Annotated in this window: 46 protein-coding genes, 15 tRNA genes and 1 pseudogene (1 of these 62 cut by a window edge); 54 read left to right on the top strand and 8 right to left on the bottom strand. The window is 27.4% G+C overall.

What is annotated here, in order from left to right:
• Window positions 1-67: 67 nt before the first annotated feature.
• From WAO56_RS08540 to guaA, 15 genes and pseudogenes are all read left to right on the top strand, one after another.
• Window positions 68-144 (top strand) — tRNA-Asp (locus tag WAO56_RS08540).
• 3 nt (window positions 145-147) lie between these two features.
• A tRNA-Thr gene (locus tag WAO56_RS08535) sits at window positions 148-223 on the top strand.
• An 11-nt stretch (window positions 224-234) separates the two neighbouring features.
• Window positions 235-320 (top strand) — tRNA-Tyr (locus WAO56_RS08530).
• A 76-nt stretch (window positions 321-396) separates the two neighbouring features.
• A tRNA-Gly gene (locus WAO56_RS08525) sits at window positions 397-470 on the top strand.
• 4 nt (window positions 471-474) lie between these two features.
• Window positions 475-551 (top strand) — tRNA-Arg (locus WAO56_RS08520).
• A 3-nt stretch (window positions 552-554) separates the two neighbouring features.
• Window positions 555-631, top strand: a tRNA-Gln gene (locus WAO56_RS08515).
• 9 nt (window positions 632-640) lie between these two features.
• Window positions 641-716: transfer RNA gene (locus tag WAO56_RS08510), tRNA-Lys, on the top strand.
• A 4-nt stretch (window positions 717-720) separates the two neighbouring features.
• Window positions 721-809, top strand: a tRNA-Ser gene (locus WAO56_RS08505).
• Window positions 810-830: 21 nt separating this feature from the next.
• Window positions 831-921: transfer RNA gene (locus WAO56_RS08500), tRNA-Ser, on the top strand.
• Between the two features lie 7 nt (window positions 922-928).
• Window positions 929-1,005, top strand: a tRNA-Ile gene (locus WAO56_RS08495).
• A gap of 55 nt (window positions 1,006-1,060) precedes the next feature.
• Window positions 1,061-1,136: transfer RNA gene (locus tag WAO56_RS08490), tRNA-Phe, on the top strand.
• A 78-nt stretch (window positions 1,137-1,214) separates the two neighbouring features.
• A tRNA-Lys gene (locus tag WAO56_RS08485) sits at window positions 1,215-1,289 on the top strand.
• A 23-nt stretch (window positions 1,290-1,312) separates the two neighbouring features.
• Window positions 1,313-1,388: transfer RNA gene (locus WAO56_RS08480), tRNA-Lys, on the top strand.
• Window positions 1,389-1,482: 94 nt separating this feature from the next.
• Window positions 1,483-2,025, top strand: coding sequence for a phosphodiesterase (gene yfcE / locus WAO56_RS08475; protein ID WP_422143122.1), 543 nt, complete (start codon window positions 1,483-1,485; stop codon window positions 2,023-2,025).
• Between the two features lie 43 nt (window positions 2,026-2,068).
• Window positions 2,069-3,019 (top strand): annotated as a pseudogene (guaA, locus tag WAO56_RS08470) (glutamine-hydrolyzing GMP synthase); the annotation flags it as partial.
• 77 nt (window positions 3,020-3,096) lie between these two features.
• Here guaA and WAO56_RS08465 read toward each other — a convergent pair.
• The 3 genes from WAO56_RS08465 to WAO56_RS08455 form a co-directional block, all read right to left on the bottom strand.
• On the bottom strand, window positions 3,097-3,363 hold the full coding sequence (locus WAO56_RS08465; RefSeq protein WP_422143121.1) for a type II toxin-antitoxin system RelE family toxin: 267 nt from the start codon (window positions 3,361-3,363) through the stop codon (window positions 3,097-3,099).
• Between the two features lies 1 nt (window position 3,364).
• Complete coding sequence (gene relB, locus WAO56_RS08460) at window positions 3,365-3,589, bottom strand: type II toxin-antitoxin system RelB family antitoxin (RefSeq protein ID WP_422143120.1); 225 nt, start codon at window positions 3,587-3,589, stop codon at window positions 3,365-3,367.
• Window positions 3,590-4,162: 573 nt separating this feature from the next.
• Complete coding sequence (locus WAO56_RS08455; protein ID WP_422143119.1) at window positions 4,163-4,396, bottom strand: hypothetical protein; 234 nt, start codon at window positions 4,394-4,396, stop codon at window positions 4,163-4,165.
• A gap of 465 nt (window positions 4,397-4,861) precedes the next feature.
• Between WAO56_RS08455 and WAO56_RS08450 the strand changes: the two genes are divergently transcribed.
• The 4 genes from WAO56_RS08450 (at window position 4,862) to WAO56_RS08435 (ending at window position 9,912) form a co-directional block, all read left to right on the top strand.
• A complete protein-coding gene (locus tag WAO56_RS08450; protein WP_422143118.1) occupies window positions 4,862-5,812 on the top strand; it encodes a Gfo/Idh/MocA family protein in 951 nt (316 codons plus the stop codon).
• 174 nt (window positions 5,813-5,986) lie between these two features.
• Window positions 5,987-7,147 (top strand): D-alanyl-lipoteichoic acid biosynthesis protein DltD, encoded by a 1,161-nt coding sequence (gene dltD / locus WAO56_RS08445; RefSeq protein ID WP_422143117.1) that lies wholly within the window; start codon window positions 5,987-5,989, stop codon window positions 7,145-7,147.
• A 171-nt stretch (window positions 7,148-7,318) separates the two neighbouring features.
• Complete coding sequence (locus WAO56_RS08440; RefSeq protein ID WP_422143116.1) at window positions 7,319-7,975, top strand: redox-sensing transcriptional repressor Rex; 657 nt, start codon at window positions 7,319-7,321, stop codon at window positions 7,973-7,975.
• 41 nt (window positions 7,976-8,016) lie between these two features.
• The gene (locus WAO56_RS08435; RefSeq protein WP_422143115.1) at window positions 8,017-9,912 is read left to right on the top strand and encodes an ABC-F family ATP-binding cassette domain-containing protein; all 1,896 of its coding nucleotides are present in this window, start codon (window positions 8,017-8,019) and stop codon (window positions 9,910-9,912) included.
• A 64-nt stretch (window positions 9,913-9,976) separates the two neighbouring features.
• On the opposite strand, the gene WAO56_RS08430 is transcribed toward WAO56_RS08435, so the two are convergent.
• Window positions 9,977-10,495 (bottom strand): inorganic diphosphatase, encoded by a 519-nt coding sequence (locus WAO56_RS08430; protein ID WP_422143114.1) that lies wholly within the window; start codon window positions 10,493-10,495, stop codon window positions 9,977-9,979.
• 176 nt (window positions 10,496-10,671) lie between these two features.
• On the opposite strand from WAO56_RS08430, the gene WAO56_RS08425 reads away from it, so the two are divergent.
• The 18 genes from WAO56_RS08425 (at window position 10,672) to WAO56_RS08340 (ending at window position 25,656) form a co-directional block, all read left to right on the top strand.
• Window positions 10,672-11,100 carry a DUF1893 domain-containing protein gene (locus tag WAO56_RS08425; protein ID WP_422143113.1) on the top strand — a complete coding sequence of 143 codons (429 nt, stop codon included), beginning with the start codon at window positions 10,672-10,674 and terminating at the stop codon, window positions 11,098-11,100.
• Window positions 11,101-11,108: 8 nt separating this feature from the next.
• Complete coding sequence (locus WAO56_RS08420) at window positions 11,109-12,455, top strand: GTP pyrophosphokinase (RefSeq protein ID WP_422143112.1); 1,347 nt, start codon at window positions 11,109-11,111, stop codon at window positions 12,453-12,455.
• Between the two features lie 29 nt (window positions 12,456-12,484).
• The gene (locus WAO56_RS08415) at window positions 12,485-13,702 is read left to right on the top strand and encodes an NAD(P)H-hydrate dehydratase (protein WP_422143111.1); all 1,218 of its coding nucleotides are present in this window, start codon (window positions 12,485-12,487) and stop codon (window positions 13,700-13,702) included.
• On the top strand, window positions 13,702-14,874 hold the full coding sequence (gene alr / locus WAO56_RS08410) for an alanine racemase (RefSeq protein ID WP_422143110.1): 1,173 nt from the start codon (window positions 13,702-13,704) through the stop codon (window positions 14,872-14,874). Before WAO56_RS08415 ends, alr begins: the two co-directional genes overlap by 1 nt.
• Window positions 14,875-14,964: 90 nt before the next feature.
• Complete coding sequence (locus tag WAO56_RS08405) at window positions 14,965-15,306, top strand: type II toxin-antitoxin system PemK/MazF family toxin (protein WP_422143109.1); 342 nt, start codon at window positions 14,965-14,967, stop codon at window positions 15,304-15,306.
• 244 nt (window positions 15,307-15,550) lie between these two features.
• On the top strand, window positions 15,551-16,450 hold the full coding sequence (locus WAO56_RS08400; RefSeq protein ID WP_422143108.1) for a YitT family protein: 900 nt from the start codon (window positions 15,551-15,553) through the stop codon (window positions 16,448-16,450).
• A 163-nt stretch (window positions 16,451-16,613) separates the two neighbouring features.
• Window positions 16,614-17,177, top strand: a complete 564-nt coding sequence (locus WAO56_RS08395; protein WP_422143107.1) for an HDIG domain-containing metalloprotein — start codon at window positions 16,614-16,616, stop codon at window positions 17,175-17,177.
• Between the two features lie 95 nt (window positions 17,178-17,272).
• Complete coding sequence (locus WAO56_RS08390; protein WP_422143106.1) at window positions 17,273-18,493, top strand: dicarboxylate/amino acid:cation symporter; 1,221 nt, start codon at window positions 17,273-17,275, stop codon at window positions 18,491-18,493.
• Window positions 18,494-18,500: 7 nt separating this feature from the next.
• Window positions 18,501-19,166, top strand: coding sequence for an L-serine ammonia-lyase, iron-sulfur-dependent subunit beta (gene sdaAB / locus WAO56_RS08385; RefSeq protein WP_422143105.1), 666 nt, complete (start codon window positions 18,501-18,503; stop codon window positions 19,164-19,166).
• Between the two features lie 2 nt (window positions 19,167-19,168).
• Entirely contained in the window at window positions 19,169-20,044 is an 876-nt protein-coding gene (gene sdaAA / locus WAO56_RS08380; protein WP_422143104.1) for an L-serine ammonia-lyase, iron-sulfur-dependent, subunit alpha, read from the top strand.
• A 188-nt stretch (window positions 20,045-20,232) separates the two neighbouring features.
• Window positions 20,233-21,081, top strand: a complete 849-nt coding sequence (locus WAO56_RS08375; protein ID WP_422143103.1) for a S1 RNA-binding domain-containing protein — start codon at window positions 20,233-20,235, stop codon at window positions 21,079-21,081.
• Window positions 21,082-21,828 carry a peptidylprolyl isomerase gene (locus WAO56_RS08370; protein ID WP_422143102.1) on the top strand — a complete coding sequence of 249 codons (747 nt, stop codon included), beginning with the start codon at window positions 21,082-21,084 and terminating at the stop codon, window positions 21,826-21,828. It abuts the gene before it with no gap.
• A gap of 190 nt (window positions 21,829-22,018) precedes the next feature.
• The gene (locus WAO56_RS08365) at window positions 22,019-22,342 is read left to right on the top strand and encodes a DUF1292 domain-containing protein (RefSeq protein ID WP_422143101.1); all 324 of its coding nucleotides are present in this window, start codon (window positions 22,019-22,021) and stop codon (window positions 22,340-22,342) included.
• A gap of 45 nt (window positions 22,343-22,387) precedes the next feature.
• Window positions 22,388-23,221: an HAD family hydrolase gene (locus tag WAO56_RS08360; protein WP_422143100.1), complete on the top strand. Its 834-nt coding sequence runs from the start codon at window positions 22,388-22,390 to the stop codon at window positions 23,219-23,221.
• Window positions 23,218-23,658 carry a peroxiredoxin gene (locus WAO56_RS08355; protein ID WP_422143099.1) on the top strand — a complete coding sequence of 147 codons (441 nt, stop codon included), beginning with the start codon at window positions 23,218-23,220 and terminating at the stop codon, window positions 23,656-23,658. The genes WAO56_RS08360 and WAO56_RS08355 overlap by 4 nt, the downstream gene beginning before the upstream one ends.
• Complete coding sequence (locus WAO56_RS08350; RefSeq protein WP_422143098.1) at window positions 23,651-24,595, top strand: TIGR01212 family radical SAM protein; 945 nt, start codon at window positions 23,651-23,653, stop codon at window positions 24,593-24,595. The genes WAO56_RS08355 and WAO56_RS08350 overlap by 8 nt, the downstream gene beginning before the upstream one ends.
• A gap of 43 nt (window positions 24,596-24,638) precedes the next feature.
• A complete protein-coding gene (locus WAO56_RS08345; RefSeq protein WP_422143097.1) occupies window positions 24,639-25,064 on the top strand; it encodes a hypothetical protein in 426 nt (141 codons plus the stop codon).
• Between the two features lie 52 nt (window positions 25,065-25,116).
• Window positions 25,117-25,656, top strand: coding sequence for a DUF6648 family protein (locus tag WAO56_RS08340; RefSeq protein ID WP_422143096.1), 540 nt, complete (start codon window positions 25,117-25,119; stop codon window positions 25,654-25,656).
• Window positions 25,657-25,681: 25 nt separating this feature from the next.
• On the opposite strand, the gene WAO56_RS08335 is transcribed toward WAO56_RS08340, so the two are convergent.
• Window positions 25,682-26,125: a hypothetical protein gene (locus WAO56_RS08335; protein WP_422143095.1), complete on the bottom strand. Its 444-nt coding sequence runs from the start codon at window positions 26,123-26,125 to the stop codon at window positions 25,682-25,684.
• A 75-nt stretch (window positions 26,126-26,200) separates the two neighbouring features.
• On the opposite strand from WAO56_RS08335, the gene WAO56_RS08330 reads away from it, so the two are divergent.
• The 8 genes from WAO56_RS08330 to WAO56_RS08295 are packed head-to-tail and all read left to right on the top strand — an operon-like array spanning window position 26,201 to window position 39,027.
• Window positions 26,201-27,181, top strand: a complete 981-nt coding sequence (locus tag WAO56_RS08330; RefSeq protein WP_422143094.1) for an RluA family pseudouridine synthase — start codon at window positions 26,201-26,203, stop codon at window positions 27,179-27,181.
• Window positions 27,162-28,784, top strand: a complete 1,623-nt coding sequence (locus tag WAO56_RS08325) for a nucleoside kinase (RefSeq protein WP_422143093.1) — start codon at window positions 27,162-27,164, stop codon at window positions 28,782-28,784. The genes WAO56_RS08330 and WAO56_RS08325 overlap by 20 nt, the downstream gene beginning before the upstream one ends.
• 8 nt (window positions 28,785-28,792) lie before the next feature.
• The gene (locus WAO56_RS08320; RefSeq protein ID WP_422143092.1) at window positions 28,793-29,683 is read left to right on the top strand and encodes an ROK family protein; all 891 of its coding nucleotides are present in this window, start codon (window positions 28,793-28,795) and stop codon (window positions 29,681-29,683) included.
• A 7-nt stretch (window positions 29,684-29,690) separates the two neighbouring features.
• Window positions 29,691-32,432, top strand: a complete 2,742-nt coding sequence (locus WAO56_RS08315; protein ID WP_422143091.1) for a PD-(D/E)XK nuclease family protein — start codon at window positions 29,691-29,693, stop codon at window positions 32,430-32,432.
• Window position 32,433: 1 nt separating this feature from the next.
• Window positions 32,434-35,469: a UvrD-helicase domain-containing protein gene (locus WAO56_RS08310; protein ID WP_422143090.1), complete on the top strand. Its 3,036-nt coding sequence runs from the start codon at window positions 32,434-32,436 to the stop codon at window positions 35,467-35,469.
• Window position 35,470: 1 nt separating this feature from the next.
• The gene (locus WAO56_RS08305) at window positions 35,471-36,157 is read left to right on the top strand and encodes a response regulator transcription factor (protein ID WP_422143089.1); all 687 of its coding nucleotides are present in this window, start codon (window positions 35,471-35,473) and stop codon (window positions 36,155-36,157) included.
• A 6-nt stretch (window positions 36,158-36,163) separates the two neighbouring features.
• Window positions 36,164-37,561: an ATP-binding protein gene (locus WAO56_RS08300; protein WP_422143088.1), complete on the top strand. Its 1,398-nt coding sequence runs from the start codon at window positions 36,164-36,166 to the stop codon at window positions 37,559-37,561.
• 2 nt (window positions 37,562-37,563) lie between these two features.
• Window positions 37,564-39,027, top strand: a complete 1,464-nt coding sequence (locus WAO56_RS08295) for a hypothetical protein (protein ID WP_422143087.1) — start codon at window positions 37,564-37,566, stop codon at window positions 39,025-39,027.
• A gap of 40 nt (window positions 39,028-39,067) precedes the next feature.
• Here the strand turns inward: WAO56_RS08295 and WAO56_RS08290 are convergent.
• The 3 genes from WAO56_RS08290 to WAO56_RS08280 form a co-directional block, all read right to left on the bottom strand.
• Window positions 39,068-39,151: transfer RNA gene (locus WAO56_RS08290), tRNA-Leu, on the bottom strand.
• A gap of 5 nt (window positions 39,152-39,156) precedes the next feature.
• A tRNA-His gene (locus WAO56_RS08285) sits at window positions 39,157-39,233 on the bottom strand.
• Between the two features lie 97 nt (window positions 39,234-39,330).
• Window positions 39,331-42,096, bottom strand: a complete 2,766-nt coding sequence (locus WAO56_RS08280; protein WP_422143086.1) for a transglycosylase domain-containing protein — start codon at window positions 42,094-42,096, stop codon at window positions 39,331-39,333.
• Window positions 42,097-42,215: 119 nt separating this feature from the next.
• On the opposite strand from WAO56_RS08280, the gene hflX reads away from it, so the two are divergent.
• The 9 genes from hflX to WAO56_RS08235 all read left to right on the top strand — a co-directional run.
• Entirely contained in the window at window positions 42,216-43,478 is a 1,263-nt protein-coding gene (gene hflX / locus WAO56_RS08275; protein ID WP_422143085.1) for a GTPase HflX, read from the top strand.
• A gap of 1 nt (window position 43,479) precedes the next feature.
• Window positions 43,480-44,127: a YigZ family protein gene (locus WAO56_RS08270; RefSeq protein WP_422143084.1), complete on the top strand. Its 648-nt coding sequence runs from the start codon at window positions 43,480-43,482 to the stop codon at window positions 44,125-44,127.
• 1 nt (window position 44,128) lies between these two features.
• A complete protein-coding gene (gene nadE, locus WAO56_RS08265; RefSeq protein ID WP_422143083.1) occupies window positions 44,129-44,851 on the top strand; it encodes an NAD(+) synthase in 723 nt (240 codons plus the stop codon).
• A 1-nt stretch (window position 44,852) separates the two neighbouring features.
• On the top strand, window positions 44,853-45,593 hold the full coding sequence (locus tag WAO56_RS08260; protein WP_422143082.1) for a YebC/PmpR family DNA-binding transcriptional regulator: 741 nt from the start codon (window positions 44,853-44,855) through the stop codon (window positions 45,591-45,593).
• Between the two features lie 13 nt (window positions 45,594-45,606).
• Window positions 45,607-46,347, top strand: a complete 741-nt coding sequence (gene lgt, locus WAO56_RS08255) for a prolipoprotein diacylglyceryl transferase (protein WP_422143124.1) — start codon at window positions 45,607-45,609, stop codon at window positions 46,345-46,347.
• 178 nt (window positions 46,348-46,525) lie between these two features.
• Entirely contained in the window at window positions 46,526-46,957 is a 432-nt protein-coding gene (gene mraZ / locus WAO56_RS08250) for a division/cell wall cluster transcriptional repressor MraZ (protein WP_422143080.1), read from the top strand.
• A gap of 8 nt (window positions 46,958-46,965) precedes the next feature.
• Window positions 46,966-47,907 carry a 16S rRNA (cytosine(1402)-N(4))-methyltransferase RsmH gene (rsmH, locus tag WAO56_RS08245; RefSeq protein WP_422143079.1) on the top strand — a complete coding sequence of 314 codons (942 nt, stop codon included), beginning with the start codon at window positions 46,966-46,968 and terminating at the stop codon, window positions 47,905-47,907.
• A gap of 1 nt (window position 47,908) precedes the next feature.
• Window positions 47,909-48,415, top strand: a complete 507-nt coding sequence (locus WAO56_RS08240; RefSeq protein ID WP_422143078.1) for a septum formation initiator family protein — start codon at window positions 47,909-47,911, stop codon at window positions 48,413-48,415.
• Window positions 48,402-48,855: the 5' portion of a penicillin-binding transpeptidase domain-containing protein gene (locus tag WAO56_RS08235; RefSeq protein ID WP_422143077.1), read on the top strand. It continues 1,706 nt past the right edge of the window; 454 of the gene's 2,160 nt are visible here — the first part of the coding sequence; its start codon is at window positions 48,402-48,404; its stop codon lies beyond the right edge, outside the window. Before WAO56_RS08240 ends, WAO56_RS08235 begins: the two co-directional genes overlap by 14 nt.

The raw sequence follows: 48,855 nt of genomic DNA, 5'->3' as shown, positions 1-48,855 counted from the left end.
GCTGGGAGAGCATCTGCCTTACAAGCAGGGGGTCACAGGTTCGAGCCCTGTACCGCCCACCATATATGGCCTGGTAGTTCAGTTGGTTAGAATGCCAGCCTGTCACGCTGGAGGTCGTCGGTTCGAGTCCGATCCAGGTCGCCATTTGCTGATGTAGCTCAATTGGTAGAGCAACTGACTTGTAATCAGTAGGTTGGGGGTTCAAGTCCTCTCATCAGCTCCATTTTTAAACTTGGAGGAGTTCCCGAGTTGGCCAAAGGGGACGGACTGTAAATCCGTTAGCTACGCTTTCAGTGGTTCGAATCCACTCTCCTCCACCAAAAAAATAAATTGAAAAAAAGGGTTGACAAAATAAAACCGAATTGGTATACTAAAATAGTTGCTTAGAGAATTTGCGCGGGTGTAGCTCAGTGGTAGAGCCCCAGCCTTCCAAGCTGGTTGCGAGGGTTCGATTCCCTTCACCCGCTCCAGTATGCACCTATAGCTCAGCTGGATAGAGCAACGGACTTCTAATCCGTGCGCCAGAGGTTCGAATCCTCTTAGGTGCGCCATAATGGGGTGTAGCCAAGTCGGTAAGGCACTAGACTTTGACTCTAGCATTTCACAGGTTCGAGTCCTGTCACCCCAGCCAGTTTTATATGACCCATTAGCTCAGTCGGCAGAGCACCTGACTTTTAATCAGGGTGTCCCGCGTTCGAGTCGCGGATGGGTCACCATCAAGGAGAGGTATCGAAGTGGTCATAACGAGGCGGTCTTGAAAACCGTTTGGGTTCACGCCCACGTGGGTTCGAATCCCACCCTCTCCGCCAATTTTTTTTTAGATTGGATTAGGAGAAATACTCAAGTGGCTGAAGAGGCTCCCCTGCTAAGGGAGTAGATCCTTAACGGGATGCGAGGGTTCAAATCCCTCTTTCTCCGCCAGTTATTGGGGCCTTTAGCTCAGTTGGTTAGAGCGCCCGGCTCATAACCGGTAGGTCCGGGGTTCGAGTCCCTGAAGGCCCACCAATATAAATATTTCTTGGCCTTGCCAAGAAATATTTTGTTTAAAAACAAAATATTAGCCCGGATAGCTCAGTCGGTAGAGCAGAGGACTGAAAATCCTCGTGTCGCTGGTTCGATTCCGGCTCCGGGCACCATAAAGACTATTAATTGTCTTTTTTTAACTTGACATAGTATTTACTATGTTTTATTATTTTTATAGGACATTTAAATAAGACCCATTAGCTCAGATGTAGAGCACCTGACTCTTAATCAGGAGGTCCCATGCTCAAAGCGTGGATGGGTCACCAAATACATAAAATGCATAATATATGACTCATTAGCTCAGTTGGTAGAGCACCTGACTCTTAATCAGGTTGTCCAGGGTTCGAGCCCCTGATGGGTCACCAGAACTAAGAAGGCTAAAACCTTCTTTTTTTATTGCATAATTGTAGCCTTATCTAATATAATAATTAAATAGAGTAAATTTAAGAGGAGAAATAGATGAAAATTGGTATATTAAGTGATACACATGGAGATATTGTTCAGACAAAGAAAGCATTAAAGATTTTAAAAGATTGTGATTATATTATTCATTGTGGTGATGTTTTATATCATGGGCCTAGAAATGATTTACCTAAAAATTATAATCCGAGAGATTTAGCAGCCTATTTAAGCACACTGGAAAATATTTATTATATTAGAGGTAATTGTGATAGTGATGTAGATGAAATGGTTATTAAAAAAGATTTAAAAAGTAAATCTAAGGTTTTTAATTTTGGAAAATACAATATATTTGCAATTCATGGATATGAGGAAACGGAAGATGAAAGAATTAAAAAAGCAAGGGAAGTTAATGCGAATATTGTAGTTTCTGGTCATACCCATATAAAAGTATTAAAGAAAGTTGGTAATACTGTTGTAATTAATCCGGGTAGTACAACAATTCCAAAAGATGGAACAAGCTCTTGTGCAATTATTAGTAACAAGACTGTTGATTTAATTAATATAGAAAATGCTTATATTATTGATTCTCTAATAATATAAGCTATAATTTATGTTATAATTTATAATGTATAAAATTTGTTTAGGAGGAACTATGAAAGAATTTATAGAAAAGAGTGTTAAGGAAATACAAGAACAAATTGGTAATGGAAAAGCAATTTGTGCATTATCAGGTGGAGTTGATTCATCAGTATGTGCTGTTTTAGTCCATAAAGCAATAGGCGATAGGCTGACTTGTGTTTTTGTTGATCATGGTTTACTACGTAAAGGTGAACGTGAAGAAGTAGAAGAAATGTTTAGAGGTAAGTACCATATAAATTTAATAACTGTAGATGCTGAAGATAGATTTCTTGAAAAATTAAAAGGAGTTTCTGATCCTGAACAAAAAAGAAAAATTATAGGCGAGGAATTTATAAGAGTTTTTGAAGAAGAACAAGCTAAGTTGTCAGGTTATGAATATTTAGTACAAGGTACTATATATCCTGATATTGCAGAAAGTGGTAAAGATGGTAAAGGATTAGTTAAAAGCCATCATAATGTAGGTGGTTTACCTGAAGATGTAAATTTTGAACTTGTAGAGCCTTTAAAAACTTTATATAAAGAAGAAGTAAGACAAGTAGGTAGAGAACTTGGAATGCCGGATGTAATGGTAAATAGACAACCCTTTCCAGGACCAGGATTAGGGGTTAGAGTTTTAGGTGAAATCACTAAAGAGAAACTTGATATTTTAAGAGACGCAGATTATATATATAGAGATGAAGTTGCTAAAGCTGGTTTAGACACAAAAATTTGGCAGTATTTTGCAGCTATGCCTGATTTTAGTGTAACAGGTGTTAAAGATGGAGAAAGAACTTATTCTAGAACAATTTTCTTAAGAGCAGTTAATTCTGAAGATGCAGTTACTGCATATTGGTATCCATTTGATATGGAATTTTTGAAAAAAGTTTCGAAAAGAATTACAAGTGAAGTACCACAGGTAAATAGAGTACTTTATGACATAACACAAAAACCACCGGGAACAATAGAATTCGAATAAGAACAAGAAAGGCTATACCTGTTGATATTACTAGGTTATAGCCTTTTAATTTAGTAAAACCTACTAATAATGTGCTATTATTTATAGACTTCTTTTCTGTGTGCAATATTTACAAGCAGAATTATAAGTTTATTATCATTGATTTCTGCAATGATTCTATAGCTACCAACCCTATATCTCCAGTATTCTTTTAAATCTCCCTTTAAAGATTTACCATTGCTTCTAGGATTATCTGTATTAATTAAATTCTTTTCAATCCAGTTAATTATCAATTTACTTGTTCCATTATCTAGCTTAGAAAGTTGCCTAATAGCCTTTTTTTCATATTCAACTGTATAAGCCATATTATAAACCTAGTATTTTTTTAACTTCATCATGGGAGTAAGTTTCAATATCGCCTTTTTCTTTTCTTATTTCATAGTCTTTTATGGCTTGTAAATCAAATTCATTTTCCATTTTCTCAACAAGGGCCTCTTTTAATAATGTAGATAAACCATTACCTTTTATGCTAGCGTATTCACTAAACATTTTTTCTTCTTCTTCATTTAATCTCACAGTAATAACTTTCATAACATCACCCCTTAAATGTATTACAATGTATTCTTGATATTCATATTATAATACAATGTAATACAAAAAGCAATCTATAAAATTAGATGACTCAGTTATTTTTTCAAATTTTTCTAACAACTTAACTATTTTAGTATTATCTTTAGGCTAAAGATGTGAATAGGTATTTAACGTGGTTTCTACTTTGTTATGTCCTAATCTTTGTGTTATAGTCACAGGATTAATATATATCTTATTTTCTCTATTTCAGCCTTTTTATTTCCTTGTTTCATTTCATAATGGAAAAATCTTTTAGTATAGGGGAAGATTCTATCTGTGTCCTTAGGTTTGTATACCTGTTTCTTGACCTCTATTGCTTCATTAACGGCTGTTTCAGTTAAAGGTATATCTTTTTATACTCTTAGGTGATTTATGGTCTGTTAAATGTCTTTACCGTCTATTCCTTGGAAAGATTTGGTAACATGAAGTATCTTATTATCTGTGTCTATATCATTCCGGGATTCGAATAAGAACAGGAAAGGCTATAGATATTGTTATAACTAGGTTATAGCATTTTTAATTTAGTAAAAGCTACTATTTAGAAAAACTTATAGTTCTAGCAGATAATAAATCACCAGAAGTTGAAACTATTTTATTGAATTTTTTAGTTATTTCTTTTTTATTATTAGATTCTGCAATGATTTCATTTGTTCCATCTAAAAAATACATTACAAGAGAATATAGATCTTCATTTTCCAATAATTCAATTTTTTTGCATAAATTCATATTAAATATTTTCTTAGGTTCAAAATCATTTACAATAAACATAAATCTATCTCCTTTTGTTTTTAAATTTTCTTTTCAATTATTATTATACATAGGTAAGAAAAAATCTAATAGTTACTTAAGTAATTAAATTTAAGAAACATTTTATCATTTTTGTGTAATTCTTTAAGTATTTCTATTTTTTGGGTATAATAGCTACAAAGTAGTTTAATAAACTATATTTTAAGGAAGTGATTGTAAGGATGTAGTTTTTTCAAATCTAATGATTAGTTTAATGCAGATTTTTGTAGTAGGTTACAATGTATTAAAATTCATAGCATTAAATATAATTATTCTTTATGGTCTGAAATATTTAAAAAGTTAAATAATAAGTGGAATTAATTTATATTTTATAAATATGCCTTATAATATAGTTAAATAATATAATAAATTAATTTTAAATTAACCTGATTGATAATATATATTATTTGTAAAAATAAACAAAATAAGAATTTTAAAGGAGTCATTATGAAATTTGGTGTTATTGGGTCTAATTTTATTGTTAATGATTTTTTAAAAGCAGCAAAATTAAATCCTGATTTTGAATTTACAGCTATGTATTCTAGAGATATAAAAAGAGCTGAATCTTTTGGAAAAGAAAATGGAGCGAAATATTTTTTTGATGATTTAGATGAAATGTTTAAATCGGGTATAGAAGCCGTTTACATTGCTAGCCCTATAGGTTTACATGAAGAACAGTCGATTAAAGCTTTAAATGCAGGATTACACGTGTTGTGTGAGAAAGTAGCGACAACGACAGTTGAATCTATAGATAGAATTATAGAAGCGGCTAAGGAAAACAATAGAATGTTTATGGAAGCTATGATTTCCACTGTTACTCCAACTTTTAAGGAGATTAAAAATAGTCTACATAAGTTAGGGAAAATACGAAGGGTAGTTTTTCAATTTAACCAATACTCTTCAAGATATGATAAGTTAAAAAATGGAATTATAGAAAATGCTTTTAAACCAGAATTGGGAAATGGTGCCTTAACTGACATAGGAATTTATACTATTGAACCAATAATACACCTTTTTGGAAAACCTAAAGCTGTTGTAGGAAGTAATCACCGACTTGTAACTAATGCAATAGGTTTTGGAACAGGTATATTAGAATATGAGGATTTTCAAGCTGTTATTATGTATAGTAAAATTTTTAATAGTTATAGTGAATCGGAAATTATTGGTGAAGAGGGAGTTTTATCAATTAATAAAATATCCTTGCCAAGTAAATTTGAAATAAAATATCGTAATGGAGATTATGAGTTTTATGAAAATTCACAAAATATTCCATTAATGTATTATGAAATTGAAGAATTTATTAATTCTATAAAAGAAGGAAAAATAGAATCGGAAATTAATACCCATAGTATAACTAGAGATAGTATAGAAATAATTGAATCTTTATGGAATAAGTAAAAAATAAAAATAAGGATAAATAAATCATACAAATTTATTTATCCTTATTTTTATTTTTATAATTTCTTAGAATTATTGTAATTGTTTTGTAATAGTAAAAGAGGAATACTGTGCTATAATATTTTGTAGAAATTTTAAGAAATATAAAATATTAATTAGAAATGGGATTGGTATATGAATAAGTTGTTAAGAAAAATAGTGTTGGCATTTATATCGCTTTTGATAGCTCTTTCTATATTGTTTATATATTACAAATATGCTATTAAAAATATAGAAAATAACTATAGTAGTGAAATAATGCACTTATATTCAAATGAAACAAGGGATAAGGGATTAAGAATATTAGAGCAAGGATTGGAAAATAATGATATTTTACTTTTAGGCTCTTCCGATTTAAGGATAAAAGTAGAACAAAACCCTATTAATTTATTTCCCAACAATACCAGTAATAAAAATATTATAATTTCTGGTAAACCAAGAGTACAAAGTCTTTTAAATTTAATTAAATTAGGAGCCCTAGATGTTAATAAGGATAGTAATATAGGTATTATAGTTTCACTTCAATGGTTTATGAGAAGTAAGGTAGAGAAAGCGAGTTTCAATTCTAATTTTTCAGAATTACAGTTTTATGAATTTATGGAAAATAAAAATATTAGCAATGATTTAAAAGACAAGGTAGCAAATAGAGTTTTCAGTTTAACTAATAATGTAGCAAATCATAATGCTACAGTATACACTCAATTGGATACTTCGCACAAAATCTTCCAAAAGACATTTAGGCCATTTTTTAATTTTCAAAAATGGTTTTTAGATTTACAAGATACCTATAAATCATCTTTTTTACTTGATAGATATAAAAATAAAAATCAAGCTATAAAAAATGAATTATCTTGGCAAGAGTTAGATGAGTTAGCTGAAAGCCAAGGTGAAAAATCAGTTACTAATAATGATATGTTTGTAGAAGACCAATATTATGTTAAGGAACTACAACCAAACTTAAAGGATTTAAAGAACAAATATGAGGGGATTAACTTATTAAAATCTGATGAATTTAATGATTTAGAATTATTATTAGAGTTATGTACAGAATTAGGAGTTAAACCCTTTGTAATTATAGAGTCTACAAATGGATATTTTTATGATTATGCTGGAATTAACAAGGAACAAAGAGATAGTTATTATGATAAAACAAGACAATTAGTAGAAAAATATGGTTTTAACTATATTGATTTAAGGGATTTTGAATATGATAAATACTTTTATTTTGATGCTATGCATTTAGGCTGGAAGGGTTGGCTATATGTTAGTAAAGAGATGTCAGAATATTTTAAATAATAGAATTTAGTCTTTATTAAATAGTCATATTTAGAAGGTAAATAAATAAAGCTAAGCATAATTTTAGCCTATATTGATTTGCATATAAAATATATTGTTAAAAATTTCCTATTGATGTATTATTCAATAATTGCTATAATTACTGTAATAAAGTAATTATGGAGGAAAAATATGAGCGAAAAACCACGTGTTTCATTAGCCGTTGTAAAAAGATTACCAAAATACTATAGATATTTAGGATTAATAGCGGATAAGGGAATTATAAGGGTTTCTTCACAGGAACTTAGTAAAATTACAGGCTTAACTGCTTCTCAAATAAGACAGGACTTAAATCATTTTGGTGGTTTCGGTCAACAAGGTTACGGATATAATGTTGAAGAGTTAAAGTCAGAAATTGAAAAAATTATTGGTATAGATAAATCTTATAAGGCTATAATTGTAGGAATGGGTAATATTGGTCAGGCTATTTATAAGTATAGAGGATTTAATGAAGATTCTGGATTTAAAATAGTAGGTTTATTCGATAAGGATAAAAATACCATTGGAAGAACTATGAGTGGAATAAAAGTAAATGATATTAAAAATATTAATAAATTTTTACAAAAAGAAAATGTTCATATAGCCGTTTTAGCTGTACCTGCTGATTCAGCTCAGGAAGTTTGTGATACATTAGTGGAAGGTAATGTTAAGGGAATATGGAATTTTGCCCCAATAGACTTAAAATTACCAAAAGATGTAGTTTTAGAAAATGTACATTTAGATGAAAGTCTATTTACATTAACATATTATATGAATAATTTAAAAGATTATCCGGGAACAAAAAACTAGACATTAAATAATGTCTTTTTTTTTGGTTAGGTGGTGTTGTTTTGATTTTAATAGGAGCAAAGGAAATATCGAAAAGTTATGTTACTGAGGAAATATTATCAGGTGTTACATTTAATATACAAAAGGGAGATAAGGTTGGTTTAATAGGAATTAATGGATCGGGGAAAACTACTTTACTAAATATATTAATGAATGAAATATCCTATGATAGTGGAGAAATATACAAGCAAAAGGATTTGAAAATAGGATATTTAAAACAATTAACGGATTTAAACAGTAAGAATACTCTATATGATGAATGTTTAGAGGTTTTTGAAGAAGTAATAAATATTGAAACTAAAATTAGAGAACTAGAAGAAAAAATGTCTAGTAGTAAAGGCGAGGAGTTAGATGAAATACTAGTACAATATCAAAAACTTCAAGATAGATTTATAAAATTAGATGGTTATGAATATAATTCAAGAATACAAGGAATGTTAAAGGGGTTAGGTTTTACTGAAGAAGATTTTTATAAAAGTATTAAGTTTTTTTCAGGTGGTCAAAAATCAAGAATTCAATTAGCAAAATTATTATTATCTAAACCTGATATATTATTTTTAGATGAGCCAACTAACCATTTAGATTTAGAAGCCATAGACTTTCTTCAAGGTTTTTTAAGGGATTATGATGGCTCTATTTTATTAATATCCCATGATAGATATTTTTTAGATAAGGTCGTTAATAAGATTTTTTTATTGGAAAATAAAAAAATAGAAATTTATAAAGGAAATTATACTAATTATACAATTCAAAGAAAAAAAGACTTAGAAATGAGAATGGCAGCCTATGAAAACCAACAAAAAGAAATTAAAAGACAACAGGAAATAATTGAAAGGTTCTCAAATTATGGAAGTGCAAGATTAATTAAACAATCCCAATCTAGAAAGAAACTACTGGAAAAAATGAAAATATTAGAAGAACCTAAAAATGTTTCAGGCCAGTTTTCCTTGAGATTCACTCCGGCTGTTGAAAGTGGTAAGGATGTTTTAAAAATAGAAGATTTATCTAAATCCTTTGATGATAAAATATTATTTGAAAATGTAAATATAGATATTTATAAGGGAGAAAAGGTTGGCTTAATAGGTTCCAATGGTATTGGTAAAACTACCTTGTTTAAGATGATACTTGGGAAATTAGGAGTAAATAAGGGAAGTATAAATATAGGAAGTCAAGTTCATTTTGGTTATTTTGATCAAGAACAGCAAAATCTTGATTCGAATAATACTATTATTGATGAAATTTGGAATGAATATCCAAAATTAACTCATTATGAAATAAGGAATTATTTAGCTAGATTTATGTTTATAGGAGATGATATTTTTAAGGAAATCTCAGAACTAAGTGGTGGTGAAAAAGCTAGGGTTTCATTATTGAAGTTAATGTTGTCGACTTCAAATTTTTTATTGATGGATGAGCCAACAAATCATTTAGACATCGATTCTAAAGAAGTTTTGGAAAATGCCCTGTTGGAATATGATGGAACCTGTTTTATTATTTCCCATGATAGATATTTTTTAAATAAAGTTGTTGATAAAATTGTCATATTAAACAATGATGGTGCTATTACCTATCTAGGAAATTATGATTACTATATTGAAAAAATAAATGAAGAAAAAATACAACTTGAAATAGAAAAAAAATCTAAGACAAGTATAGAAAAAGAAAAAAAGAAATTAAGACAAATAGAACGTGAGAAAAGTAAAAATAGGAAAAAAATTATAGAACTTGAGAAAAAGATTCAAGAAGTGGAAATAGAACTTGAAAATCTAAATTTACAAGCGTCAAATAACGAAATTTACACAGATGCGACTAAGGTAGAAAATTTATTTAAGGAAATACGTAATAAAGAAGATTTAAAGGAAGAGCTATATAACGATTGGTTTGATTTACAAGACTAGTTAAAGAATAAAAAACTAAGTTTTACAAGATGGTAAAACTTAGTTTTTTAAGTTATATTAACTACTATTTATTTTTATTTGCTTCTTTATAGGCTTCTCTGGCTTTCTCTAAAGCTTCTATGGCATCAGTAACGTTGTACCATCCACCAATTTCGACTTCCTTGTTTTCCAATCTTTTATACTCTTTAAAAAAATGCTCAAATTCTCTTTCAGTATGGCTACTTAAATCCCCTAAAGAATAAACTTCATCGTATCTTGGGTCATGAATAGGTACTGCTATTAATTTCTCATCATTTCCCTTATCATCTGCCATTTTAAACATACCTATTATTCTTGATTCTATCATACATCCTGGAAAAGTTGGGTTTTTCATTAGAACGAGAATATCTATAGGATCCCCATCTTCAGAAAGGGTCTCTGGCACAAATCCATAGTCAGCAGGATAAAACATTGGTGAAAATAGACATCTATCTAATTTTATAACGTTTTTTTCATGGTCAAATTCATATTTATTGCTACTACCTTTAGGAATTTCTATCATAGCTTCTACAATTACTTCCTTGTTTGTTTTTATATCAGACATAATTTTTCCTCCTATTTTATTTAATATTATACTATATTTATGGGAAAGTTGTATCAATATATATTATTTAATTAATAGGAAAACCATAGTATTTATATTAATAAAATTTACTTGTTAATTATGATAAAATATATTTAAGAACATAAAAACAAATTAAGGGGTTATAAGAGGTATAAATGGATAATTTAAAAATAGCTAAAGATAAAATGATAAATGATAATAGAAATTTAGTAGTTGTCAAAGACGGTAAAGTAATTTTTGAAAGCAGTAAAAAGGGAATCGTTCCCATGTATGATTTATATAATGAAGAAATTACAGGAGATATATATATTTCAGATAAATTTATTGGTGGCGGAGCAGCTAAGTTTATTTTAAATTTTAAAGGTAGAACTGTTGAATTATATACAAATATTATTTCTAAAGGAGCTTTAAAGCTACTAGAGTCAAAGGGAATAAAGGTACAGTATGAAAAAATAGTTGAAAAAATATTAAATAGAACAGGAGATGATTTTTGTCCTGTTGAAAAAATTAGTATGGAAAATGAAGATTTTAATATTTTCTATAATAAAATCGAAGCCTTTTTGTTACAAACAAAACAAATATAGGAGATATTATGAAATTAGATATGTTTCAATTTATTGACTCATCAGTTGACTACATAAATACAAAAAAAGATTTTATAAATTATGTGGCGAAAGAAGTTAATAGATTTTTTTATAAATTATTGGAAGATGACGATTTTTTTCTTAATTCAAATTATAGAATAAAGATGGATAATAGTATAAAGGAAAAAATGTTACGTCAAAATTTCTTCAACAAATTGGATCATCCGAGGGAAGTTTTAGATTATTTAAATGATATTGTAGGCGTAAGACTAGAGTGTAGGTTTAATAGTGATGAAGAAATAATTTTCAATAGAATTAAGGATACTTTTCATATTAAGGGTGATGGAGAATATTTTAAAACCGACCTTAATGATAATATATATTTAAACATGTCAGAAGAACAACCACAGTATCAAAAAAATGGTTTTGAAATATATAAAATTGATGGAAAGTACATTGATGGCGATGAAGAATTATTGTTTGAACTACAAATAAAGTCTATGGTAAATGTTTTTTGGGGAGAAATTGACCATATAATCCTCTATAAAAATTTCAACTATATGATAACAGAAGACTTTATTAGAAATATTATGTATTCTATTAAAAGTAATTTAGAAATGGTAGATAGTCAGCTTAATAACATATATGACAGATTAAAGGACATTGAAGAATCAAAGACTGAAAATACAAAATCACAGTTAAAATCAATTTTGTCTAAATCCATACATGATACCTATATTCTAAAATTGAAAAAAGAAACAGGCCTACTAATAGATTTAAGATTAATATCGGATTTAGTAGTAGATTTTTTATTTGCAAAATTAGAAATTGATGATGATATAAATTCTAATAATAGGATTATTGAGTTATTTGACACAATAAATCAACTTAATAGAAAAAAGATGGTTTTTGGAAAAAATATTATTCTTGAAAATATTAAATATAGGAATAATTTAAATAAAAAACTAGGTAATTCAATGAAGATAACTATTAATAAAGATTTTAGATGGAATTTATGTTTAAAGATAATAATTGATTTAATAAAAGAAGAAAATAATATTATTTTTATACAATTTATAGATTATATAGTTCACACTATTAGTTATAGAGTAGGAAAAGCTGTTGAAGGTATAAATTTATGCAAAAGAGATAGACATAAGTTAAAATATGATTTATTAAATGTAATAATAGATTTTTATTGTAAAGATTTGGATATTAATTATTTCAATATTGAAGATATGAGAAAATTACAAGTAAATATTGAAAAATTTTTAGAAAATATCTCTAAACCAGAGGATTTGTTGGATTTAGATATAAATGAATTTGAAGATATTATGTGTAAACAGTATATGTAATTAAATAGAATTATAAAAGAGTGATTGATTTGACTATTGGAATAGATATAAGTAAAATTAGTAGATTTGAAAAATTTTTAGATAATGAAAAATTCTATAATAGGGTTTTTACTAAAAATGAAATTGAATTGATAAATAAAAGAAGGGGTAATAGAAAATTAGAAACTATAGCCGGTAGATTTTCAGCTAAAGAGGCAGTTTCAAAAGCTTTAGGAACAGGAATAGGGAAAATAGGTTTTAAAGATATTGAAATATTAAATAAAGAAAATGGGAAACCTGAAGTATTTTTATGTAATAAAGCCAAAGATATTTGCAGTAAAATAATAGATAATAACTTAGAAGTTTCAATTTCTCATGATGGAGAATATGTTGTTTCTGTAGCCAAGGAAGCTAATACTAGATCTATGGAAATAGATTTAGAGCTTAGGGATTTATTAAAAAAACGAGTAGAGGATTCCCATAAAGGAGATTATGGTAAAATTGCTTTAATTGGTGGTTCTAAGGGGATGTGTGGTTCAATACATATATCGTCGATGGCTGCATTAAGAACTGGTTCAGGTTTAGTTTATACAGTCGTGCCTAATAGCATATCCGATATTATGCAGATTAAGGCACTGGAAAATATTGTAATTACCGTAAATAAAGAGGAAGTACAAAATAAAAAAGATTTTTTTAACAAGTTAACCGCCTTTGGAATTGGTCCAGGAATGGGAAAAAATTATGAATATGATTTTATTAGATTTTTTCTAGAAGAATTTAATAAACCTATTGTAATTGATGCAGATGGGTTAAATATAATTTCAAAAAACATAGATAAACTTCCTAAAGATAAGAGTATAATATTTACCCCTCATGAAATGGAAATGTCAAGATTATCAGGATTACCAGTAGATTTTATTCATAAGAACAGAGAAGAAGTTGCCTTGAAATTTGCTAAGGAATATAATATTGTACTTGTTTTAAAGGGTCATAGAACCATAGTTACAAATGGAGAAGAAATCTATATAAATAAATATGGTAATGCAGGTATGGCAACAGCTGGCAGTGGAGATGTTTTAACTGGTATTATTACATCATTAGCAGGACAGGGATACGATACTTATTCAGCGGCTAAGACAGGTGTAATTATCCATGGAATAGCTGGAGATTTAGCAAAGGATAAGTTAGGAGAAGATGGAATTATTGCTAGGGATATTTTAGAGAATATTCCATATTCAATAAAATTAATTAGGGAGAATAAAAATTAATGGAAAGATATCAAAGTTATGTAAAGGTTGATATAGATGCGCTACAACACAATTATTTTGAATTAAAGAGAATAAGTTATCCTTCTATGATAAGTGCAGTGGTAAAGGCTAATGCATATGGACTAGGAGCTGTTACTATAGCTAGAGAATTGGAAAAAATAGGATTGGATTACTTATGTGTTGCAAATATAAATGAAGCATTAGAATTAAGAAACAATGACATATATTTACCTATTTTGGTTTTAGGTTATGTAATAGATGACTCCTTTAGAGCAATAATTCAAAATAGAATAGAAGTAACTGCCTATGATTTTGAACAATGTAATAAAATTAATGAACAGGCAAAAGAATTAAATGCAATAGTAGATGTTCATATTAAAGTTGACACTGGAATGGGTAGATTAGGATATTTAATTGATGAAAATAATACAGATAATGCAATTAAAGAAATAAAGAAAATAAATAGTTTATCAAATGTTAGAATTAAAGGAATTTATTCCCATTTTTCAGATGCGGATAGTGCAGATTTTTCATATACTAAAAAACAATATGAAAAATTTATGGATTTTATAATCTTTCTTGAAAAAGAGAATATTTCAATTCCAGTAAAACATATAAGCAATGATGCAGGTGCTATAGTACATGGGTATTATTTGGATATGATTCGTTCAGGCATAGGTATTTATGGCTATTATCCATCTGAAATAGTTAAATTATCCAATAAAGTAAAATTAGAGCCAATAGCATCTTTATTTACAACGGTATCTAGTGTAAAACTATTTGAAGCAGGTGAAAGTATTGGTTACAATAGAACTTTTACAACAGATAAAATTACAAAAGTTGCTACTATTGCTATAGGTTACGCAGATGGATATCCTATTCAATTATCTAACAAAGGATTTGTAAAAATTAAAGGACAGAAGGCGAAAATCATAGGAAAGGTTTGTATGGACCAAACAATGATAGATGTTTCCAATATTGATGATATAAATATTGGTGATCCAGTTTTACTTTATGGAAAAGACCAATATGGAGAAATTTCTATTTATGAAATTGCCAATTTAGCCAATACTATAGTATATGATTTAATTTGTGGTATTACTATGAGAATACCTAGAGTTTATGTAAAAGATAATAAAATTTTTAACATAATAAATTATTTAAAACATTAAGAATTGACATAGCTTGAATTAAAAGATTATAATAATTATAATAGGGAAATATATAATCAAAAAGGACAGCTCAGCTGTTAGGTGTAAATAATGAAAATTAAAAGAGGAGATATTTTCTTTGCTGACCTTAGTCCTGTTGTTGGTTCTGAACAAGGAGGAGTTAGACCTGTTGTTGTAATACAAAATGATGTTGGAAATAAATATAGCCCTACAATTATTGTTGCAGCAATAACTTCTCAATTACATAAAGCTAAATTGCCAACACATGTTGGTATATCTGCAGATATATATGGTTTACCAAAAAATTCTGTAATATTATTAGAACAAATTAAAACAATAGACAAAAAAAGGTTGAGAGAAAAAATAGGTGTTTTTGATGATAAGGTCATGATTAAAGTAGATGAAGGGCTAAAGATATCATTAGGGCTATAATAATTATGAAAGAAAAGTTAACTTTTCTTTTGAAATAAGAAACCCTCTAAATATTTATTTAGTGGGTTTTAAGTTTTATGTATAAATTTATTGTATATTATTTAAATATTTATTTTATTTAATTCTTAAAATATTATATTTTATTTCTAAAATTAAAATAGATTTTTATCAATAAGTTTACAAAAAATCCAAATAATAATTAATTAAATATCAACTTTATACAATACTATGTTATAATTAAATTATGAAAAAATTAATAAATTTATTAAAAAAATATTCTAAAAAATTAAAAAAAATCACAATAGTTACCTTTGGTTCTATACTAGTTGGGGTAGGAATTTATTTTTTTATAATGGATTATCAAATTCCCTTAGGTGGAATTAGTGGATTTGCAATAGCCTTGCAAAATTTATTTCCAAAGCTACAAGTAGGATATGTAATGACAACTTTAAATATACTATTATTTATTCTATCCTATATATTTTTAGGCAAGGAATATGTTGGCTATACTTTGTATTCGTCACTAATAGTATCTAATACAATAACCCTACTGGAAAATTTGGTACCTCTAAAAGAAGCATTAACTAGTAACATTTTATTAAGTGTAATTATTGGTGTTATAATGTCTGGACTTGGAATTGCAATAGTAATTACTCAAAATGCAACAACAGGGGGAACGGAAATTCTAGCTAGTATAATAAATAAATATACTAATATAGATATGGGTAAAAGCATTATGTTTGCAGATGCTCTAGTAGTTCTATTTGGTATATATGCTGTAAATATTGAGGTAGGCCTATATGCTTTAGTAGGTTTAGGTCTGAACACACTAGTAATAAATTGGGCAATTTCAGGTTTAAATACAAAGATTAACATGATAATAATCACTGAAAAATTTGAAATTGTTAATAAGTTTATAATTGAACATATGGAACGTGGTTCAACAGTTTATCTAGCAGAAGGTGGATTTTCAAGAGAAAGAAAACAAATAATAAACACAATTGTTTCAAGGTCCGAATATTTTGTTATTAAAAATTATGTAGCAGAAGTTGATCCAAAAGCCTTTGTTATTATGAATTATGTTAATGAGGTTGTTGGTGAAGGATTTACTCATGAATTAGAGGATTTGAAAGATATATACTAAGAAATAGTATGTATCTTTTTTTATTTTAAAAGAAATTATATATATTAAAAAAAATATATATAATTTTTAAAGGGCTTTTATTTATTTAGATAAAAGGGTATGATTTGTTTAAGTTAATTTAACTTATATATAAAAAATAAATGAATTCAATAAGGAGGAAAAAATGAATAGGGATGAAGCTTTAAAGTTGTTAAAAGAATACAATAAAGAACAATTTCATATACAACATGCTATTACCGTGGAAAAAGTTATGGAGTATTTTGCGGAAATTGAAAATGAAGATCCGAAATATTGGGGTATAGTTGGGTTATTACATGATATTGATTTTGAAATGTACCCAGATGAACATTGTGTTAAAGCTGTAGATATTTTAAAAGAAAACAATTACAGTCAAGAATTTATTACAAGTGTAATAAGTCATGGCTATGGAATTTGTTCTGATGTAAAACCTGAGCAAAAAATGGAGAAAATTCTCTATGCAGTAGATGAGTTAACAGGTTTGATTTTTGCAGCATCATTAATGAGGCCATCAAAATCTACAAAAGATATGAAATTAAAAAGTTTAAAGAAAAAATTTAAAGATAAGAGTTTTGCAGCTGGCTGTTCAAGAGACGCCATCCGTAACGGAGCCGAAATGTTGAATATGGAACTTGATGAATTATTACAAACAACCCTTACGGCAATGCAAGAAAAAGAAGATGAAATATTTGCAGAAATAGAAAAATAAATAACTATAAAAAATAAAATTGGAAGTTAATTGAAAAAAACTTAACAATACAATAATATTTTGTTATAATACATTTGAATAAGGAGGAGAGTATAATGGAAAAGAAATTTAAATTAGGTTTAATACCAAAATTGATTATTGCAATTATTTTAGGGGTTTTAACAGGACTATATCTACCTAAGATAGTAACTCAAATAGCAGTTACATTTTCATCATTTTTTAGCCAGTGGTTAAGTTTTGTTATACCACTTATGATTTTAGCCTTTGTAACAAAGGGGATAGCTGATTTAAGTGAGGGGGCAGGTAAATTATTAGGGATTACAGTATTAATTTCCTATGCGTCAACATTATTAGGTGGAACATTGTCATGGATTATGAGTGATAGTATTTTCCCTAAATTTATAACAGCAGAAGCAGTAGACCAAATTACTAAAGCTGCAGGCGATTCTTTAGAACCAATTTTTAGTGTTGAATTGAATCCGTTTTTTGATGTAACAGGTGCATTGGTTTTTGCCTTTGTATTTGGTTTATCAATATCTTGGTTAAGGAATAAAGGGAAAGGTGAATATAGCTATGGATTTATAACTGAATTTAATGAAATTATAACTAATATATTAGGAAAAGCTGTTGTTCCTGTTTTACCTTTCTATATTTTTGGTAACTTTGCTAATATGGCATATTCTGGCTCTGTATTTGCTATTTTAAGTATATTCTGGAAAATATTTATTTTAATAGTAACACTACATCTATTATATGTTTCAGCTATGTTTGTTATATCAGGAAGTTATACAGGAAAAAACCCTATTACGTTAATTAGAAATCAAGTTTCAGGTTATGTTACGGCTTTAGGAACACAATCTTCAGCAGCAACAATACCAGTAAACTTAGAGTGTGCTAAAAAAGATGGTGTAAGTAAAGGAATAAGGGACTTTGTAATTCCTTTAGGGGCAACAGTTCATATGCCAGGCTCAATGATTACAATAACAGCTTGTACCTATACAATATTAGCTATGTATGGAATGCCAAATGGATATACAACTATGATACCTTATATAGCAATATTGGGAATTGCAATGGTAGCAGCACCAGGTGCACCAGGTGGAGCAGTAATGAGTGCATTGCCGTTTTTACCAGTTGTAGGAATAGATCCGACTAGTGGCATGGCAACTTTATTAATTTCACTTTACACCACACAAGATAGCTTTGGAACAGCTGCCAATATTTCAGGTGACAATGCCATAGCTGTAGCTGTTGATAAAATATACTACAAACATATAGTTAGACGAGAAAAAACTAAAGAAGAATTAGAAAGTTAGGTATATAATGGGAGATTATAATTTATTTGATATTTTAGGACCAATAATGATTGGTCCTTCAAGTTCCCACACTGCAGGAGCTTGTAGAATATCGAAAACAGCTAGAATTATTTCAGGCGATGGTTTTAATAAAATAAAGTTTATTTTACACGGCTCTTTTGCAGAAACATATAGAGGTCATGGTACAGATAAGGCTTTATTAGCTGGTGCATTGAGAATGTATCCTGACGATGATAGATTGAAAGATTCTTTTGAAATAGCTAAAAAAGAGGGACTGGAGTTTTCTTTTGAAAAAGGAGACTTGGGAAATGTTCATCCTAATACCGTTAAAATAGAAATGTATTATCCTAATGGAAAGGTTAATACAGTAGTTGGCTCCTCTATTGGTGGAGGGAATATAAAAATAGTAGAAATGAACGGTATAAAGATTAATTTTACTAGCGAATATCCTTTATTAATATGTAGATATGTAGACAAAAGAGGTATAATAGCCTTTATATCTACAGTTTTAAGTGACAATGGTTACAATATTGAAAGTATGCATACAAATAAAAGTGATGAGGGAGTTACTTTAGTTATTGAACTTGATAAAAATATTGATGAAAAAACCATTGAAACTATATCTAAAAACGAAGATATTGATTTCGTTAAACATTTAGTGAAAGGATTTTAAGAATGATATATAACGCAGAAGAATTAATTTTATATTGTAAAGAAAATAATAAATCCATAGCCGATATAGTACTTGAAGATGAAATTAAAAACTCAGGAGATACAGAAGAAGTCATAGTAGAAAAATTACTCAATATGTTAGAGGTTATGGAGCAGTCAGCAAAAAAGTTTTTAGAAGTGGAAAGTGTTACAAATCTAGGTATGATTGATGGCTTTGCTAAAAAGGCAAATGACTATGCACTAAAAGATGAGGGATTTTTAAGCAAAGAAAACATTCAAGCAATGGCAATGGCCTTTTCAACACTTGAATTTAGCTCATCAATGGGGAAAATAGTAGCGTCACCTACAGCTGGTTCATCAGGAATAATACCAGCGGCAATATTTAGGTATAAGGCTTCAAATAAAGATGTTGATAATAGAAAGTTAGTAGATGCTCTCTTAACATCTGTAGGAATAGGACAAATAATAGGAAGATATGCTAATTTTGCCGGAGCAGAAGGTGGTTGTCAGGCAGAATGTGGTTCTGCTTCTGCAATGGCGTCAGCTGCCTTAGTTTTTCTAAAAGGTGGTTCTATTGAAGAAATTTTAAATGCAGCTTCTATTACTTTAGTAAATATTCTTGGACTCGTATGTGATCCTATTGCAGGCCTAGTTGAATATCCTTGTACATTTAGAAATGCATCAGGAGTTATAAATGCAATTTTATCAGCAGATTTAGCTTTGGCGGGAATTAAGTCATTAGTTCCTTTTGAAGAAGTAACTCAGGCAATGAATGAAGTTGGTAAATCTATGAGTTATACCTTAAAAGAGACTTCATTAGGAGGCTTGGCTGCTACAAAAACAGGTGAAAAAATTAAAAAAGAGTTTTACGGAGAATAATTTTGTTTTACCTGTAATAATTGAATTTTGCAGAGTGGAAATATTTAAATTTTCTACTCTCTTTTTTTATAATTTCTTAAATAATTATATTATAATAGGCAAAAATAACTGATAATATTAAAAATATGTTAAAATACGTGTAAAGTATTGGTTTTATTGGTATAATGTTTAGATGTGGAGGTGAAGAAATGATAGAATTAGGTGAAATTCAAGAACTAGAAATTAAGCGGATTAGAAAAGTTGGAGCTTTTTTAGGACCTTCCAAAAACATTAATAGAGATGAAGTTGTATTACTACCTAGTAATGAAGTTACTGACAAAGACAAGGTAGGAGATAAAATAGATGTTTTTATATATAAAGATCATGAAAATAGATTAACTGCAACTAGAAAAAAACCTAAAATAACCTTAGGTAAGATTGCCCACTTAGAAGTTAAAGATATTACAAAAATTGGAGCTTTTTTAGATTGGGGCTTGCAAAAAGATTTATTTTTACCTTTTAAAGAGCAAACAATTAAGCTTGAAAAGGGAAGGAAGTATTTAGTTGCCCTATATATAGACAAATCCAATAGATTAAGTTCAACTATGAAAATAAGAGATTATTTACGAACGGATTCAAACTTTAAGGAAAATGATTGGGTTGATGGAATAGTTTATAATATTGTTGATGATATTGGTGCTTTTGTAGCAGTAGATGGTATATATGAAGCGTTAATACCAAAGGAACATATGAGAGGAATAGTTGTTGTAGGTGAAAATGTTAGTGCTAGAGTTTCATCAGTGAAAGCTGATGGAAGGCTAAATTTAACAATGAGAAATAGAAGTCATCTAGAAATAGATAATGATGGAAATTTAATAATGGATACACTTTTAGAAAATGATGGCTTTTTAGAACTAAATGATAAATCAAGTCCTGACGATATAATGGATACTTTATCTATGACAAAATCAAGCTTTAAAAAAGCAGTTGGAAGATTATTAAAAAATAATAAAATAGAGTTTTACAAAAATGGTATAAAAATAAAGAGGAGAGATTAAATGAGTGAAGGTAATATTTTAGCAATAGTAAATGGAAGAGAAATTTCAAAAGAGGAAGTACAAAGCTTCATTAATATGATGGGACATCAAGGTGCTCAATTTAACAATGAAGAAGGAATGAAAAAAGTAGCTGATGAATTAGTAAATCAAGAATTATTTTATTTTGATGCTTTAAAAAATGGCTTAGATAAAAATGAAGACTATCTAAAGGAAGTTGAAAGGATTAAAGAGAGTGCATTAAAGCAATTTGCTGTTAATAACTTTTTAAAAGATATAGAAATAAAAGATAGTGACGTTGAAGAATATTATGAATCTCATAAAGAATATTTTAAAAAGCCTGAAATGGTTACAGCTTCTCATATTTTAGTAGAGGAAGAAGAACAAGCTAAAAAAATAAGAGAAGAGATAGAAAATGGTAAATCCTTTGAAGAAGCTGCGACTGAGTATTCTACATGTCCTTCAAAAGAAAAGGGTGGTTCTTTAGGACAATTTGGTAGAGGACAAATGGTTCCTGAATTTGAGCAAGCAGCATTTAATGCAGAAGTAGGAACTATTACTGAACCGGTAAAATCACAATTTGGATATCATATAATTAAAGTAGATAATAAAACAAGTGAAGAATATTCATCATTAGATGAAGTTAGAAATGAAGTTAAAAGACAATTAACGGCTTTAAAACAACAAGAAGTATATTTAAATAAAGCAAAAGATTTAAGTCAAGAATACAAGGTTGAAAAATTTTATTAAAAATTTGTTATTAGATTTATAATATAAAAAAATTTAGCACCATTAATTAATAATTCTAGTGGTTTATATTAATTAATGGTTAACCTTATTTTCTGTTTTAACTACAAAAAATGGGTATAAAATTAATATTAATAATTTTAATATATATTTTTTAATTTAAATTTATAAATTTAATAAATTGGAGGTTCTAATGAGCGAAAATAATAATCATGAATGTGGTTGTGGATGTGACCATAACGATCATGAATTTGAAGAAATGGAAACTATAACATTAACTTTAGAAGATGACTCTGAGTTAGAATGTGGAGTATTGGGGATTTTTGATGTACCTACTGAAAATAGAGAATATATTGCTTTAGTTAATTTAGAAGACGAACAAGTATTATTATATAGATATATCGAAGATGAAAATGATCAGGAAGTATTTGAACTTGGTAGTATTGAAACAGATGAAGAATTTGAAAGAGTTTCAAATGTTTTCCAAGAGATTTTTGTTGATGAAGATGTTGAATAGTTAAGACAAAGCAAATTTGCTTTGTCTTTTTTAAGAGGTAGAAATATGTATAAAATAGTATGTTTAGATTTGGATGGAACACTGCTAAATGATGAAAAGCAAGTTTCACAATTCAATTTACAAGTATTAGAAGCCTTATATTATAATGGAATTGAAATTGCTATTGCAACAGGACGAGGACTTAGTAAAACTGCTGATTTAATAAAGAATTTTAATTTTCCCCATATAATAATTGCCAATAATGGAGCTATTGCAAAATATAGCAACTTTAATAATATTCTATTTTATAACCCTATTGATTTTAAATCATATGAAAAAATCTTAGAAATAAGTGCAAACAAAAATATGTATCCTTATTTACATATATTTGATTCTAAAAATGAAAGATCTTTAATTATTCCAAATGAAGTGGAAAAAGAAAAACACATTGGATCTGTTAGTAGATTAGATGAGATTATTCATAATAAAGAGGCAGGAATGGAAGAATTAAAGAATATACTATCTGTGGTATATATAGACGAAGTGGAAAAAGTCCATAAGTTAAATAAGGATATTTTAAAGTTAAGATTGGATCTATCGACTCATATTTTGTCATCTTATCTAAGGGGAAATGTAATGGTTGAATATTTAAATCCTTTAGCACAGAAATCTATAGGGATTTCAAACTATTTAAAATATAAAAATATTAGCTGGAAAGAAGTAATATCCTTTGGTGATGATAATAATGATATAGAAATGATAAAAGCATCAGGATTGGGTATATGTATGAAAAATGGAAGTGATCTTTTAAAACTAAATTCTAGGTATATTTCAAAATATACAAATAATGAAGATGGTGTTGGAAGAGAGCTTGTTGAAATTTTTGGAGGCATACTATGAGTAATATAAAGGATTATTTTAGTGAAGAATTTATTAACAAATATAAAGGATATAATTTAGTAGTATATTTTTATCCTAGAGACAATACACCTGGATGTACTACAGAAGCTATTGATTTTACAGAGAGAAAAGAAGATTTTGAAAAGTTAAATACTAAAATAGTAGGTATTAGTAAGGATTCTGAAAAATCCCATGAAAATTTCACAAAAAAACATAATTTAAATTTAGACTTAATTAGTGATAAAGAAAAAGTGCTACATGATAAATTTGATGTTATTAAACTAAAAAAAATGTATGGAAAAGAAGTAATGGGTACAGAAAGATCAACATTTATATTTAATGTAGATGGGGAATTAGTTAAAGAATATAGAAAAGTAAGAGTTAAAGGTCATGTAGAGGACGTTTATAATTTCCTTAAGGAATATCTAAATGACTAAAGGGACTTTGTATTTATCCTATAGTGAATATTTAAAGGATAATTATGGGGAAAAAGTCTATAAATTACCAGTTAAATTGAATTTAACCTGTCCTAATAGAGATAATAATATATCTGTAGGTGGATGTATTTTTTGTAATGAAAAAGGTGGTTCTTTTGAGAATTTAGATATTTCATTAACAGTAAAAGAACAAATATTAAGAAATAAAGAGTACATTGGGACTAAGTACAAGGCGAAAAAATTTATAGTTTATTTTCAAAATTTTTCAAACACCTATATGGATTTTGAAAAATTCAAGAAGATAATTAATGAATGTAATTTAGAGGATATTGTAGCAATTGATATTTCAACAAGACCCGATTGTATATACGATATTCAACTAGATTTTTTGGAAGAATTTAAAAACGAAACCAATATAGATATTATATTTGAACTAGGGTTACAAACAGCTAATTATCGTACATTAAAAACTTTGAATAGGGGACATGGTATAAGTGAGTTTGTATTAGCATGTAAAAAAATAAAGGAAAAAAACTTTAAAATTTGTACTCATGTTATTATAGGCTTACCTTGGGATGATGAATTAGATGTAATAGAGACTGCAAAATTAATTTCGGTTTTAGATAATGATGAGGTGAAAATTCATTCATTATATATACCTAAAAACACAAAACTTGAAAAGATGTATAAAAATAAAGAAATAGAGTTAATTTCCCTAGATAAATATGTTGAATATGTAGTTTTGTTTTTAAGATATCTTAAAAAAGACATAGCAATTCAACGTTTAGTTGGAAGAATGCCGAAAGAGGATAGTGTATTTTGTAACTGGGGAACTAGCTGGTGGAAGATTAGAGATAAAATTGAAAACACCTTAGAAGAGAACAATTTCCAACAAGGAGATTTATGTAATTATCTTGATGGAATTAGTATTATATAATACAATAATAATAGTAGTTAAGTTATAGAAAGGTAGTGGTAAAATGATTAAATTTGTTTTAGGTCCATCTGGAAGTGGTAAAACAAAATGGCTTATAGATCAAGCTAATGAAGACAAAAGAAATGGGAATGGAAATATAGTTTTTATTGATACTGATGATTCTCATATTTTTTCTTTAGATTATCAAGTAAGATTAATAAATGCAAACAAATATCATATAAATACTGTTAGTGGATTCTACGGATTTTTAGCAGGAATAATTTCAAGGGATTATGATATTGAAAAAGTTTATGTAGATGGTATTTATGACATTGTTGATTTTGAATTACATGAACTAGAAGTTCTAACAAAGGATTTAGAAGTTCTTTCAGAAGAGTTCAATGTAGAATTCTATATAGGATTAAATAAGGACAAATCAGAGCTTCCTGAAAAGTTGGCTAAAGACGTTATAGAATTAAATGTACAATAGAAATTATAAGCATCCTTCAATAATAGGATGCTTTTTATTATTATGAGGAAAAATGAAAAGTGAAAGAGAATTACTAAATTTATTTTTAGAAAAAAGAAATGGATTAATAGAACAACTTGATAATGGTGAAATAAATAAAGAGATTTTTTTGGAAAATAACTATGCTTTAATAGATAGATTATCAATGAAACCTTTTCTAAAAATAGATTCAGTAGAAAAAGGTATATATAACTATCAATATTATAATATATTGGCTAAATACCATAATAATTTAGCAAATAAGTATAAGGAAAAAGATAAGAGAAGGTATAAAAGAGAAATAAATAAAACAAGTAACTACTATTGCGAAAAAGATAAGATAATTTTAGAAATATTAGAATTAGTGGAGTATAAAAATATTGATTGCTATTTTATAGAAATGCATTCTAATCGTTTAAATAATAACTTATTTGAAATAATTTTAAATAATTATGAAAAAACTATTTTACATTCTATGAATACAGATATTTTAAATAAATTAAAAAGAAATGGTGTTTTTAAGAATGTAATTCAAAAATCTAAAATAGATCTATATGTAAATAGTGGAATTTAAAAAATTCAGCATATGCTGAATTTTTTTATTCGCCTTTTACTTCTGTAAGAGCATTATTTGTAATTTGATTAATTACTTCTTCTAAAGTAGTTCCTTTTTTTATTATAAATTCACCACTAAGAACCTTATCCTGTAGATTATATGTGTTAATAACATTTAGAAATTTTTCCTGGTCATCAATTACACCGCTTTGGGTAAGAATACTAGCCTTACTAATAATATCGGAACCATCTGGTAAAACTACTGTAATATCTATCTCTGGCATACTGTCACTAGCATAAATAGATTCACTTTTAACATTAGTTGTGGTTTTAGGTGTATTATTGTAAATAGATGCATAATCCCTTGTAAATATATAAGTTATTCTATTTTGTAGGATAAAAGCGACTAATGCTATAATAATTAAAGTAAATAAAAAATAATTTAAATCATATACAATATCTCTTATAAAATTTATAAATCGTTTCATAATTCTCCTTTTAACAGTTTACATAATTTAAGGTATAATTTAATTAGTATAATTATATCATAAAAAGGAAAACAAATGAGAGAAATAAAAATCGATAAAAATGATTCAAATCAAAGATTAGATAGATTTATGGTTAAATATTTACCTAAAGCGCCTAAATCTTTAATCAATAAATATATTAGGACAAAAAAAATAAAAATAAATAAAAAAAGAGCTAATCCAAATGATATTTTAGAAGAGGGAGATTTAATTCAAATATATGTATATGAAGAAATTCTTACTACATACGAAGATAAGAAAATATATACTAATTTAGACTATAATTTAGATATTATTTACGAGGATGATAATATTGCAATTATAAACAAACCATCAGGAATTTTAAGCCATGCTGCAAATAAGGAGGATTATGGTAATAATGTTGTTGATAATTTTATAGGTTATTTAATAAAGACTAAAAAATATAATCCAAGAATAGAAAAGTCGTTTGTACCTGCCCTTTCAAATAGATTAGATAGAAATACAAGTGGTTTATTAATAGGGTGTAAAAACAAAGAGTCACTTTTACAAATGAATAATTTAATTAAAAGTAGGAAAATAAATAGGAATTATTTAACAATTTGTAAGGGAAAAATAGAAGATGGTACTATTGATTTTAATATAAAAAAAGTGTCTGAAAATAAAATGAAAATATCTAAAGATGATGGTAAGGAGAGTAAAACCAAGATTAAACTCGTAAAGACAAATGGGGATTATTCTCTAGTGAAAATCAAGTTAATTACAGGAAGAACCCATCAAATTAGAGTGCACTTACAGTCTGTTAATCATCCTATTGTTGGAGATAAAAAATACGGTGATAAGAATATTAACAAATATTTTAGCAATAAATATAAATTGGAAAATCAATTATTACATTCATATAAAATTAAATTTAGTGGCTTACAGGGGGAGTTAAGTTATTTAAATGGTAAAGAGTTTTTTGCAGATCCACCTGTAAAATTTAAAAATATTATTAAGGAAATTTTTGGAGAGAAATATGAAAATATATATAGATAATAAAGAATTAGACATAGAAAAGGGTATGAATTATTTAGACCTATCTACTAAATTATATGGGAGAAAGAAAAAGGTAGGGGTAATAGTTAATAATTACTATAAAAACTTTTTAGAAAAAGTTGAAGAAAATGAAAGAATACATTTTTTTGATAAATATTCATCTGAAAGCGATGGGATACTACAAAGAACTATTATTTTAATATTTATATTGGCTTGTAAAAATCTATATGAAGATAAAACTATTGAAGTAGAACATTCTATTGGTGAATATATATACTGTGAGTTAAAAGGTGGAAATAAGCTTTTACATACAGATGTAAAAATAATAAAAGAAGAAATGCAAAGAATTATTGATGCAGACTATAAAGTTTATAGGAAAACTACAGATAAGAAAAGTGCATTAAAACTTTTTGAAAAAGAAGGTTATAAGGATAAGGTACTATTATTTAAGAATTTAAACTTTAAAGATATTCATTATTATGAGGTAGATGGAAGGATTTTTACCTTTCACGGATATTTAGCACCATCTACAGGTTATATTGATAAATTTGATATAATTTCCTATTACCCTGGAGTGGCTATTACTGTTCCTTCTAGTAGAACTAACGGTGAGTTAACAGAATTTCATGAAAGAAAATTACTTGCTAAAATCTTTTCTAACTCAAAAAGATGGACCAATATGCTAGATATTGCTAATGTAGGTAATTTAAATTCCTATGTTAAAAATAATGATATTAAATTCATAATAGATACTTCAGAAACATACTTTGAAAATCAAATTTCCAATATAGCAGATATGATTGTAAATGATAATGATATTACTATAGCGCAAATTGCTGGACCAAGTTCATCAGGGAAAACTACATCTGCCTATAGGTTATCTGTTCAATTGGCAATTAGAGGTAAAAGACCAATTCTAATTTCAACTGATGATTATTTTGTAAATAGAGAAAACACTCCTATTAATGAAGATGGAGAAGTTGATTATGAAATGTTGGAAGCTATTGATTTAGAAAAATTCAATGATGATTTAATGACCTTAATGGAAGGTGGAGAAATAGAATTACCTAGATTTAATTTTGTAACAGGCAGTAGGGAAAAATCAGGTAAATTTATAAAATTGGAAAAGGATAGTATTATTCTCATTGAAGGATTACATTGCCTAAATCCAAAACTAACACAATTAGTTCCGGAAAAGAAAAAATTTAAAATCTATATAAGTGCCTTAACTCAACTTAATATAGATAGTCACAATAGAATATCTACTTCAAGAGTAAGGCTTTTAAGAAGGATGATTAGAGATAATAACTTTAGGGGAAACTCTATTGAAGATACATTTGAAGGCTGGGATAAAGTAAGAAGAGGCGAAGAAAAATATATTTTCCCTTATCAAGATTTAGCTGATATTGCCGTAGATTCTTCTTTAGTCTATGAATTATGTATTTTAAAAAAATATGCTTATGAATTATTCGACACTTACGATTCTAATGGAAAGTATTATAAAGAAATTAAAAAGCTAAGGGCTTTTTTGAAATATTTTATAGATATAGATGATGAGACACTTGTTCCAAACAATTCTGTTTTAAGGGAGATAATCGGTTAGGAGGAGACATGAAAAAAGTTATAGGTATTGATATAGGTGGTACTAAAATAAATTCTGCTATAATTGCAGAAGATGGAAGTATTGTTGAAAGCTATACAGTAGCAACAGATGCTCATTTAGGCAGGGATGAAGTTATAAAGAGAATAGTAGATTCTATAAACAAGTTATTGACTCCGGAAATATTATCAATTGGTATTGCCACAGCTGGTTTTATAGATAGTGAAAATGGAATAATTGTTTTTGCAGGAAATATTACAGGCTGGACTGGTTTAAATTTAAAGGAAGAAATTGAAAAACATGTAAACATACCGGTTTTCGTAGGCAATGATGCTAATTTAGCTGCACTGGCTGAAAAATGGGTAGGCTCTGCACAAAAGTACAAAAATTTCATAATGTTAACTATGGGTACAGGATTAGGTGGAGCAATATATGATGAAAGAATTGGATTTTGGGAAGGAAGTCATTTCCAAGGAGCTGAATTAGGTCATATTGTTATGTATCCAAATGGTAGATTATGTACATGTAATCAAAAAGGATGTGCAGAAAAATATGTAGCTGGTTCTTCCTTGTCTATTAACTATAAAGAATTAACAGGCTTGGATTTAAAGGGTCCAGAGATTATTGAAAGATTAAGTACTGATGATAATGCAAAAAAAGCATTAAATAAATTAGCTAGGGATTTAGGAATTTATTTATCTACAATAAAGAATATATTTGATCCAGAAGCTGTAATAATAGGTGGTGGATTTATTAATACATCAACTTATTGGTGGGATGATGCAATTAATAGTTACAATGAATATTGTAATAGACCAGTTGGAATGGAAATAAAACCTGCAGAGTTTTTAAATGATGCAGGAGTAATTGGAGCAGGAAAGCTAGCATTTGATAAAATATAGAGGTAGTATGTTTAATATTAATTTATATAAATCTTCAAATTATTTATATGAAAATTTAAAGGATAATATTTTTAAAAACATAAAAAATAATGATGATTTTATTGTAATTTTACCAAATAAAAAAATAATTGAAAGACTTAGGGTTGATATTGTATCTGAATTTCATGCAGTATTAAATCTTAAACTATTTACATTTGATGATTTAATTAACTATAAAAATACGAGTTTTATTGAATTGGAGAACATGGATTATCTTAATAGTCTCATTATGCAAGTTAGTATAAATAATTGTATAACTAAAGGGATAATTGAAAACAATTATTTTTATAACTCAGAAGGTTTTTTAGCTATATCATTAAAATTAATTAACTATATTAAAAGTTCAAATATTGAAATTGAGGATTTAGAAGAGAAGGTTAAAAACAACTCTTCTCTTTTTTCTGTTCTTAATATTTTTAAAGAATACACTTATAATATGGAAAAATACAATATAGAAGATCGTTATGATAAATATAGTAATTTTTTAAATTCAAACAAGATATTAAATGAAATAAAGAATCTTAAAAAAATATATATTGCTGGATTTTTGGATTTTAGAAAAATAGAGTATTCTATAATAAGTTTTTTACAAAAGTACATTGGTAGTATTGAAGTTTTTATTCAAAATTCATTGGTAAACACATTAGATATTTATGAAGAAACCATTAAAAGGTTATCGGAATTAGATTTTAAAATAAATTACGAAGATGCATTAGTAGAAAAAAATAAAGAAAGAGCAAAATTAATAAAAGCAGAGGATAAATTTTTAGAAGTTAAAAGATTAGCAATTGAGATAAAAAGAGATTTACGAAAAAACTCCTTAAAAAGATGTGCAATTATTATTAACGATGAAGAATACAGGAATTTGATTTTAGAAAGGTTTAAAGAAGAAAACATCCCTATACAATCTACTTTTAAAATAAATTTAAAAGAGACTAATTTAGGAAAATGGCTATATATTGCTTTTAATAATGATATTAGTACACTTGAATATATAATAAGCAATTTAAATAACCCACTTATTTTTAATGAAGAAGTAGATTATTTAGAATTGGAAAATATTCTATATAAAGTACTTCCAAATAGTTTTGAAGAGCTTTTTACTTCCAATATATTAAGAACTAGTGACGACTATAATTCATATTTAAATATATTAAATAAAATAAATGAAGTATATTCTATTAATAGTAAAGAAAATTTAATAGAATATATAAAATATCAATTAGAAAAAACCATAGAAATAAATGAAGAAGAAAATGAAATCTACGAAAGATTTTATAAGTTTATTGAAAACTTAGAAGTAAAATATTTAACTATTTTAAATAACATGGATTATAAGGACTTTAAAAAATATTTTTTAAATATTTTAAAAGAATATTCAATTAGTGGAAACTCTGTTATAAATTGCGATTTAGAATTAATAGATTTTAATAATTATAAATTATTAAATCACGATTATCTGTATTTCTTGGGATTTAATGATGATTTTTATCCTAAGAGAGAAGGGGTTAATTTTTATTTTAACAGCAGAAGTAATCTATACTTAAGAAAATTAGGAATAGATATTTTAACAAATAATTTAAAACAATCTAAGGATAGGTTAAATTTCTTTAATATTATAAACTCTAATATAGAAAAGCTCTATATATCCTACGAAGATAGTGGAAAAGTTCTTTTATCGGATTTTATTTATGAATATGATGAAGATATAGAGCTAGAAGAAAATTATAGCTTTAAGGACTATATTAATCCTAAAAGTGAATATATTTTAAATAATTATGATAAGAATTTATATCTATCAATTTTTAAAGAACCAGAGAAGAATATTCTTACTATGAATAATAGTTTTAATATTTTAGAAGAAAATGAAGAGGAATTTGAAATCTATTCATCTACTAAATTAGAAACATACTTAATTTGTCCGGTAAAATACTATTATAAATATATTTTGAAAATAGAGGATTGTTTTATAGACAAGGAGTTAAATAAGATTTTAAAATTAGGAACTGCTTGTCATGAAACATTAAAAACTATTTACAAGGATTATTTAATAGAAAAAAATCAAAAATTAATAAAAGAGGATTTCATAATTAAAATATTAAAAAAGAATTTTGAATATTTAGATATTAGTACAAAAAATTTCGAAGGGGTAAATACTTTAAAAAGATATAGTAAAAATTTGAAAGATACAATAGAAGAGGATTTTAAATACTTAAGTAAATTTGAAGGAAAAATTAGCCCATATAAATTTGAAGAGAGTTTTTCATTTTCAAAACAGTTTAATATAGACGGTGTTGTTAAAAATATTAAATTTATTGGAAGAATAGATAGGATTGATAGGGATACAAGTAATAACTTTTATTTAGTAGATTATAAATTAGGAAAAAATTCTTTTAAAACCATTAAAGATTTTGAAAACAAAAAGACATTACAGTTTCCAATTTATTCTCTTATTAATAATATACAAGGATGTAGGTATATTACTATAAAGGATTCTAAGGTACATGAATTTTATATGACAAAAAGCAATATGTACTCAGATAATAATTCAGTTTCTAATGAAGGTTTAAGTAACTTAAGAAATGATACTTTAGAAATTATTGAAGAGATATTAAATAATATAAATAGGGAAGAATTCTTTACAGGAACTTCCGATATTAAGAATTGTAATTATTGTGAATATTATAATATTTGTAAATATAGAGGGTAAAATGAATTTAACTGATGAACAAAAGAAAGCAATTAATACAATTGATAAAAATATAATAGTTAATGCAGGTGCAGGAACAGGAAAAACTGAGGTACTAACAAGGCGTTATATAGAAATTTTAAAAAATGGAAAATTAAATAAAGACGAAGAAATATCCAGTATTGTAGCAATAACCTTTACTATTAAAGCTGCTAATGAAATGAAAGAAAGAGTTAGAAAACTACTAAAAACTCATGGTTCAAAGGAAGTTCAAAGATTTATTAAGGATATTAATGAGTCTCAAATTTCAACTATCCATAGTTTCTGTTCAAAAATAATAAGGGAAAACTCGTTTTTTTTAGACATAGATCCAAATTTTGAAATACTTGACGAAAATGAGAGTAAAAAAATTTTAAATAATATTATATCAAAAGTTTTAAATCCTGATGGAAAATTTAGTGATTTTTCTATAAAACTATTAAATTATACAGATAGAAATGATGTTGTATCTGTAATTACAGAAATTCAAAACCTGTATATTAGTATAAAAAACACTACTTTTTCTTTTGACGCTATAAAGAAAAAAACAATAGATGATATAAAAAAATTGAATAAATTTAAAAAATCTGAAGAAATTTATGATGAACTTATTTATATAAGGGATAATATAAAATTAAGGAAAAATACAAAGTTATTTAAATTTGTTAGCAATGAAGAAAAAATAAATAAGGTTAAGGAAATTAATAACATTGGTATATTAAAAGAACTGTGGCAATCTATATCAACATTAAAAAATAAGGATGTAGACTATTTAAAGGAAATTCTTAATTTAGAAATTCAATACAATGAATATTTAAAAGAAGAGGTATATTTACAACTCTTTGAATTATTAAAAATAATTGAGGAAGAATATAATTTAGCAAAAAAGCAACTGGGAAAATATGATTTTAATGATTTAGAACATTTAACTTTAAAATTATTAAAGAATAATTATGTAAAAGATAAAATACAAGAGGAAATAAGATACTTAATGGTTGATGAATATCAAGACTCTAATGATATTCAAAAGGAAATCTTTTATGAAATCTGCTCAAAAAGGGAAAAGTTAGATAGAAATAATATTTTTGTTGTAGGTGACCCTAAACAGTCTATTTATGGATTTAGAGGAGCTAACATAAATGTGTTTGAAAATACTAAAAAGGATATTTTAACTTCTAACGGTATTTTAATAACTTTTGTTGTTAATTATAGAACAGATAAAAATATTTTAGATGGAATTAATAATATTTATGAGAATATAATGGAGGACAGATACGATAGTTTAGTTGCTAATAAAATAAATAAGGGGAAAAATTGTATTAATTATTTTATTAACGATGGGACTAAAGATCTAGAATATGAGCCAGAGAATTTTTCCAATTATCTATCAAAACAGATAAATGAGGGAAAGAAGAAATTTGGTGATTATACTTTATTATTTAGGTCAAGAAATGAACAGGGTTATTTTGAAGAAAGTTTTTCAAAAAGAAATATTAAATACTATACCTTTGATTCTTTAGGTTTTTTTTCTTCAGAAGAGATAGTAACAGTAATAGAAATATTAAAACTAATTAAAAATCAAAGTAACTATATATCAATATATTATTTATTAAAATCAAATATATATAGGATAAGCGATTATGAAATATTGGAATTTATAAAAACAAAAAATCATAAAATTATTGAAAAAAATATAAATGAAATTATTTATAAAATTTCTATTTTAAATGATTATCCTAAGGACAAAATTTCAAATATATTAGATGAAATTTATAATTTATTTCAATTATATGAGATATATAACTATTCAGAAGACAATATTCAAAAACAAGGTAATTTATATAAATTAAAGGATATTGCCAGTGATTATGATAAAAATAATTTAACTTTTAATGACTTTTTTTATGATATAATTTATAATTCCAATAATGAAACAATGAAACAGGTGGAAGATGAAAATAGTGATGTAGTTAAATTAATGACAATTCATGGCTCAAAGGGATTAGGATTTAATGATGTTGTAGTTCCTTATATTAATAAGGCTAAACCTAATAATAAACCATTATTAAAATTTAATAAGGAAAATGGAGTAAGTATTAATTTTACATTAGCAAATTTTAGATATAATAGTCTAAACGAAGTTGAAAGTATATCTGAAAAAATTGAAGATAATAATATATATTATGTTGCTATGACAAGAGCTAAGGAAAATTTGTTTTTAGGTTTATCAGGGAAAAACTCAGGTTATAAAAAAATACTTTTGCCTGAAATAAAATCATTAGAAGAAAAACAAATGGCTAGTGAATTAAGAGAAGAAAAATATATTGAATGTAATTTTACTAAAGAAGAATACGATGAAAATATTTTTTATCCAAATATTGAGAGTATAAACCTGCAGACAAATTTAAGATTAAATACTAATATTACAAAAGTAATTGATTTTTATAATAAGGGTATGACTAAGTCAGATTATGATATAGTAGAAGATAAAGGGAAAATAGATGGTTTAAAGGATAATATTATTGGCGATATTATTCATAGATTTGCAGAACTTTACAAACCGCCATATAATATTGAATTTAAACATATTTTAGAAGAATTTGGCCTTGATTTAAAATATTCAAAAGATTTTGAAGAATATGTTGAAAATTTTAAAAATTTATTTAACTATAACACAGATGAAACTTATGAAGAAATAAGCTTTATATATAAGTATGAAAATTGTTTTTTTAGAGGTATTATTGATAAAATAGAGGTGGAGAATAATATCTTAAGAATTATAGATTATAAGGTTTCAAAACTTAATAAAAAAGAAATAGAAAATAGATACTGGATACAATTAGTATTTTATGGAATTGTATGTGAGAAAATCTTTCCTAAGAAAACTATAGAATTATCAATTAAGAATATTAAGAAAAATTATGAGATAAAAATAGATTTCAATAATGAAAAGAAAAAGAAACTTTATAATATTTTAAATGACTATATAAATAGTATTCAACAACAGATGGAGGAATAGTGTGGAGGAGAAAATATTATTAGTTGAAGATGAGGAAAATATAAGAAAGTTTACTAGGATAAATCTAGAAAGAGAAGGATTTAAAGTAATTGAAGCTGAAACAGGGGAACTGGGAGTAGAATTAGCTCAAAGTGAAAATCCATTAGTTGTTATTTTAGATATAATGTTACCAGGAATAGATGGTTATGAGGTTTGTAGAATATTAAGAGAAAAAATTCCTAATATAGGAATTATTATGTTAACTGCAAAAACTCAAGAAAATGATAAAATTCTTGGACTAGAAAGAGGAGCAGACGATTATTTAAGTAAACCATTTAATCCAAAGGAGCTTGTACTAAGGATTAAATCCTTAATTAGAAGATTAGAAAAACCAGTTGAGAATTCAAATATAATTACTCATGGTCCCTACCAATTGGATTTATATTCAAAGGCCTTTAAAAAGGATGGTGTTTATATTGAATTAACACCTACAGAACTTTCAATTATAACTTTGTTTATGAAAAATCCAGGAAGAGCCTTTACTCGAAATGAGTTGTTGGATTTAAATTGGGGAGAAGAATTTGTTGGCGATACAAAAATAGTTGACGTAAATATAAGGAGACTTAGGTCTAAAATAGAGGATAATCCTGGTAAACCGAAATATTTAGAAACTGTTTGGGGCACAGGCTACCGTTGGAAAAAGGATTGATGCGTTTTGAAAATAAGCATAAAAAATAGAATAGTAAGTTCCTTTGTTTTATTAATAATATTTACAGTTGTAGTTTTTGAAATTTTTTCAATTTATTCTGTTAGATATTATTATTATTCGGTAATTTATGATAATTTGAGAAATGAAATAAAATATTCTTTAGAAATGTCCAATATAAATTCCCCTGATTATAATATAGAAACGTCTATATTAGAGGATATGGATCAATATTATAGGGGAATTAAATCCCAAGTTCAAATACTTACAAATTCTAAAACCGTTATATACGACAGTCTAGGCACAGATTTAGTAGGTAAACAAATTAAAGGATATAAAGATGTTGATGACGCATCAGAAGGTATGGATGGACAGTATATTGGTAAAGTACCTTATTCAGAAGAAAAAGTTATGTCTGTTTCATCGCCGATAAAAACACAAGATGGGCAAAAGGCGATTTTTAGACTAACAACTTCATTAAAAAATGTAGATTTATTAATTAGGGAGCGGTATATTGCCTTTATTTCTTTTGGGATTTTTGTTATTTTGATTTCAATTGCAATAAGTGTAATAATGTCAAATAATCTAATTAAGCCTATAAAGAATTTAACTAAAACAGCTGAAAAATTAGCAGAAGGGCAATTAAATACACGAGTCGAAAGCTCTAAATTTGAAGAAATAGATGCTTTAAGTAGAACCTTGAACTATATGACGGACAATATTAAGGAAAAAGAAAAATTAAAAAATGACTTTATTTCTTCAGTTTCCCATGAATTAAGAACCCCTTTAACATCAATTAATGGTTGGGCAACGACTCTTTTATTTGAGCCTGAAGACACAGAATTAGTGAAAGAAGGTTTAGAAATAATACAAGGGGAATGTTCAAGATTAAGCTTAATGGTAGAGGAATTATTGGATTTTTCACGTTTTACTTCTAATAGGATAAAATTGGAAAAAGTGGAAACGGACTTTACAGAATTGGCTATAGAAATAAAAAAACAACTTACACCAAGAGCAAAATCCTTAGGGATAGATTTAATAATAAATTTTGAACCAGAACATATTATAGCTGACTTAGATCCAAATAGAATGAAACAAGTGTTAATAAATTTATTAGATAATGCACTTAAATTTACTAACACTGGCGGAGTTGTTATATTAAATCTAGGTGAGGATGAAAAAGATTTACAGTTTGAAGTTATTGATACTGGTGTAGGAATTGATAGCGAAGAAATATCCTTAATAACAGGAAAATTTTATAAGGGGAAAAATAGTAATTCTCATACTGGTCTAGGTTTATCTATTTGTGAGGAAATTGTAAAACTTCACAATGGAGAGATGATGATTTCTAGTGAAATAGGAGAGGGAACTACAATTAAAATTTCAATTCCAAAGAAAGAGGAATAATTATGAAGAGGTTTAAGATAATATTTTTAATACTGACAATACTTACTTCAGTTGTCTTAATAACATCTTGTATTAATCCTGAAGAGAATGATATTAAAAGTTCTATTATAGCTCCCGAACCTAACAATGTTATGTTAGAAGGTACATGGAAGGTAATAGATGTTATCCTAAATGGGGATAATACTGAAGCGAATAACAATAGAACTACAGAAGATTTATATATTAGTAAAAAAATGTTTAAATTTGGAAATAAAAGTATTTTAAGTCCTAATTTTACTACTAAATATATTAGTACAGATAAATTTTTTAATGTTAATTACCCAACTATAGACCCTAAAAGTTTTACGGTTAATGAATATGTTGAAATAGTTACAATATCAGAATCTGAAGGATTTACCCAGGAAATAATAAAAATAGAAGAAAATAAAATTTTATTAATAGCAGATGGATACCTATATTTTTTAGAAAGAATTTCAGACAAGGTTGATGATTCAATTTATTTAAAATATAAGGAAGATAATATTAAAAGTAATATTGAAGCTTACAATGGGAAAATTGGTCTATCTGTATCTATTATAAATAAACAAGAAGATGATTATAATTCCTACAGGGACTATAATTCCTATTATTTTTATTATGATAATTACAAGAAAAAAAATATAATTATGGAAGCTTACAAAGAGCCTGGTATATTTCTAGCAAATAAAAATGATTTTAATGTTTTATCATTTAGTGAGGTTTGGGATGGAGAAAATTATGAAGGAACATTAGTTAGAAAACTAGTAACAGATGATGAAGTATCACTTTCAAATGAGCTATTAAACTCCGAGATACCTTTTGAATTAACCTTTATTTCAGATAAGTATATTTCATATAGTTCTAGTGAAACTATTAATTCCAGTAATAAATATTATAGAATTAGGGAATTAAATGGTAATGGTGATTCTAAATATCTTAATATTCAAGACATAGCAGGCAATGAGGGATTAAAAATATTAAATGAAACACTGAGCAAACAAAATGAAAAAGATTCTTTAAACAAGAAATACAACTATTCAGTAGATGATTATATTAATATAGGTTTAGTAAGGGAAAATGGAAATTGGGAATTTAAAACTAGCCTAGTATTAGGTGAAGAAGAATTAAAATATAAAGATGTAAATATAAATATAGTACCTAAAATAGATATTATAAAAACCAAAGCTTCAGATATTAAATGGTCCGAAGAGAAAAAGAAAAATGAAAATATTATTGATATGGTATATTCTCCAGAAAAAAACTTCTATATGAAATTAGATAATACTAATTTACATCTCTATAGTATAATTAAAAATGAACCTTTAGCTACAATTAGATTACCTGAAGGGAATAAAAGTTTAATAAAAATTGAATGGATTGTAGGAAATAATGCCGATTTATGGAAAGATTACTTTATAAAAGCCGGTGGAGAAAAAATTCAAAATTAAGACAAAATAAAAAACCTTGTGAATATTCACAAGGTTTTTTTGGTGCGGGAAAGAGGATTTGAACCCCCACGTCAAAGACACTAGATCCTAAGTCTAGCGCGTCTGCCAATTCCGCCACTCCCGCGCATATGGGGTGGATGATGGGATTCGAACCCACGACCTTCAGAGCCACAATCTGACGCCCTAACCAGCTAGGCCACACCCACCAAATGACTACTTGACTAGTATAGCATCTATTTTTTAAAAAGTCAACAATTTTTTTGAAATTTAAAAGACCAAAAGAATTTTCTTTTGGTCTTAGTTTTAATTTGAATCTTCTCCGCCACCATCAACTACTGGTGGTGTAATAGGGTTATTATTATTTGTATTATTGTTATTTTGACTATCGTTGTTTTGACTATCATTGTTCTGATTTTGGTTATTGTCATTTTGGTTTTCATCTTTATCATCGTCTTCTTTATCTTCCGGTTCAACTTTTTTTACATATTTATGGACAGTACAATAGGATGTAGGTTCTGTTCCTTTTGCAAATATTTCAGTTGTTACTGTTCCATAACTATAACAAGCATTAGTTGGCTTTCCACCAGATGAAGAACAAGCTTGAGCTTTAACTATTCCATCAGGCTCTTTAAACCTAGCAGATTCATAATTCTCTAAAATTGCTTTGTTTACAGCATTCCATAAATAGACAGCGTGACCATGGTTTTGTGATAGTTTTAATTGTTGATTATCGAAACCAACCCAAGAACCAATTGTATAGTATGGTGTATATCCAACAAACCAAACATCTTGATTTTCTTGTGTTGTTCCCGTCTTACCAGCAATGTCAAATTTAGAATTTCTTGCTATATTACCATAAGGTACAGTTAAAACATCTTTCATAATATCAGTCATAACATAGGCTATTTGAGGTGAAACCACCTCTCTTTTTTCGTTGACATCTTCCAACAATACTGTTCCGTCATAATTTAAAACTTTTGTAAAGCTTAAAGGCTCTATATATTCGCCACTGTTTGCTAAAGCGGCATAGGCAGCAGTTAGATCTAGATTAGTTACACCATATGTTAAACTACCTAAAGCCATAGGCGATAAAGCTTCATCATTTACTTTAGGATTTTCTGATGCTGATACGAAATTATCCTTTGATGGATCATTTTTGTTTATAATACCGAATTTTTCTAAATATGTTTTTGATTTTTCAATACCAATATCTTTTAAAACTTTAACAGCATTAACGTTAATTGAGTTTTTAACACTTTCCCTTAAAGAAACCCAACCTCTATAACGTAAATCTACGTTTTTAGGCCAAAGTTTTCCATTTTCATAATGAGGAGCATCTTCTATACCTGTAGCAGCAGTATATCCATTATCTAGGGCAGGGGTATAAACTGCAATAGGTTTTATTGTAGAACCAGGTTGCCTTGGCACATCAGCTGCTCTATTTAAAATCATTCTTCCTTCTTGATTTCTTCCACCGACAATGGCTTTAATTTGCCCGGTTTTATGGTCTATAACTACAATAGAACCTTGAGGCTGAGGAATTCCATCAATATCAAAATTAAAGTATTTACCGTTAAAGATTAAAGAACCATTATCTGAAATACTATACAAATCCTCATATCGGTCTAAAAAAGCTTTGCTTAAAATAATATCTGAATCTGATTTTGTAATTTCATCGTCCTTTGCAGCAGCTTCTCCAGAATTTTCTATAATATGGGTAACAAGATTTCTTTCTTCATTAATTGTATAGTAATCAGAAGGATCTATAAAAGAACCTAATATTTTAAATTTTGCAGAAGTAATACTTAAACTTCCATCTTCATTTAACTTGTATTCATTTTTTGGTAAGTATAAATTACCATTTGAATCAATAATATTATCTTTTTTATAATAAACTACAGAACTTTTTGAATTAATTATATTTCCACTTCTATCTGATGTCCAGTCCAATAGGGCAGGTCTATAAGATGAGCCGGCACCTCTTAAAACTATACTAGAGAAATTTTCAAAAACATCTTCTACTTGTTTTTGCATGTCAATATCTATAGAGGAATAAACTTTAATTCCACCTGTATAGTATTTGTTTTTAGCTTCTGCTTCAGTATAGTTTAGTTCTGTTTGTAATTTTTCAATTACTTGTTTTGCAATTAAATCTGAGTAATAAGAGGATATTACTTGTTTAGTAGAATTTTCTCCAGGTTTAATAGCTTCAGCTATATTCTGTCTAGAAGCTTCTTCGTATTGTTCTTTAGTAATGTAGCCTTCTTCATACATAGAACTTAAAGCGTGTTTTTGTCTGGCACTAGATTTGTCATTATAAATAACTTTGTAATTTACTCCATTAATTTCAATATCTCCCAGAACAATATCCGATTCAGATACATTTTGTGGAAGTACTGTTTTATAAAGAGCGTATTCAACTGGGTTCTTTACAATAGAAGCTAAAGCGGCACATTCTGCAGTTGTTAAATCTTCAACGTTTTTTGAAAAGTATGTCTTACTAGCAGCCTGTACTCCATATGCATTTTGGCCTAAAAAGACAGCATTCATATATTTTTCTAAAACCCCTTCTCTACCTAAGCCTTCAGTAAGTTTTAAAGCTAAATAGGCTTCTTGAATTTTCCAATCTAGTCTTCTTTTTGAACCGGGATGAATATTTCTTGCTAGTTGCTGGGCAATTGTTGATGCACCTCTCATAGAAGAGGATAAAATATTATCTTTAATTGCACTTAAAATACCTATAGGATCAACACCGTCATGCTTGTAGAATCTTCTATCTTCAATTGCAATGAAAGCATTAATTAAATCTTTTGGGATTTTTTCGTAGTCAACTAACTCTCTAAACTCTGTAGTTTGTATTTTTTCAATTTCATTTCCCTCAGAGTCTAAAATGACAGAAGTTTGGTTTAAACTATCGTCTATATCACTTATATTTATATTGGGAGTATTTTCTAAAACTCCAACAATTGATACGCCTAAAGCTCCAGCAGCCAAAGTGAATATTATTAATACAGCAATAATAATAGACTTTACGAGCTTAGAAACGGATCTTGTAAATTTATTTTTCATTATAACCTCCAAGTTTATATCTTAATTATTATATCATAGGAGCATATATTTGTTAATTTAAGCGTAGTAAATTAGTAATGATATTATAAAACTGATATAATTACTTGGTGGAGAAAAATATGAAAGAAAAAATAATAGCAGTAACAATTAAGTTACCAAATACAAATATTAATTATGAAAATAGAATAAATGAATTAAAAAATTTAATTATAGCAAATAACGGAGAGGTTGTTTTAGAAGTTGTTAGTTCTAGAAAGTCAGTAGATAACTCTTTATATATTGGAAAAGGAAAGGCAGAAGAAATTAAGCTTTTGGCTGATGAACTCAAAGTAGATGCTGTAGTGTTTAATAACGATTTAAGTGGTTCTCAATTGAAAAATCTTAGCGATTTAATTAATGTGAAAATAATAGATAGAACAAGTTTGATTTTAGATATTTTTGCTAATCGTACCAAAAGTAAAGAATCTAAACTACAAGTACAATTAGCTCAAATGGAATACATGCTACCAAGGTTAGTTGGTTTTAGAAAAAATTTATCAAAAGCAAGTGCTGGAATTGGAACAAGAGGACTGGGAGAGCAAAAACTTGAGTTAGATAGAAGAAAGATTTCTAGGGAAATAAATAGAATAAAAATTAAACTTAATAAAATTGAAAATACCAGAGTGATTAACAGTAAAAATAGAGTAGATTCTAAGGTTCCTATAGTTTCCTTAGTAGGCTATACAAATGCGGGAAAATCTACAATAGGAAATGAACTAACTAACTTTTACAAAAAAGAAGAGTCTGAGGTGTTTGCCAAGAAGAATATGCTGTTTATGACTCTTGATACAACAACTAGAAAGGGAAAACTGCCCAGTGGATTAGAATTTTTAATTGCTGATACTGTAGGTTTTATAGAGGATATTCCTACAAATTTAATAGAGTCTTTCAAAAGTACCTTAGAAGAAATAAAATATTCTGATTGTATTTTAAATATAATAGATTCTTCTAGTGAAAACATAGAAGAACAGCTAGAAACTACTTATGAAATACTAAATAATTTAAAGATTTTAGATATTCCTATTATAAATGTATTTAATAAAACTGACTTAAAAAAGGAAGTGGTTTTTAATAAGGATATTTTATTAGACAATAATATTTATATTTCAGCCTATGAAAAAGATGATATAGAAAGGTTATTATTTGAAATAGAAAAAGCTTTGGAATATAAATTCGTTAATATTAATTTAAGTATATCTTATAATGAAGAAAATCAGAGGTCAATAAAAGAGTTAAGGGACAAGGGCTATAATTTATATATTAATTATGATGAAAGTATTAATATAAAGGCTAAAGTATTAAAATCGGAAAAAGAATCATTTTTGAAATATTTTAAGGAGTAATATGAGTTATAAAACTGTATATAATGAGAAAACAATAGAAATAGAAATTAAAAAGTCACGATTTATAGGATATGTTTCACCAGTTAGTTCTGAAGAGGAGGCTATGGATTTTGTTGAAAAAATAAAGAAACTAAATCCAGCGGCAAGGCATAATTGTTATGCATATATAATTGGAGAAAAAATGATTACACAACGATATTCAGATGATGGTGAGCCTAGTGGTACGGCAGGTATTCCTATTTTAGAAATATTGAAGAAAAAAAATCTTACAGATATTTGTGTAGTAGTTACAAGGTATTTTGGAGGTATTTTATTAGGAGCAGGCGGGCTGGTAAGAGCTTACTCTTCTGCCTGTAATGAAGTTACAAATAAAGCTGTTATTGTTGAAAAACAGGAATTTTCAGAAATGGAAATAGAAGTTGACTATAACAATTATGGCAGGGTTTTAAACTATATAGAAGAAAATGAATATTATATATTAGATAAAGTATTTGAAACTGAGGTTTTAATTAAATTATATATTAAATCTGAATTAGTTAAAAATTTTGAAAAAAGCATTTTAGATTTGACAAGTGGCAATGTTAAAATAATAATAGATAATGTATTATTATTACCTACAAAAAATAATAAACTATATATTGAGGGATAAAATGAACTGTGAAAAATTAGAAAAAGATTTAATCCATTGGCTAAGAGAATATTCGAGAAAAGCTAATACAAAGGGAATAGTATATGGGCTAAGTGGTGGTATTGATTCGGCAGTTGTAGCTGTTATTGGTAAAAAGGCTTTCGATAATAATTCCTTAGGTATTATTATGCCTATAAATAGTTTAAAGTCAGATATGGAAGATGCTGTTTTATTAGCTAATGCTTTTGATATTAACTATATAACTATTGACCTATCAGAAAATTATAATGATTTAATTAAAAAACTTGAAAAAAACAAAAATGAAATGGCTTATGCAAACATAAAACCAAGGCTTAGAATGATTACCTTATATTATTACGCACAAAACAATAATTATCTTGTTTCTGGAACGACAAACCTTTCTGAATACACTATAGGTTATTCAACAAAATTTGGAGATGCAGCAGTAGATATATCTCCACTTTTGGATTTGACAAAAACAGAAGTTTTAGAATTTGCTAAATATCTTGGAATTCCAAAAAAAATAATAGATAAAAAACCTTCAGCTGGTTTATGGGAAGGTCAAAGTGATGAAGATGAATTAGGATTTACTTATAAAGAACTAGATAATTATATTTTAACAGGACAAGGCAGTGACGAATTTATAAAAAAAGTAGAGCACTTGAAAAAGATAAGTCAACATAAAAAGCATATGCCGGAAAAATTTATATATAGAGGAGAGTAGTATGGCAGGACATAATAAATGGAGTAAAATAAAGAACAAAAAAGGAAATGAAGATGCTAGAAGGGGAAAGGTCTTTACTAAACTTGCAAGAGAAATAATTGTTGCAGTTAAGGAAGGAGGGGCGGACCCAGAATATAATGCCTCATTAAAGACAGCTATTGAGAAAGCAAAAGCTGAAAATATGCCAAATGATAATATAGAAAGGGCAATTAAAAAAGGTTCAGGCTCTAATGATCAGGATAATTATGAAGAGGTAGTATACGAAGGTTATGGACCAGCAGGTGTAGCTGTAATAGTAAGTTGTTTAACAGACAATAGAAATAGAACGGCTCCAGAAGTAAGACATGCTTTCGACAAATATGGTGGCAATTTAGGACAAACCGGTTCTGTTATGTTTACTTTTGAGCGTAAGGGACTTTTAGTTATGGAACAAGATGAATATGATGAAGAAGAAGTTATGATGACAGCTATAGATGCAGGAGCAGAAGATTTTAGTTCTGAAGATGGTCAATTTGAAATTATAACTGAAATGACAGAATTTTCTACAGTAAGAGATGCTCTATTAAAGGAAGACTACAAATTTACTACAGCGGAGTTAGTGTATTTGCCTAATAATGAAATAGAAGTTACGGATGAAGATGATATTAAGAATTTAGTTAAATTAATAGATATTTTAGAAGATAACGATGATGTACAAAATGTTTACCATAATTGGAATATTCCAGATGATCTAGAGGCCTAGTATGGAATTTAACATTAATCCTGTTGCTTTTGAAATATTTGGCATTGAAATAATGTGGTATGCTATTTTAATTTCCATAGGTTTTGTATTAGGAATAGTAGTAGCAACTAAGTTAGCAAAATTCAATAACATAGACCCTGATTTAGTAGTAGATATATTATTATTTGCTATACCAGCTGCTATAGTAGGCGCTAGACTATATTATGTGGCATTTGAATGGGACTATTATAAAGACAACTTAATTGATATAGTCAACCTACGTTTAGGTGGTTTAGCAATTTATGGAGGACTAATAGGTGCCTTTATTGTAGGGGCTATATATTTAAAGAAAAAGAAATTGAGTTTTTTTAAAGTTGTTGACATCTTTATGCCGGCAATAGCTTTAGGTCAAAGTATAGGCCGTTGGGGTAATTTTATAAATCAAGAGGCATATGGTAGGGTAACTAATCTTCCTTGGGGAATAATAATAAATGGTGAGAAGGTCCATCCTACATTTCTTTATGAATCAATAGGAGATTTTATAATTTTTATAATTTTATATAGGATTTGTAAAGGAAATAAAAAATTTGATGGTCAAGTATTTAGTCTATATTTAATTCTCTACGGTATATTAAGATTCTTCGTAGAAGGATTGAGAATAGATAGTTTATATATATTTAATTTTAGAGTTTCACAAATATTAAGTTTAATATTAGTAGTGGTGGGAGTCTTAATTTATATAAGAAAAAGCAAAAAAATAAATAAGAAAATTTAACTATTTAAAAGACGACTTAGATCGTCTTTTTTTATTGCAATTTAAAGCTTTTAGACGATAATGGGGAAGATGTACGAACTAATGTTTGCGTTGTTTTATAAGAGAATTTAATGTATTATAATATTAAGTGGTGAAAAGTGGGTGAAAGTGTCAAAAAATAGAATTGAGGTGGCGGGAAATGTTTATTGGTGAATATCAACATAATTTAGATACAAAAGGCCGATTAACTATGCCATCAAAATTTAGAGACGAATTAGGAGAAGAGTTTTTCATCACCAAGGGAATGGATAATTGTTTATTTGTTTTTCCAGAAAAAGAATGGGTTAAAATGGATGAAAAAATAAATGGGCTTAAATTATCTAGAAAAGAAACAAGAGGTCTTGCAAGGTTATTTTATGCAGGTGCAATAAGTGTTTCCCTAGATAAAATGGGAAGAGTATTGTTGCCTCAAACATTAAGAAAATATGCAGGATTAAACAAAGAAGCCGTAATAATAGGAGTTTCTTCAAGAGTTGAAATATGGGATAAGGAAGCTTGGGAAACTTATAATGATGATGACAATTTAAACTATGACATTTTAACAGAAAAAATGACAGATATAGATTTTTAGAGGTAAATATGGAATTTAAACATATTTCGGTTTTATTAAACGAAACAATAGAGGGTTTAAAAATTAAACCAAATGGAATATATGTTGATTGTACTCTAGGTGGAGGAGGTCATTCTTTAGAAATAGCTAAGAAATTGAAGAATGGAAGACTTATATGTATAGATCAAGATATTGAAGCTATAGAAGCGGCGAAAATAAAATTAAGTGATTATATTGAAAATATTACATTTGTTAAATCAAATTTTAAATATTTTTGTGAAATTTTAGATGAATTAGAAATAGACAAGGTTGATGGAATTTTAATGGATATAGGAGTTTCATCACATCAAATAGATAAGGAAGATAGAGGGTTTTCTTATATTCATAACAGTGAATTAGACATGCGAATGGATCAATCTCAAGAACTAACTGCTAAGTATATTGTTAATAATTATTCTGGTGAAGAATTAACTAATATATTTTATAAATATGGGGAAGAAAAATGGTCGAAAAGAATTGCTGAATTTATTGTTGAAAAAAGAAAAGACAAGGAGATAAGAACAACCTTTGATTTAGTTGAAATAGTAGATAAAGCTGTTCCAGTTGAAGTTAGAAGAAAATCAAAAGGACATTATTCAAAAAGGGTATTTCAAGCATTAAGAATAGAGGTTAACAATGAATTAGGAGTTTTAGAAGAAGTTCTTCCTAAAATGGTAGATTGTTTAAATCTTGGTGGAAGATTATGTGTAATAACTTTTCATTCATTAGAAGATAGAATTGTTAAAAACATTTTTAAAGATTTAAATACTTCTTGTATATGTCCTCCAGAAATTCCAATATGTGTATGTAACAAGAAGAAGAAAATAAAAATAATCTCAAGAAAACCAATTGTTCCTTCTCAAGAGGAGATGGAACAAAACCCTAGATCTAAAAGTGCAAAATTAAGAGTTGTTGAGAGAGTGAGGGATTAAAATGGAGGCACGTAGTTATGAATATTATTACGAGGAAAATCAAGAGAATATAGTTGTTCCTAGAAAAATAAATAAAAAAAGAAAAAAAAGACTTAATAGACAATCTAGTAGAACTCAAAGTATTAATAGAGCAAAAATTAATAAAATTGCAAAAATAAAAAAGTTGATGATTTCAGCTTTTGGTATTGTAAATTTATTATTAGTTTCAATAACCTTATATGGCTATATTACATTAAGTAATGCAAGTTTGGAAATAAATGAAATAAAATCGGACATAACTGAATTAGAAACATTAAGAGATCAATACAAAATGGAAATAGCAAAATATTCATCTTCTGAAAGAATTGAAGAAATAGCAAAGTATAAGTTAGGAATGTCTTACCCTGAAGAAGATCAATTTTATTATTTATCGAACAAGAATAATTATGATAATATAGATAGCAAAGATAAAAAAGATGAATTATTATTTGCAGGAGTAAAAGATAAGACGGAATATGAGAAAGAATAAACACTTTGAGAAATTACAAAAGACATTTAAAAATAGAACAATTGTAATATTTTTAATATCTATTTTTATAGTAGTAATCTTTGCTATTAGACTTATTTGGCTATATAATTCTGAATATAGAGTAAGGGCAGCTGAACAAAGGCAAAAAACTATTGAAATACCAGCCCATAGAGGAGATATCTTAGATAGTAATGGTAATATTTTAGCTGAGTCGGTAAAAGTAAATGCCTTGTACTATATACCAGAGAAAATATCAAAGGAACAAAAAGATATTTTAATTAATGGATTAAGTAGAATATTAAATCTTAATACTGATGAAATAAATGAAATAGTAAATAGTGATACTACAGTTAGAGTAGCAGATGGTTTAAAAAAGAAACAGGTAGATGAAATTGAGGAAATGAACTTAAGTTGTTTATCTATTTCAGTTGAAAACAAAA

This window comes from Miniphocaeibacter sp. (genome assembly GCF_049276255.1).
Lineage (GTDB): Bacteria > Bacillota > Clostridia > Tissierellales > Peptoniphilaceae > Miniphocaeibacter.
The sequence above is the reverse complement of the archived record's forward strand: the minus strand, read 5'-3'. Positions and strand labels throughout refer to the sequence as shown.

What these genes read in the sequence shown, in the direction of transcription:
- yfcE (WP_422143122.1), top strand. Translation starts at nt 1,483, where the DNA reads ATGAAAATTGGTATATTAAGTGATACACATGGAGATATTGTTCAGACA.
- WAO56_RS08465 (WP_422143121.1), bottom strand. Translation starts at nt 3,363, where the DNA reads ATGGCTTATACAGTTGAATATGAAAAAAAGGCTATTAGGCAACTTTCT.
- relB (WP_422143120.1), bottom strand. Translation starts at nt 3,589, where the DNA reads ATGAAAGTTATTACTGTGAGATTAAATGAAGAAGAAGAAAAAATGTTT.
- WAO56_RS08455 (WP_422143119.1), bottom strand. Translation starts at nt 4,396, where the DNA reads ATGTTTATTGTAAATGATTTTGAACCTAAGAAAATATTTAATATGAAT.
- WAO56_RS08450 (WP_422143118.1), top strand. Translation starts at nt 4,862, where the DNA reads ATGAAATTTGGTGTTATTGGGTCTAATTTTATTGTTAATGATTTTTTA.
- dltD (WP_422143117.1), top strand. Translation starts at nt 5,987, where the DNA reads ATGAATAAGTTGTTAAGAAAAATAGTGTTGGCATTTATATCGCTTTTG.
- WAO56_RS08440 (WP_422143116.1), top strand. Translation starts at nt 7,319, where the DNA reads ATGAGCGAAAAACCACGTGTTTCATTAGCCGTTGTAAAAAGATTACCA.
- WAO56_RS08430 (WP_422143114.1), bottom strand. Translation starts at nt 10,495, where the DNA reads ATGTCTGATATAAAAACAAACAAGGAAGTAATTGTAGAAGCTATGATA.
- WAO56_RS08425 (WP_422143113.1), top strand. Translation starts at nt 10,672, where the DNA reads ATGGATAATTTAAAAATAGCTAAAGATAAAATGATAAATGATAATAGA.
- WAO56_RS08420 (WP_422143112.1), top strand. Translation starts at nt 11,109, where the DNA reads ATGAAATTAGATATGTTTCAATTTATTGACTCATCAGTTGACTACATA.
- alr (WP_422143110.1), top strand. Translation starts at nt 13,702, where the DNA reads ATGGAAAGATATCAAAGTTATGTAAAGGTTGATATAGATGCGCTACAA.
- WAO56_RS08405 (WP_422143109.1), top strand. Translation starts at nt 14,965, where the DNA reads ATGAAAATTAAAAGAGGAGATATTTTCTTTGCTGACCTTAGTCCTGTT.
- WAO56_RS08400 (WP_422143108.1), top strand. Translation starts at nt 15,551, where the DNA reads ATGAAAAAATTAATAAATTTATTAAAAAAATATTCTAAAAAATTAAAA.
- WAO56_RS08395 (WP_422143107.1), top strand. Translation starts at nt 16,614, where the DNA reads ATGAATAGGGATGAAGCTTTAAAGTTGTTAAAAGAATACAATAAAGAA.
- WAO56_RS08390 (WP_422143106.1), top strand. Translation starts at nt 17,273, where the DNA reads ATGGAAAAGAAATTTAAATTAGGTTTAATACCAAAATTGATTATTGCA.
- sdaAB (WP_422143105.1), top strand. Translation starts at nt 18,501, where the DNA reads ATGGGAGATTATAATTTATTTGATATTTTAGGACCAATAATGATTGGT.
- sdaAA (WP_422143104.1), top strand. Translation starts at nt 19,169, where the DNA reads ATGATATATAACGCAGAAGAATTAATTTTATATTGTAAAGAAAATAAT.
- WAO56_RS08375 (WP_422143103.1), top strand. Translation starts at nt 20,233, where the DNA reads ATGATAGAATTAGGTGAAATTCAAGAACTAGAAATTAAGCGGATTAGA.
- WAO56_RS08370 (WP_422143102.1), top strand. Translation starts at nt 21,082, where the DNA reads ATGAGTGAAGGTAATATTTTAGCAATAGTAAATGGAAGAGAAATTTCA.
- WAO56_RS08365 (WP_422143101.1), top strand. Translation starts at nt 22,019, where the DNA reads ATGAGCGAAAATAATAATCATGAATGTGGTTGTGGATGTGACCATAAC.
- WAO56_RS08360 (WP_422143100.1), top strand. Translation starts at nt 22,388, where the DNA reads ATGTATAAAATAGTATGTTTAGATTTGGATGGAACACTGCTAAATGAT.
- WAO56_RS08355 (WP_422143099.1), top strand. Translation starts at nt 23,218, where the DNA reads ATGAGTAATATAAAGGATTATTTTAGTGAAGAATTTATTAACAAATAT.
- WAO56_RS08350 (WP_422143098.1), top strand. Translation starts at nt 23,651, where the DNA reads ATGACTAAAGGGACTTTGTATTTATCCTATAGTGAATATTTAAAGGAT.
- WAO56_RS08345 (WP_422143097.1), top strand. Translation starts at nt 24,639, where the DNA reads ATGATTAAATTTGTTTTAGGTCCATCTGGAAGTGGTAAAACAAAATGG.
- WAO56_RS08340 (WP_422143096.1), top strand. Translation starts at nt 25,117, where the DNA reads ATGAAAAGTGAAAGAGAATTACTAAATTTATTTTTAGAAAAAAGAAAT.
- WAO56_RS08335 (WP_422143095.1), bottom strand. Translation starts at nt 26,125, where the DNA reads ATGAAACGATTTATAAATTTTATAAGAGATATTGTATATGATTTAAAT.
- WAO56_RS08330 (WP_422143094.1), top strand. Translation starts at nt 26,201, where the DNA reads ATGAGAGAAATAAAAATCGATAAAAATGATTCAAATCAAAGATTAGAT.
- WAO56_RS08325 (WP_422143093.1), top strand. Translation starts at nt 27,162, where the DNA reads ATGAAAATATATATAGATAATAAAGAATTAGACATAGAAAAGGGTATG.
- WAO56_RS08320 (WP_422143092.1), top strand. Translation starts at nt 28,793, where the DNA reads ATGAAAAAAGTTATAGGTATTGATATAGGTGGTACTAAAATAAATTCT.
- WAO56_RS08315 (WP_422143091.1), top strand. Translation starts at nt 29,691, where the DNA reads ATGTTTAATATTAATTTATATAAATCTTCAAATTATTTATATGAAAAT.
- WAO56_RS08310 (WP_422143090.1), top strand. Translation starts at nt 32,434, where the DNA reads ATGAATTTAACTGATGAACAAAAGAAAGCAATTAATACAATTGATAAA.
- WAO56_RS08295 (WP_422143087.1), top strand. Translation starts at nt 37,564, where the DNA reads ATGAAGAGGTTTAAGATAATATTTTTAATACTGACAATACTTACTTCA.
- WAO56_RS08280 (WP_422143086.1), bottom strand. Translation starts at nt 42,096, where the DNA reads ATGAAAAATAAATTTACAAGATCCGTTTCTAAGCTCGTAAAGTCTATT.
- hflX (WP_422143085.1), top strand. Translation starts at nt 42,216, where the DNA reads ATGAAAGAAAAAATAATAGCAGTAACAATTAAGTTACCAAATACAAAT.
- WAO56_RS08270 (WP_422143084.1), top strand. Translation starts at nt 43,480, where the DNA reads ATGAGTTATAAAACTGTATATAATGAGAAAACAATAGAAATAGAAATT.
- nadE (WP_422143083.1), top strand. Translation starts at nt 44,129, where the DNA reads ATGAACTGTGAAAAATTAGAAAAAGATTTAATCCATTGGCTAAGAGAA.
- WAO56_RS08260 (WP_422143082.1), top strand. Translation starts at nt 44,853, where the DNA reads ATGGCAGGACATAATAAATGGAGTAAAATAAAGAACAAAAAAGGAAAT.
- mraZ (WP_422143080.1), top strand. Translation starts at nt 46,526, where the DNA reads ATGTTTATTGGTGAATATCAACATAATTTAGATACAAAAGGCCGATTA.
- rsmH (WP_422143079.1), top strand. Translation starts at nt 46,966, where the DNA reads ATGGAATTTAAACATATTTCGGTTTTATTAAACGAAACAATAGAGGGT.
- WAO56_RS08240 (WP_422143078.1), top strand. Translation starts at nt 47,909, where the DNA reads ATGGAGGCACGTAGTTATGAATATTATTACGAGGAAAATCAAGAGAAT.